Consider the following 57671-nt stretch of genomic DNA (forward strand, 5'->3'; position numbering starts at 1 on the left):
CACCAAGGACGACGTCAAGCTGCTCAAGGCACATTCCAAGGCCCGCACTCCCGTGGCCAAACTCTCGAAGCTGATGAAGCGCTCCGAAGGCTCGTTGAGACAGAAGGCTCTCAGCCTTGGAATTGGACTTGGCCACCAGCGCTAAGCAAAGGGGTCGCGTCCACCCGTTGGCGTCGATCGCGGGCTTTCCACGTCGCCTTTACCGATATCGTCGGCTCGACCGGGAAAGATCCTTTGGGAATAAAACTGATCGACGGCATCGGCCATCCGGGCGGCAACATAACGAGACCATCGATCATGTTCGGCGAGCTCGACGCGAAGCGTCTTGGTTCCGCTCAACGCCAGCTTCATCCGATCGCCAAACGTGTGCCGGCCGACAAAATCGCAACGACGCGAAGGGCACGTAAGAGCGGTCACCCCGATAGAGGAGCTATGTAGTCCTTGTGGAGGCAGGTTGGTCTTGCGCCTCCGTCGAACAACACTGTGATACCGGTGGTACGAAGGCTGACCGCTACGACCGTACCGGTTTTCTTGGCCAGATCGGGGCACCGAAGAGCACCAAGCTTGCTCACCTGGAAACGGGCGCCGACGACAATTTCGTCGGCCTTCTGAGCAACCATTTCGTCAATCCAATAATAAATGGTTCCAAAAGCAGGCACAGGATACCTTCAATTCGATCCATTTGCAACTTGCGGTGAACATGCACGAAAAGACACGTGTTCCGATCATGGAACTCGTCTGTATTCTTTGCCGGGCTTAAGTAAAAGCACGTCGATGCAAGACCGCGTCGTCTTTGAGGAACATCGGCCGCCGTTCACCCAGGTGGGCCCTCTCACCGAGATCGCGGGATGCTAGCGCCGTTTCACATCAATGTTTTGCTGCTCTTTCCACGAATTCCAGCAGCGATGGAGCTACCTCGTCGAGTTCAACAAAGCGACGGCGCAGTTCGTCGGCGATCTCCACGGTCACATCGCGTGCCCATCCCTCTGCGGTATTGAAGGCCACAATGCGCGTCGGACGAATGTATTCTCCGGCCAGCAGGTGGTTGATCAACGTGTCGCGGTTGGCGTCCTCTTCATCGGTCTCAGACCAGGCGCGGCCTAGCACGCCACCAAAGTCCTCCAGCACCAGATAGACGTCATGGTCCTCCGGACTCTGCGGCACGATGGACGGAGCGGGACTCATGAGAGCAATCCCTTTGCGGCCTTTTCGATCGTCGCTCCAAACGATCAAAAAACAACATGGTTATAATGCGTTAACAGTCCAATAGTTCACCGGGCCAACCAGAAATCCCGGGTCGCCACTTGCCTTTTGCCAGTTTCGTCTACCTGCGCTCCGTCGAATGGGCGAAGTTCCGCTTATCGGAAATGGGCCTACGAAGGGAGAGGCGACCTTCGACTATTACGGATATTGATTTGCCGACTATCCAATGAGCACACAGCAAAGGGCCGCTGCGTTTGAAGCGGCGGTCCTTTCGGGTGCGTACTGGTTCTTGAGGCCACCTCCGCGATCCAGGAATAGCGTTTGGTCCAGCCGCTGCCCTTCCGCGATAGCAAGCGCGCGCTCGTTCTCCGGGATGACCAGCATCCGGTAGCGGTCGCGCTTCACTTCATGGATCCAGCCAGCCCTAAGCCGCCCAATTTGGCCGAGCATGCATCAGTTCGTTCCCAATCGGGAACGAGGTGAAGCAGAAAGTGGCGTGCGTTGCACATTTACAACCCGCACATCCATTCGAGATACTAAGCTAGGGCGATCAAAAATAACTGAAACATATTTCGTGTTTGTTTCAATAACATCGGGGGCGAAAAGTGTTTGATGTCTATCGCAATGATAAATGCGACTTGCTCGTCCTGAGCAAAGGCTCTGAGATACCCGCGCTCAGCTCTAGGCATAAGTGGCGTAAAAGCAGAAAAAGGATTTCCAAAGTCAGCGACGAGATCAGGTCGGCCGTTCAGAGACAAGGGTATTACGTCCGTAGCTTGCGAGCTACCAAGAAGGGGGAGGTCTAGCGCATCGGCGGCGGCCGGGTTCTCCATGCGCAACCTACGACCACTCACCCACCACCCAAAGTCCAAAGTCCTCCCCGCTCCCTTGCGCGCGCGGTAAAATCATACGTCGACAAACTCTGGAGCTGATACCTGCGTCTTCCCGGACTATCTGCCGCGAGACGGCAACGGGATCACCAAAATCGATTACAGCATCGGCGTGCCGAGCGATGGCCGAAGCAAAGGCGGTATCGAGTTCTTCGGCCCGCTCACGTCGCCTATAGGAAGAAAGCCAAGTCGACGGCGGGCGCCCTCAGCCCCCGCATGCCATGGCGAAACAAGCAGCGCCGCACTGCACGCGATGGTCGCGCGCAGTCTCTAGCACGTGACGGCTCACATCAGCGCTGCGGATTGTAGCTAACTGCGATGACGTCGGCTCTGGCTAGCGACGCGTCTTGGCGGACGCCGCCCTGAACCAACCAATCGGCCGTCACGGATAGCACGATCAGCGACGTCGCGATCAAGACTGTACAGACCTTTTCAAACATCTAGTTGAACGCTGTGGCCTCGACTTGGTTCGAACACACCAAGACATTCCGACCCGATGCGCACAGCCGAAGGACCATCATCAAGCTAAAGCACCTCAGCGCGAATCTGGGCTACGCCACGATCGATAATCCCCAAGCTCCGCGCAGCACTGAGTGAAAGGTCAAGGATTCGGCCACGGACCCACGGTCCGCGGTCGGTAATACGAACTACCACGGACCTGTTGCTCCTGAGATCAGTAACGCGAACTCTCGTTCCGAACGGCAAACGGCGGTGCGCCGCGGTTAGTAGATTCCGATCAAACGACGAACCGCTCGCTGTCTTCCCTTTTGAATACGAGTAGTAGGAGGCTTTTCCAGAGAAGACTCGGTTGGAAGATTGAGCGGATGAGCGAGCTTCCGAACCTCGTGCCGGCTCTTGTTCAGTCGGCATTTGCCTTTGCGACTGATCCTGCTTTGTCTCGGCGGGAACGGGCTCTGCATGTGCCTTTGGAATAACAGACCATCGATCATTGAAATCCTGTGCTGCAGCGGGGTTCACACTCAGTCCCATCCATACCGGGACCGTCGCAATCGCGACCATTCTCAAAAGAAGACGCATTGTCGGCCTCACGAACAACCGAAGAACAAGCCGACAATGCGAGGTCTTCAGTTGCGTTCCTGAACTCGCATCCGCGCGTCGCAAAAAGGTGACGACATACCGACCTTGCCGAGCATGATGGCGAGCAGCGCATGCGCGCCGCAGCAATTCAGTTATCCCGCAGCACCGCATCAGGTACTTAGGGAATAAGCAACCAGGCTCGGCTCGCGAACGAGACCGCTTGGGCCGGCTGCGTGGGACATTTACGTATCTTCCAGAATGGCGCCGAGAACAGCAGAGAGGCGGCATAGAGCACATGTGCGACAGCCCGAAACCGGCGCGGACGAGCGGCGTCGGCGCAAAGGTTCAGGCCGGGCGCCGTGGCGTCTCGAGCTTGATCATTTGAAGCTGTTACCCGTTCTGCGTCCCATCCGCGTAGCCGCCGCCAATCTGTGTTCCCGGAGCGAGCAGCCCTTTGCCCGGAACGTGATTAATCTCTAGCCTCGTGCCATCTGGATCCTCGAACAGCACCGAGTAGTAGCCAGGGGCAAAACTGTCGTCTCGCGGTTCGTGAACGATATGTGCGCCAATCTTTACGAGGAAGGCGTACGCCTCGTCGACATCGGCACGTTCTCGCGCACGAAAACAGTGGTGATGCAATCCAACGGCGCCCTGGTGGAATCGTTGGCCAACATACTCGTCTGCTGGCGCATGAATGCCGAACCCCGTACGGCCGCCGACACAATAGAAGGTGTTCACCGTGTCGGCCACGATCGTAAGACCCATAAACGGTAGTAGTTGTCCGTAGAAGGCACGTGCGGCTGAAAAGTTTCCAGCCGTGATGAACGTGTGGGCAACGCCGCTGATTTGCATGCTCGATCCTCCCGCAAATATCACTTTTCGTAAATGATCAATTTTACGAACAGTACTCTGGGTACGCTGTCTCCAGCGCAAAATCCGGCCGCAGCTCCTCTCAACAAAGCGTGATTATATTATGATCATCATGTGATTGAGAGAACTCTCGCCATACCTACCTGACGAAGCATCTCGCGAACGACTGCAATCGTAGCTGTGGTCTCGCCTACTCCAAAGGAGATGCAATATGAAACGTCTGGAGCTCTTTACCGCTGTTGCGGTTGTCATCTTGGGGGGAGCCGATGTGGCAACCGCCGCGGACCTTCCGACTTACGAATCGATGGGTCTCCCGATCACCGCCGTCCAGATTTCTGTTGTGGGATCGCCTCATGTTCAGGAGGTCTCGCCCACCCCCACTCTGACGGCAGGAGGCATGCCCGCCTCTCCTCATCAGATCGCGGTCCTAACGGCGCACAAAAACATTGCCAAGGAGTTTGCCGAGAAGCCGACCACTGGGAGTGGTGCGGTAACACGCTAGACCGGCGCGGCTACTTCCGGAGCAAGGGAATCGACGCAAGTCGGCTGATGTCTCCTTTGGGCCGCAAGCCACGTTAGTTCGAGGCCGCATGCTTGCGCCCAAATGCAAGCCAACAAGAGAGCTGGTCATGAAGATATTCGTTGCAGGCGCTACCGGCGCCGTGGGTCTTCCGCTCGTACGCGCTCTGCGGACGCTCGGTCATCAGGTAGTCGGCATGACACGCGCCGGTCCGGGCGTCGATCGTCTCCGCGAACTTGGTGCCTCGCCCTCCACCGCCGAGGCATTCGATCCGAAAGCGGTGCGCGATGCGATTGAGGCGGCGGCGCCGGACGTGGTGATCGACCAGCTAACCTGGCTTCCCGCCGACCCCGCCGACATTATCAAGTCCATGCCCAACGATACCCGCCTTCATCGTGAGGGCGGCGGCAATCTGCTCGCAGCGGCCGAAGCGCTCGGAGTCAAGCGTTATATCCTCCAGTCACGCGGCTTCTATTTGGACGCCCCGGCCGGGAAACTCGCCGACGAGAGGACCAAGCTCCGCTATGACGCGCCCGGCGAGATCGGCAAGAGCACTCGCGTCATAGGCGCATATGAGGATCGGGTCCTTGCTTCGCGAGCCCTGGATGGTGTGGTCCTGCGCTACGGCTTCTTCTACGGTCCCGGCACATGGTATCGCCCGGAGGGCGCCGTCGCCGAGCAAGTACGAAAGCGCGAGGCGGCGATCATCGGCGAAGGCAATGCCGTTTGGTCCTTCGTTCACATCGATGATGCCATTGCGGGAACAATTGCCTCACTGACCGCCGAACCGGGAATTTATAACGTCGTGGATGACGATCCGCTGCCCGTTTCCGAATGGCTGCCGTCCTTCGCCCGTTGGGTCGATGCGCCCGAGCCGCCCCATTTGAGCGCGGAAGAGGCACGGAAGATCGCAGGCGAGGAAGCGGTTTACTACCACACGAAGCTGACGGGCGCCTCCAATAGCCGCGCCAAAGCGAAGCTCGGTTTTGCACCGCGTCCGCTGCTGTGGAAAAGCTGTCTCAATGCACCCACCAGGTGAGGGCAGCAGCGAGCACGATGCCCTGCGAGGAAGATGTTGGAGCGCTTATCAACGCGATGGATGAAGAGGAAAGACGTGCGCGGTGGGCAGTCACAAACTGTTCTATCTCGCGCGTTCGGCCGCCGCAGTTAGCACTGGATAGCGGGCATAGAGCGTGTCGACGCGGTCCCGCCACATCGCGACGAACGCGCCAGAGGTGAGACTATCGACCGACTTCCATTCGCGTTTGACCGCCGGCAGCGTGTTGCCCCAGATGGCGCGCTTGCACCATCGCTCGCCCTTCGCCGAGCCCTCCTGGGTTGCGCACATCGACTTCCAGGCAATCCGCTGCGGATGACTGATGTGTTGGGCGGCTCCTTCCCAGCCCTGCTGGTGGATCAGGTAGAGATCGGAAAACGTTGGCTGCTTGTGCGTTAGTACTTCGAATAGCGCAGCCTCGGTGATGAACTTGTAGGCGGCGCCCATGGCGTTGTCGCGAGGATTGAGGATGTCGCCCGATCCGAATTTGCTGAACTCATACTTGCTCAGCTGGAACAGACCGATATAGGAGCCGGTGCGTTGCTTGGGATTGAAATCGGATTCGATCTTGGCGACCGCCTTCATGAAATTGGCATCTATACCGAACGCCTTGGCCGCGTGTTCGATCTCCTGGATGGGCGTTCCGAGCGGCACGCCGCTCAACGCCGACAAGGCGATCTTCGCGGGTTTGTCCGGCGGCGGGATTTCCGAGTAGACGTAGTATTTGAGATACGACGGTTCGCCTTCGTCCGGATTGGGCGAGGCAGCGCTCGGACGGTCCTGCTGTGGGGTTGCCGGGTTCTCGGGCGGCGCTGCCTCAAGGCTGGCGACCTGCAACATTCGCTCTTGCCGCGTCGAACTAGTTGAATCGGACGGCATCACCGCGTCCGGCGCGGCAGCGCTGAATCCCGCCGCGACGATCGCATTAGCCGATGATCCCGTATCGAACTTGGTCTCGATGACCGGAGTCGGAAACGCTGCGCCGGCATTTGTCAGGACCGTCGTCACTTTCAGCGGGATGGCGCTGAATGCATCGGCAATTCTCGCATTCGGCGTCGAGACGCTCGGGCGCGATGCCGCGATCTGATGAATCGCGGCAAGCGACGTCGCGATCAGCGCCCCGGCAATCCAGCTAACTTGCCAAACTTTCACTGTTGCAAGCCGCGCCCCCGCGCGGTTCCCCATTCGTACCCCCAGACTTGGCACGTAAATTAAGGAGGCGAAGGGAAGACAATGGGGCGCATATGTGGCGCAGGTGGGGTCAGTCTCGGCCGCATCGCCAAGATCGCCTAAATTGGAAGTTGCCGGGCGGTCCTCGCCCGGGCCTCGGCCTCAGGCAAATCGGACGCCAAATGGCCGCGCTGTCAGCTTTACATCTCTGGATCTGAAATGCGGGTCAGCATCTTCACGTGCGGTCCCGCCCGCTTGAAGATCGGCTCCCAAAAGGCATAGGCCTTCTCGGCGAAGCTCGCGCTCTCGCTGAACTTCGTGGACGCCCCCCGAATTGCGGCCTGTCGCCGGCAGCCCTGCTCCTCAAGGTGCCAGATAAATTGAGCGACCTGGCGCGCGTACGTGCTCGGACGACCTCGGTGGTTGGGTACGATCTCAAGCCGCATGGTGCCGGTGTCGCGTGTTTCCGGTTCGGTGATGCTGGCAAGCCAGATGAAGATTGATGGATCAATGCTCACGGCATAGCCGTCACGTTTGAGCTGCTGATTGATCATAGAGAACGCGCTGGCGGCTTCTCTGAAGCATTCGCTCAGGATGAAGTTCGCCTGATTCTCCAGTTTACCGCTCCGAAGATCGTCCAGCATTCTGATCGCCTCGTCAGTGAGCCGCCGCATGTATCGCGGTTGCGGCTGCCCTGCGCCGTCGATGTTTTCAAAAGCTCTGTCTTGATGGTCCTTGGCAATCTTCACCATCATCTCGATGGTAGTGTCGGACTCTAGGAGTTCGTCCTTGCGTACCGCCGCCGCATTCCGAGATTCAAGCACTGCAACGGGACTGGGAGCCGTCGCTTGCGGTGCAAGGATTGTTTGATCAGACGTCTTCTCGCCTGTGTGCTCCGATCCCGGATTGTAAGCAGCAATCCCGCTGGACAATGCAAACAGGCCATCGTCAAGGGCTCGGCTTGCCGCCGAGGTAAACTCCACGAGCGAGCGTCGCGCATAGCGCGGGTGGTTAGCACGCCGCCTGTTTTGCGTGTGGCTCATGATCTAACGCCCCCTCGACAAGCTTTTTCAGGACCCAGCGCTCCAGCTCTCGAACTTCCTCCGAGGCTCTTCCCTCTTGTGCAAACTCGGTCACGCCCAATCCTGCCCCAAGCGCGTCCTGATGGTCATTGCGCTGTCCGACATAGGGAAGCGCAAGCACCCCGAGCGAATTGAGCGACGTTGCAGCTTCACTCAAGCGGCAGCCCCGCGGTGGCGTCTGATTGAGGACGAAAGCAAATCGGCGGTTGAGCCTACGAATAGCAATCAGCGTCGGTATCGCAGCTTCGATGTCGGCCGGGCTCGGACGCACCGGGATCAGGCAAAGATCGGCCCTTGCGATCGCGCGCATGGCCAGTGCATTGTTCGTGGCGGCGGTATCGATGATCGTAAGCCAGATCCCCTCAGCTTCAAGGCTGACGAGCGCCCCTTCTATTTCGGCGGGATCGGCGACCCGAACGACCCGCGGATAGGGATGGCCGCGCCGCTCTTTCCATTTTGAAATCGTGCCTTGCGGATCCGCCTCGACAATTGCGACGCGCTCCCCGTTCCCCATCGCCGCGGTTGCAATTCCGACCGCCAGCGTGCTCTTACCGCTTCCGCCTTTTTGGGTGACCAGAGCAAGGACATACATCTCCTGCGCGTCCCGTATGACAACGACATGAAAAGCACGAGTCGTCGAAAAGAAATTGGACCTAACAATCGGTGACGTACCACTCCCCATCGTGAATCGCATCAAGCGCGAGCGTGGAACTCACAACCAAATCAAGGCCGAGCCACTAACGACATACCGCGCTATACGTCGCCCAACAGACCATTTCGGAGCCAAGTCGAGCTTTGCCACCGGACCATTACCGGAAATCGCTTGGCGCTATCGATTGCCTCGCGGAAGACAATGGGTGACCACTTATCGGCCGGCTACCCAGGGGATCAACGCTCTCTATGACGTGCTTGGTCGATGAGCGCTTCGACTTGTGGCGATATGCGCCTAACGACCGCTTCGATTCCCGCTGCCGTCGGATGAATGCCGTCCGCCCGGCATATTTTATGAGTGAACCTTTCCTTCGCCGGGCGCACTCACGTCTAGGGCGGACTCCGTTGAACGGCCTCAGAGAGCGTAGCGGCCGCCCGCGAATTCGTTCGCATGCGACGATCGTCATTGAGTGACATCGTCTGGATTTTTTGAGTGATCTTTTATCCGGGGACGTGAGCGCCGTCGCTTGCCGGCCCTCACGTCCGCACCTTTGGAGAGAATGCCATGACCGAGATCCGGCTGGCCTCGCTGCAGGGCGGGGCGATTGCGCTTGGAACTGATACTCTCGATGCTTTGCGACAGTCAGTGCGGGGCGCCGTTTGTCTCCCCGGGGAGGCGGGCTACGATGAGGCGCGCACGATCTGGAATGCGATGATTGATCGCCACCCCGGCGCAGCGATCCGCTGCAAGGGCGCTTCCGACATCATCCGTTGCGTCAACTTTGCGCGTGAGCACGGGGTCCTGCTTGCTGTGCGCGCCGGTGGCCACAACATTGCCGGCAATGCCGTCTGCGAAGGCGGTCTTTTGCTTGATCTCTCGCTGATGCGTGGCATTCGGGTCGATCCCGTTCGGCGTACCGCGCGCGTCGAACCGGGCGCGACTCTTGGCGATTTCGACAGGGAGGCGCAAGCCTTCGGGCTGGCCACCCCGCTCGGCATCAATTCGACGACGGGCGTGGCGGGGCTCACGCTTGGTGGTGGCTTCGGCTGGCTCAGCCGCAAGTTTGGACTGTCCATCGATAACCTTGTCTCGGCCGACCTGGTGACGGCCGACGGCAAGCTTGTGCAGGCGAGCACAACCGAGAACTCCGACCTGTTCTGGGCACTGCGCGGAGGCGGCGGCAATTTCGGCGTCGTGAGCTCCTTCGAGTTTCGCCTCCACCCGGTTGGGCCGATGGTCTATTCCGGCCTGATTGTCCATCCCTTTAACCGGGCACGAGAGCTCCTCGCCGGCTACCGACAGGTTGCAGCCAAGGCGCCTGATGAGCTCACGCAATGGGTGGTGCTCAGAAAGGCCCCACCCCTGCCCTTCCTGCCCGCGGACGTTCACGGCAAGGAGATCGTCGTCTTCGCGGTCTGCTATGTGGGGGACGAGCGCGAAGGCAATCGTGCATTGGAGCCGTTGCGCTCCCTCGGAGCGCCGATTGCCGACGTGGTCGGCATGCAGCCATTCGCGGCATGGCAGAGCGCGTTCGACCCGTTGCTTACTCCGGGTGCCTACAACTATTGGAAATCGCACAATTTCGTCGAACTCGGCGATGGCCTCCTGGACGTCATGGTCAACCAGGTCGCCAGACTCCCGACAGACGAATGCGAGGTCTTCCTTGGGCAACTCGGCGGTGCGGCCAGCCGTGTCGCGCCTGACGCGATGGCCTATCCGCATCGCAGTGCGAATTTTGCGATGAATGTGCACACGCGATGGCGCGAACGTGCCGACCAGCAGCGTTCCATCGATTGGGCGCGGAACCTGTTTGCTGAAACCGCCCCCCATGCGACCGGCGGCGTCTATGTGAACTTCATGCCCGAGGACGAAACCGATCGCGTGTCCAGCGCTTACGGTGCGAACTATGCAAGGCTCGCAGCGCTGAAGGCCAAGTACGATCCGCACAACCTGTTCCGGTTGAATCAGAACGTCCAGCCATCCGCGCAGCGCTCGGCAGCCTGACCGGAGAGGAGGAAGCACGAGGTATAGCGCATTGCGGAGCACAGCTTCGGATCAACGACCCGTGGTCAAACAGATTGAAAAGAGCCCCGCTTAGGCGGGGCTTTTACATTTTGCTGGATACGGAGCGCCCTCGAAAAGCGCTAAAAATCAAGCTAGAACTAACTCAGACCGATAAAACGGAGAGACAGCGAGCCGTTATCTGATGCCGTCGCGGATCATGTACCCGGCGCCGCGGATCGTGTGCAGCAGCGGTCGATCGAACCCCTTGTCGATCTTGGAGCGCAGCCGCGAGATGTGCACGTCGATCACGTTGGTTTGCGGATCGAAATGATAGTCCCAGACGTTCTCCAGCAGCATGGTGCGCGTCACCACCTGCCCTGCATGCTTCATGAGATATTCGAGCAGCCGGAATTCGCGCGGCTGAAGTGTCAGCTCGTCCTTGCCGCGGGCGACGCGATGCGAGAGCCGGTCGAGCTCGAGATCGCCGACGCGATAGACCGTGTCCTCGGCGGGACCGCCCCGGCGGCGCGACAGCACCTCGACGCGGGCGAGCAGCTCGGCGAATGAGTACGGTTTCGGCAGGTAGTCATCGCCGCCGGCACGCAGGCCCTTGATGCGGTCATCGACCTGGCCGAGCGCGGAGAGAATCAGCACGGGCGACGAATCGCCCTTTTCGCGCAGGGCGCCGATCAGCGACAGGCCATCGCGCTTGGGCAGCATGCGGTCGACCACCAGCACGTCGTAGTCGCCGCTCTCGGCCATGGCGAGGCCTTCCTCGCCGTCAGAGGCGTGGTCGGCGATGTGACCGACTTCGCGAAACGCCTTGACGAGATAATCGGCGGATTCGCGGTCGTCTTCGATGATGAGGAGGCGCATCGTGCGGTCGGCGGCGGTCAAGGAGGTCAGCCCTTCTGTCAACATGGCGCGGTCGGCAATCGCATGCAAGCGGAGCGGAAGATTCTCGAACCGGGAAAAGAGCGGGCGGTGAAGCTGGGGGACCTCACCGCCCTTAGGCCCTTCCGACGGAGGGGGGCGTATTCCACCGGAAGGTAGGTTGGGGAAGCGGAGTTGCTCCGCTCCCCGGAAGGGAGCCCGCGGCGGGGGCGACTAATGCCGGCGGCTCCCTTCATCTCGTAAGGCCTCCTGATCCTCAGCCCTTGGCGAGGGGCACTGCGACGAAGCGCGACTGGCCGCCGCTCTTCACGCGCATCAGGACGCTGTTCTTGTTGTCGGTACGCGCCGCATTGATCGCTTCGCGCACGTCGCCGGCGGTGCTCACGCTCTTGCCGGCGACCTCGAGAATCACGTCGCCCTCCTTGAAGCCGCGCTCGGCTGCCGCGCTCTTCGGATCGACCTCGGTGACCACGACGCCATCCTTGCCGGCGCCAGCCACGCTGTTGGCCGGGGCAACCGTCATGCCGAGCTTCGGCACGTCGGTGCCACGGGTCGGCGCTTTGCTGTTGTCGTTGTCAGTGTCGGCCTTGGCCTCGACCGTGTTCGGCAGCTGACCGAGGGTGAGGTTCACGACCTTGTCCTGGCCCTTATGCAACACGTTCAGCTTTACGGTCGCACCGGGCGCCATGCCGCCGATGGTGCGGGCGAGCTCGCGGGCGTCCTTGACGGTCTCGCCGTTGACCGAGGTGATGACGTCGCCGGACTCGATGCCGGCCTTCGCCGCCGGACCGTTGGCTTGCGGCTCCGCCACCAGTGCGCCTTCGGCCTTCTTCATGCCGAGGCTGTCGGCGATGTCGGACGTGACGGGCTGGATCTGCACGCCGATCCAGCCGCGGCTGACCGAGCCCTTGTCCTTGAGCTGGGCGACTACGCTCTTCACGGTCGCGGCGGGAATCGAGAACGCAATGCCGACGCTGCCGCCGGAGGGCGAATAGATCGCCGTGTTGACGCCCATCACCTCGCCGTCGGTGTTGAAGGCCGGACCGCCGGAGTTGCCCTTGTTCACGGGAGCGTCGATCTGGATGAAATCGTCATACGGACCGTTGCCGATGTCGCGGCCGCTGGCCGAGACGATGCCGGCAGTCACGGTGCCGCCGAGGCCGAAGGGATTGCCGACCGCGAGCACCCAGTCGCCGATCCGCGGCTTGCCGTCGGACAGCTTTGCGAAGGAGAAGTTCGAACCACCCTCGACCTTGATCAAGGCGAGGTCGGTGCGCTGGTCGGTGCCGATCACTTTGGCAGTGTAGGTCTTGCCGTCGTCGGTCGTGACCTCGACCTTGTCGGCGCCGTCGACCACGTGATTGTTGGTCACGGCAAAGCCGTCAGCCGAGATGAAGAAGCCCGAGCCCTGGCCGGTGATGGCACGCCCGCCGCCGCGCGGTCCGCGCAGCCCCGGAATCCCATCTTGCCCGCCGAAGCGGCGGAAGAAACGCTCCATCGGCGAGCCCGGCTGGAACGGCGAATCATCACCGTCATCGTTGCTCGCGGTCTTCTCCTTGATGTTGACTTTCACCGAGATCACCGAGGGTTTGACGCGCTCGACGATGTCGGCAAATCCGATCGGACGTTCGACCTTCTTGACCTCGTTGTTCACCTGCGCATGCGCCGGGCTCGAGAACAGGTCGGCCGGCGACGTCGACGGGCTGAAGCCATAGACGGCGACGCCCAGGCCGGCGACCACCGAGGCCATCAGCGCGAGCTTGCGGGCAGCAAGCAGCGAACGTCGCGGCTGGCGGTACGACGGGAGGGACGAGAGGTCGGGACGTTCGGTCATGCAGGAATCTCCAGGGCCTTGAATTCGTTTTGGCGCTGCTTGGACAACGCCTTACGATACGGAAGATGGGGATTGGCGCCTTACAGCGCGCTGGCGGCGGGGTTAAACTTTTGTAATGATGGGCAAATACCGCTGCGGCAGAATAGCGCAGGCCAAAAATGATGATTTCGCAGGAACTTAGCAGAGGTTCCGCGAACGGCTCAGATGCCTGTTTTTGGGTCCCTTGCAGGGCGCAAAACGGTTAGCTCGATTTCGCCTCGTCGGACATCAGTGCCGCGAGCTTCGCTTCCTCGTCGGGCGTGAGTGGCGGCGTCACATTTGCGGCGCCTTGCGCCCGACGCCAGATCTGAAGCCAGATCGCGATACCGCCCGCTCCCAGCGCGAGCGGCGCGAGCAGCCATAGCAGCAAGGTCTGTCGCTCGAAGCGCGGCTTCAGCAGGACGAACTCGCCATAGCGTGCCACCAGGAAATCGATCACCTGGGAATTGCTGTCGCCGGCCGCGATCCGTTCGCGCACCAACAGGCGCAGGTCGCGCGCGAGCGGCGCCTCGGAGTCGTCAATCGACTGATTCTGGCAGACCATGCAGCGCAACTCGCGCGACAACTCGCGCGCACGCGCCTCCTTCGCGGGGTCGGCCATGATCTCGTCGGGCTGCACGGCATGGGCTGCGGGCAGCCCCAAAAATGCAAGCGCAAGGAAAGCTGCGATCATCCGGCGCATCGGATCACTCCGCCGGCTGCAAGCGCTGCTGCGCGCGCGCCGGTTTTGGCGCGCCAACACGCAAGCGGCGGTCAGACAGCGACAGCACGCCGCCGAACGCCATCAGGACCGGTCCCCACCAGATCAACAGCACCAGCGGCTTGTGATAGATGCGCACGGCGATCGCGCCTTCCGCTGTCACGTCGCCGAGCGAGATGTAGAGCTGGCTCGCGCCGCGGGTCAGGAGCGCAGCTTCAGTAGTCGAGGAGCCGCGCGTGGTGAAGTTGCGCTTCGACGGCGTCATCACGCTGAGCGCCTCGCCGTCGCGGGTGACCTCGAACCGCGCGATCATTTCACTGAAGTTCGGGCCCTGCCGCTGAAACAGCCCATCGAGCTTCAGTTCGTAACCGGCGACCTTGGCAACATCGTCCGGCTTCATGGTGCCGATATATTCGCTGTTCCAGGTGGTCTCGCAGACGATGCCGATCAGCGCAATGCCAAGGCCGGCATGCGCGAAGGCCGTGCCCCAGACCGAGCGCGGCAATCCGCGCGCACGCCGCATCGCCGTTCCGAACGGCACGCGGAACAGACCGACACGTTCGACGAGATCGGTCACCGCGCCGAGGATGACAAACACCGCGAGCGCGATGGCCGGAGGCGCAAGCGCGCTGCCGCCATGCGTCCAGGCCCATACCAGCCCCAGCGCCAGCAGCGCGAGGATGCCTGCGGCCAGCAGACGCTGCGCGGCACCAAGCAGATCACCGCGCTTCCACGCCAGCATCGGGCCAAAGGGAACGGCGATCAGCAGCGGCACGAACAGCGGCCCGAAGGTGAGATTGAAGAACGGCGCGCCGACCGAGATCTTTTCGCCGGTCAAGACTTCCAGCCCGAGCGGATATAGCGTTCCGACCAGCACCGTCGCACAAGCAGTGGTGAGGAAGAGATTGTTCAGCACCAGCGCGCCCTCGCGCGAGATCGGCGCGAACAGCCCGCCCTGCTTCAGTGAGGACACGCGCGCAGCATACAGGCTCAGACTGCCGCCGATGAATACGCACAGGATCAGCAGGATGAAGACGCCGCGCGTCGGATCACTGGCAAAGGCATGTACGGAGGTGAGCACGCCCGAGCGCACCAGGAAGGTGCCGAGCAGCGACAGCGAGAAGGTCAGGATCGAGAGGAGAATGGTCCAGACCTTCAGCGCGTTGCGCTTTTCCATCACCAGCGCCGAATGCAATAGCGCAGTGCCGGCGAGCCACGGCATCAGCGAGGCGTTTTCGACCGGATCCCAGAACCACCAGCCGCCCCAGCCGAGCTCGTAATAGGCCCAGTAGGAGCCCATGGCGATGCCGAGCGTCAGGAAGATCCAGGCCATGAGCGTCCACGGCCGCACCCAGCGCGCCCAGGCTGCGTCGATGCGACCTTCGAGCAGCGCCGCGATCGCAAACGAGAACGAGATCGAGAAGCCGACATAGCCGAGATAGAGCATCGGCGGATGCACCGCGAGGCCGACGTCCTGGAGCACCGGATTGAGGTCGCGTCCCTCGATCGGCGGGTTGGCGATACGCAGGAACGGGTTCGAGGTGATCAGGATGAAGAGGTAGAAGGCGCTCGCGACCCATGCCTGCACGGCGAGCACATGAGCGCGCAGCGACAGCGGCAAGTTGTTGCCGAAGGCAGCGACGAGGCCGCCGAACAGCGCCAGGATCGACACCCACAGCAGCATCGAGCCTTCATGGTTTCCCCATACGCCGGTGATCTTGTAGATCAGCGGCTTCATCGAGTGGGAATTCTCGTAGACGTTGGCGACGGAGAAGTCCGAGGTGACGTGAAGGGTGACGAGCGCGACGAAAGACGCGCCGACGAACAGCAATTGCGCCAGCGCCGTCGAGCGGGCGACGCTCATCAGTGCGGGATCACGCAAGCGCGCGCCGATCAGCGGCACGAAGGACTGGATCAGTGCAAGACCCAGCGCCAGCACCAGGGCGTAGTGTCCGGATTCCGCGATCACCGCACGGCTCCCTGCGGATTGCCTTGCGCGGTCGTGGCCGCGGGCTTTGTGCTGTTCTTGGCGCCGTAATCATCCTTCCAGTGCCCCTGCTTCTTCAGGGCGTCGGCAACGTCCTTGGGCATGTAGGTCTCGTCATGCTTGGCCAGAACCGTGTCGGCCTTGAACACGCCGCTGGCGTCGAGCGCGCCTTCGGCGACGACGCCCTGCCCTTCGCGGAATAGATCGGGCAGGATGCCCTTGTAGGCGACCGGCAGCTTGGCGCTGCCATCGGCGACTTCGAAGGTCACCGCGAGATTGTCACCACGTTGCAGCGAGCCCGGCTGCACCAGGCCGCCGAGGCGAAACCGCTTGCCCGGTGCGATGTGCTTCTCCGCGACCATGGTCGGGGTCGAGAAGAACACGATGGAATCGCGCAGCGCGTTCAGCACCAGTGCTGCGGCGAGCGCGAGCACGGCGAGCGATCCGCCGATGATGGTCATACGTCGCTGCTTGCGCGTCATGGCTGGTCTCTTTCCGCCCTTCCTGCGATCGTCATCCGTCAAGCCCGAGATTCTTCAGGCCTTCATTGAGCTGGCGCAGCCGTTCCGCGTCGTTGGCCACCGCCTCGCGGGCATCGCTGAGCGCGCCCCTCGCCTTGTCGCGATCGCCCATCACGACGTAGGCGCGCACGAGGCGGAGCCAGCCGTCGACGTCATCGCCGTTCTGCTTGAGCCGGTTGGCAAGCCGCTCGACCATGCCGCGGATCATCGCGCCCCGATCGCCTTCGCTCATGTCCTTGGCCGCTGCGATCGTATCGTCCGAGAGCGCCGGCGCGGCGCTGCCGCCGCCGACCCGCGCCAGCGAGGATTGCACGAGCGCGCGCCACGGCGCATCCGGCGGAGCTTTTGCAAGCACCCCGCGCCAGATAGCGGCCGCATCATCCCTGCGACCATCCTGCTCGGCGGCGAGACCGAGAAAGTAGTTCGCCTTCGGTTCCTCTGCATTGAGCGCATGCGCGCGCTCGAACTCTGCCTTGGCTTCGGCTGTCACGACGCCGCCGGCCGCGGCCAAAAGCGCCTCGCCGAGATCGGACCTTCGCTCCGCGCTTTCGCCGTTATAGGTGAGCGAATTGCGATAGGCGCGCACCGCTTCATCATAGCGGCCCAGCCGCTCCAAAACCGGTGCAAGCACGCTCCAGCCGCGACCATCGGTCGGATTCTTCTCGAGGTGCTGCTCGACCTGCGTCACCATGTTCTCGAGCGGCTGCTGCATGCCGGGCGCGCGATCGCGCTGCGCCAGCGGAAAGTCGTGCAGCCTCGGCGAGCCCAGCGGAATGTAGACGAGGATCGCGACCAGCGGCAGGCCGAGCAGCGCCAGCACGGCCGCCGCGCGGCGCCATTTCAGGCTCGACCGGCCGTCCGGCGCAGGCTCGCTGCCGTCCGGCGCGGACTCGCTGCCGCCCGGCGCGGACTCGCTGCCCGCCGCGGCCAGCAACCGGCGGCCGATCTCGATCCGCGCAGCCTCCGCCTCCGGCGCCGCAATGAGGCCCGCGGCAAGATCGCGTTCGACCTCGGCAAGCTGGTCCTTGTAGACGGCGACCTCGCTGCCTCCGCCCTGCGCGCCGCCGGCACGGCCGAGCGGCCAGAGCACAGCGAAAATCGCCGCGACCGTCATCAGCGCGAACACGAACCATAGCGTCATCGGGCAAGCTTCCGGCAGCGCGACATCCCGCGCCTCTCACGTGGCTTTACACCACGCTCAAGCGCGGCGGCAATTGACAATTGTCAATTTGGCGCGACCGAAGTGAGGCCGAAACCGAGACAATCCAACGGCTTAGGCGATCTCGAAATCCGCGCTCTGAGCCGCGTCCTCGCCGTGCCCGTTCAGCGCCTTCAGAAAGTAGGTTCCCGGGCCAACCGTTTCCGGCAGCCTGATCCGCAATGCGCCGACCGGAACGGGAGAAGCGATCGTCGTGACCGGATCCGGCAATTGCCGGCCACTCGCCTTCTCGACCAACACCACCTTCGCCCTGACCATCATTCTGCGATAGGTCGCCGAAATCACTCGGTTCTCGATTTCCACGAAGCTGATGACGGGTTTCATGCGCCTACAAACAGAATTCGGACGAATTGCGCGCGGACCGTACGTTTCGTCACCGGCTTCGTCAACCGTAAATTGCAGGCAGGCTGTGATGCGCCCAAATCTACCCGGCGCGGGAGGATTTGCGCTCGCCGGTCAGTGCGCTTTCGGCCGCCCGGCTCATCAACGAGGCGTAGTCGTCACCGAACAGCACTTCGCAGAAACGGATGGCGGCGGCCATCTGCTGCTGACGATAGGCCCGGACCTTGTGGTCGGCGGCGCGCAGCGACTGCACCAGGGACTCCGTCGACCGCTCTACATATTGCTGGAGGTCCGAATAGGTGCGCAGCGTCACCTCGTTGATCGCAAGCTCGCTGGCATAGTTGCGGCAGGTCGCGACGAAGTCGATCAACGCGACGGTTTCCTCGACCTCGGTGCTGTCGACGCGGGCGCCCGGCGGAATGTCCTTCTCCGCGCGCTGGCGCAGGATGCGGCGAACGCGGCCCGGCACGCTATCGATCTCCGATTGCAGGGCGTTGGAGATATCGGCACGGATCGAGGTAAGCTGCTTGCCCCAGGCGGAATCGTTGCGCAGATCGAGTTCGGTGCGCAATCCGCGGACGCCGTCATGCAGCGCCTTGAGGTTCTCGGCGATGTTGTCGAAGCGGCCGCGCTTGATGTCCAGCCGCAGCATAGCGGCGAGACAGGACAGGTCATGCAGGGCCATCGTGACCGCCACGCCGAACGGCGTCGCGGCGACGCGGATCTCGTCGTCTGAGGCTGCCATCTTGATGGCGAGGCGGATGATCTGCCAGGGCGCCGTCAGCCGCTGGATCACCATCGACAGCGCAAATGGCAGCATCTGCGGCGTCTGCAGGACGGGAACGTTGAGCGCGGCGGTCACCGCGGCGATGTGGGAATCGCCGAAGGCACGCAGGAACCGCGGCAGCTTCTCATTGAGGCTCGCGATGGCCTCGCGAACCCCGAGCACGGCACCGATCGAGTAGAGGTCCTCGATGACATTGGGCGGGCCAACGCGGGCAAGCGCGCGCGACTTGTCGCCGCCGCCAGGCCCCGTCAGCTCGAAGATTGCGTCGGCCGCGACCGCCTGGATCTTCAGTGCCAGAGCCTCTCCGCCGTCGCCGGCAGGCAGCCGGGAAAGCGCGGCGTCGATCTCACCCACCTTGGCAGGGGCACCATCGCGGCCAAGCCACTGCCAGATGGGGAGCAGCGAGGAACGGCGGATTTGTCCGAGGCGGATCGGAATGCCGGCCTCGACGAGGAACGGTTCCAGCGGCTGGTAGAGCAGCCGCGACAAATCCTCCGTGCGCGGCGCAGCGTCTTCATCGGCCTCGGTCTTGCGTACGATCTTGCGCAACTGCTCGAGCACGAGGGTGGCCACCGCCGTGTCCTGGCCGCGCTCCAGCGCGCGCTCGAACTCCCGCATCAGCAGCGCCTGCGACTGCGGCGGGAGCTGCGCGAGATAATCTCTCAGCCGCTCGATCGATGTCTGGCTCATGCGCCCGGTAATGCACGGTCATTTGGCGGACGAGGGATGCGTCCGGGCGCGATCATACGAGTTGGCGCGTTAAGAAGGCGTTTAGGAAGTTGCCCGGCGGTGTTGCGTTTTGTGTCGAACCCGCTTTCCCGGATCGGAGAAAGGCGCGGCCGATCAAGGGCTAAATACCTGGGAGCACCAGTTCTGCCCGCAAGCCCCCGATCGGCGCGCTGCCGAGAATCAGGCTACCGCCATAGAGCCCAGCCAGGTCGACGACGATCGACAGGCCGAGACCCGATCCCGGCTTGGACTCGTCGAGCCGCTGCCCCCTGCGCGAGACCTGCGCCCGCTCGGCCTCGGACAGGCCACGGCCGTCGTCATCGACGATGATCCGCAGGCGCGGCCCAGTATCGGGCTTGCCGGATGCCTCCGCCCGCACCTCGATAAAGACGCGCGAGGCCGCCCATTTGCAGGCATTGTCGACGAGGTTGCCGACCATCTCCTCCAGATCCTGCCGCTCGCCGCGAAATCTCGCGGCGGAATCTGCCTTGGTTTCAACGACGATGCCGCGATCGCGATGGATCTTCTCCATGGTCCGACGCAGCGCCTCGATGGCCGGTGCAACCTCCGTCACGGTGCCAACGATCGAGACCCTGGCCGCGATACGGGCGCGCTCCAGGTGATGGGCAAGCTGGTCGCGCATGACGTCGGCCTGCTCCATGACCTTCTCTGCGAACGGATCGGCAGCATGGGCGGTGGCCTCGTTGACGATCACCGAGAGCGGCGTCTTGATCGCGTGCGCGAGATTGCCGACATGGGTGCGTGCGCGCTCGACGATCTCGCGATTGGCCTCAATCAGCGCATTGGTCTCGCGCGCGAGCGGCGCGATCTCGACGGGGAATTCGCCTTCCAGCCGCTCGGCACGTCCGGAGCGGATGTCGGCGATTGCCTCAGAGATGCGCTTGAGGGGCGCAAGGCCGAAGCGGACCTGGAAGACCGTGGTAAGAAGGAGCACGATGCCGAGCGCCGTGAACGTGCCGCCGAGATAATAGTCGAAGCTACGCGTCTCGTCGAAAATCTCGGTGGCATCGCCCGCAACGCTGACCAGGAACTTGCCGTCGGCGCCGAGATCGACGGGCCGCTCAACCATCCGCAAGGTCTGACCTTCCGGCCCATCGACATAGCCGAGCCGGATGCCGGCCGCGGTCAGCTCGACGCCCTGCTCCTCCAGCTTCGGCAGCTTCTTGTCCCATAGCGAGCGCGACGAGCGTACCTCCGGCTTTTCGGTGTCGGTGCGCGTGATCTGCCAGTACCAGCCCGACAGCGGCAGCTCGAACAACGGCTCGCCGAGCGACTGGAATTGACGGTCCGGCGGCTCGTCGGGCGTCGCCACCTCGGCGATCAGCGTACGCAGATAGAGATTGAGCCGGCGGTCGAAGGCGCGCTCGGTGGCGTTCTTGTACACCGATGACAGGACGACGCCGGTGATGGCCAGGATCACCACCAGCCACGCCGTCGCCGACAGGAACAGGCGGTTGGCAAGCGAGCTAGCGCGCATTGGCTCGATCCCGGCAGGCGCAGGACGGGAGATGGTCGGAGACGGTCATAGACGACCAAGACCCCGGTCGCGCCGCCCGGTCAAGTGCCAGGCGCAGCCGGCGGGGTCAGGAGATAGCCGAGGCCACGGACGGTCTGAATGATATCGACGTCCAGCTTCTTGCGGATGCGGCCAACAAAGACCTCGATGGTGTTGGAGTCGCGGTCGAAATCCTGGTCGTAGAGATGCTCCACGAGCTCGGTGCGGGAGACCACGCGCCCGGCATGATGCATCAGATATTGCAGCAGCCGATATTCGTGCGAGGTCATCTTCACGGGGTTGCCGGAGACGGTCACCTTGTTGGTTCGCGTGTCCAGCGTCACCGGCCCGCAGGTCAATTCGCTCTGGGCGTGACCGGCCGATCGCCGCAGCAATGCGCGGATGCGCGCAAGCACCTCCTCGAGATGGAAGGGCTTTGCGACGTAGTCGTCGGCGCCGGCATCGAAACCCTGGACCTTGTCGCTCCAGCGGTCGCGCGCGGTGAGGATCAGGACCGGCATGGCGCGTCCGTTGCGACGCCAAGCCTCCAGCACCGAGATGCCGTCCTTCTTGGGCAGGCCGATATCGAGCACGACGGCGTCATAGGGCTCGTTGTCGCCGAGATAGTGCCCCTCCTCCCCGTCAAAGGCGCGGTCGACGACGTAGCCGGCGTCGGTCAGCGCCTTGGTGAGCTGGCGATTGAGATCGGGGTCGTCCTCAACAACAAGCAGGCGCACGCTTCTCTCCAAGGATGGTCCGAAAGGGATGGACTGCGGAATCTACTGCCAAGATGACCAATCTCGGCGTGAACTGAATATGAACGCCGGGAACCGGCAAATGTTACTTTTTCGTCATGAAGCCGACACGACGGCGCCCGCCATGCGGGCCGGGCAAGCCGGCCGCATGGCGGGCGCAATTTGCCGCGTTCCGCGGCGAGTCGGAAGTGCTGATCGCGTGTCCCGCGCGGCGGCGCTCAGGTCCGAAAGAACACGAACCAGATGACGCCGAGAATCAGGATCGCAAGTCCAGTCGAGACGGTGAGCAACGCTGCGACCGACGGACCGGGCTCGCCCTGGCGCGCTTCGGTCGATGTCTCGATGATCTGATCGTCGCGTCTCGTAGCCATGGTAACCCTCAACTGTCGGGGTGTCGCGTCCAAATGCCGCGACCTCCGCGCGGCTTCTCGCGACGTTCGGGGCAACGTCCGATCGCGAACGATGTTCCGGGCCGGACCTGCAGAGGATCAGCGATTAACGCCGTTGCAAGATTCCATCCCGCGCCTTGCTATGATTCGCAGTTCCCGGGTGTTATCCTTGCCAGTTGTCCCTGTTGCGTTTGGAGTAGCCTATGGCCCCCCGTGCCAACTGGAAGGGTTTTTTGCGCCTCTCGCTCGTGACCTGTCCGGTCGCGCTCTATCCGGCCACTTCGGATACCGAGAAGGTCTCCTTCAACCAGATCAACAAGAAGACCGGCCACCGGATCAAGTACCTCAAGGTCGACGCGGAGACCGGCGACGAGGTCACCTCCGACGACATCGTCAAGGGCTACAAGGTCGACACCGACACCTATATCGAGGTCACCAAGGACGAACTCGACGACATCGCACTGGAATCGACTCACACGATCGAGATCGATGAATTCGTGCCCAAGACCGACATCGACAATCGCTATTTGATCCGCCCCTATTATCTCGTGCCGGACGGCAAGGTCGGCCATGATGCCTATGCGGTGATCCGCGAGACCATCCGCAGCATGGACAAGGTCGCGATCGGCCGCGTGGTGCTGACCAACCGCGAGCACATCATCGCGCTCGAGCCGCTCGAGGCCGGCCTGATGGGCACGCTGCTGCGCTACCCCTACGAGGTGCGCAGCGAGAAGGAGTATTTCGACGACATCCAGGACGTGAAGCTCACCAAGGACATGCTCGACCTCGCCAAGCACATCGTCGAGAAGAAGTCCGGCGCATTCGAGCCCGAGCTGTTCGAGGACCACTACGAGACCGCGCTGATCGACCTGATCAACAAGAAGCGCAGCGGTGTGCCGCTCGCCGCCAAGGCCGCGCCGAAGACCGGCGGCAACGTCATCAATCTGATGGATGCGCTCAAGAAGAGCCTCGCGACCGAGAAGGAAGCCGCGCCCGCTGCCAGGCCCAACGGCAAGACCAAGAAGCCGAAGAAGCGGGTCGAAGGTCAGCGCGAAATGCTGCTGCCGATCGCCGGCAAAGGCGGCAAGCCCGCTGCCGCCAAGGAAGCGCCCAAGAGGGCCGAGAAGCAGGCAGACAAGCCGGTGCGTGCGCCGGCGCGCGGCAGGAAGGCCGGATAGCGGCCCCACCTCCGGGCGACGCTGCCGCGATGTCCCTTCCCGCCTATCGCCCGGCCTGATATGCCCTGGTCGACGTCGTTCGACGAACCAATCCCCCTGCCCAACCGGCGCAAACTGCTCACGCTGCAAGAGGCGGCCGACTACATCATGCAGCTGCCAGAAGACGCGCAGCACGAAGCCCACTGGCAGACCGCCATCGAGACCCTCATCAACGCGGCCGAGACCGGTGGCGGCTGGATGATGTTCGCCCGTATCGCCATGTTGCGGGCGCTGAACGCGGACGGCCGTCACGGATGAGCCCTGCCGGCCCGGTGCCCTTTTGCCGACCCGTTGGCGAACAGGCTCAATAGTCGGTTAAGCGGCGCCGTCGTTTTTCGCTACGGCCGCCTGACCTCACCGTCGCACCGGGTATTCCTACGGAAGAGAAAATTAACCGTCTATTGCCGCTCTGCGCTGCATGGTCGCGCTCTTGATTGAGCCAAGGTCGTACGCCCGTGCAGCAGCAGGACGGCAGGAAAAACTACATCGGGCTCGTGAATGACGCGAGCGACGAAGAGCGCGTCGCCGCCAGTGCCGCGCGATCGCAGCCGCGCATGGTGAACTATCTGGTCGGGCGCCTCGCAGCCGTGCTGAAACGTGGTCGCAAGGGCACGTAGAGACGCGCGATCACGCCTTGCGCCTTCTCGATTCCTTTACCATGCCCAGCCCCTGCAATGCCGCATCCACCCGCAGGGCACCGATTCAAATCCACCTGAATTGAGTGAGGAAACCTTAATTTAATGGGTGCCATCATACAGGCAGCACGCGAGGTCGACCGAACCTGTTATTTTGACGCGCACGAAAAAACTTAATCGACCGATTTACCACTTCGAAAACGACGTCCGCATAGATTAGACGGATCAATAGGAGTCGATGATGGCTTTGCTTAGGTCTTTCCTTGCCGATGAAAGTGGTGCCACCGCCATTGAGTACGGTCTGATCGCCGCCGGCATTGCGCTCGCAATCGTTACGGTTGTGAACAACACGGGCTCGGCACTACTCAATAACAAGTTCAACTCCATCAGCTCAGCGATGAAGTAACCTCAATAGCTGACTGACGCGAACGCCGACTTCCGTTGATCGCACCACGAGATCCGGCCTTGGCACCATGCCGAGCGGCCGAACGACAGTACTGAAGCGCCCTCGCAAGGGCGTCTTGAGGCGACCAGCCACGCCTCGGGCCGCTCATCAATTCCGATCGCCTCCGTCCGCAACCGAAAATGCCGGCCGCGAAAACGTTCCCGCGGCGACGGTCTGGATCGCTTCGCTGCGCTCGCAATGACGGAATGTGGGCACTGTCATCGTTCCTTCAATTCGCATTTCGCCGGATTCTTCATCGAACAAACTCAGGTGCACTCAGTTCTTTGGGATGAAGACTACTGCGATGCGCTGGCACAGGTCTCGTTCCTGCTGGATGCGAATGCGGTCGCACCTCGAGAGATGATTGAGGATGCCCCTCTTCCTTCCCATCGCCGACGATATTTGGATGGTTGATGGCGATATCGTCAAATTTCACGGTTTTGCTTATCCAACCCGCAGCGTAATCGTCCGATTGCGAGATGAGAGCCTCTGGGTCTGGTCGCCGACTGAGCTCACCGAGCGCCTCCGACGCGAAATCGAAACCATCGGTCGGCCCGCGCACTTGGTCAGTCCCAACAAGTTGCATCACCTTTATCTCAGGGACTGGCATGCAGCGTTTCCGGACGCTGAACTGTGGGGACCTGCGTCCACGATAAGGAAGCGTCGCGACCTCTTGTTTCAATCGCCGCTTGTCGATCGACCGCCCGTCGCTTGGGCAGAGCAAATTGACCAATGCTGGGTCCGAGGATCCTTTGCGATGGACGAGATCGTGTTCTTCCACATCCCCTCGCGCACGGCGATCCTGGCGGATCTTTCTGAAAACTTCTCCTCGAAGTGGCTTTCTGAGCACTGGAGACCATGGCAACGACCGCTCGCCCGTCTTTCGAAGATTGTCGAAGGCAAAGGCTACGCTCCGCTCGATTGGCGCCTTACCTTCATTCGCGGGAAGACACTCCGCCAGGCGAAAGCGAAGATCTTGAGCTGGGAGCCATTGAAAGTCATCATGGCCCACGGAGAGTGGCAAAGCGAAGGAGGTCGAGAATTTCTCAACCGCGCTTTCGGGTGGATCGGGTGAATATCCGTGCAGTTCGCTCGCGACAATGCACTCGAACGCCGGACGTCAAACGCGAACCAGGGAAGCTGACGGAAACTCGCAGCACGCTCTGCTTGAGGGGGTTCGAGGCTGCCAATCACCGTGCCTTGGCTGATATGGTTTCCTTGTCCGGGTCTGGTCCGGACTGGATCATGCCATCCTTTCGAATGAGCAGTTCCGCGTCGGGCTCCTTTGCCAGCCGCTCGTAAAACGACCTCAGCTCAGGCCGCAGCCCCTCTCCGCGTTTGGCGATGTCATCAAGCTTGCGCATGGATCAACCATGCCGCGCAACATGCGGTGCATCCACCCGCTTTCCGACAAGGAGATCTTCCGCCTGCCCATCGGTTCTGCTTCCTGCCCTCATGCTTTCATAGATGGCATGACCATAGATGGCATGACGCGGCCATGACAACTCCGAGCGAGTGTGTCACGCCATATCAGGAACGGCGCAGAAACAGGCCACTTGCGGAATCTTGATCAACTCCCGGGCGCGAACGACCCGACCGCACTCCCTCGGACGGTCGCAAAACTGTCCAGCCCCTCACCGCATCGTCGCAAGCTGGACCGCGAGCGCGCAGGCGCGGTCGTATTCGTCGAGGTTGATCCACTCGTCGATGGTGTGCGCCTCGTTCTGCCCTGCACCGAAGGTTACGGTCGGGATGCCGTGGCGGACCATCCAGTTCGCGTCCAGGCCGCCATTGGCGGCGCGGACGGCCGGCGTCCCTCCAACCGCGGACACGGCTTCGATCGCGCGTTTGACGACGGACAGGCTCTCCTTCATGCGGAACGGATAATAGTCGGTCTCGGCCTTGAATTTGATGCGGCCGGATTTGCCTTGCGCGTTGGTGACGCGCTTGGCAGCCTTCTCGAACGCAGCCTTGTAGGCTTTGGTGATCTCCTTGAAAAACTTTCCATCGTGGCTGCGGCTTTCGCCGCGCACGTGCACATAGTCGGTAACGACATTTGTTGCATCGCCTGCGGGGCGGCCCTCACCGCCGGTGACGAGACCGACGTTGCTGGTGCCCTGCCGCTTTCCCTTCACCACCTTGCCGAACCAGCCACCGGCTTTCACCTCGGCGAGCGCAAGCGCGAGGATCATGGTCGAGCTGATCCCGCGCTCCGGCGCGACGCCGGCATGCGAGGCGCGGCCGAAAATCTCGACCTGCCAGCGATCCGCGCCGACGGCGCCGATGGTGACGTTGGAGGCAGAGCCGCCGTCGTAGTTGAAGGCCATGACCGGCGAGCCGAGCTCTTCCGTCTTGACATGACGCGCGCCATAGAGCCCGCTCTCCTCCCGCACGCAGAACAAGAGCGTGATCGGCGGATGATCGAGCTGCTGTTTCGCGAGCTCAGCCGCCAACGTGACGAGAACGCCGCAGCCGCAGCGGTTGTCGCCGCCGAGCGCGGTCTTCGCCGCATTGACGATCTTGCGCCCCGATCGTTTCGGCTTCGCGCCGGCGCACAGCGGCACGGTGTCCATGTGGGTCATGAACATGATCCGCGGCTGGTTGTGCATCGCGCCGCGGCCGGGCAGGTCGACGATGAGGTTGCCGGTCTCGGTCGGCACGGGAATGCGCGTGTTGGCATCGTCGAGGCGGATCGCCCCCGCCGGCACGCCACTGTCTCGCAGCGCCGCCGTAAGCTCGCGCCCGATTGCCGCCTCCTTCCCAGTCACGCCCTCGACGGCGAGGAAGCGCATGAGGCGATCGGTGGCGGCCTGGGTGTCGACGGACATAATGATTCCCTTGATGGACAGTGCCTGCAAGCATCCTTTGCAGCAGCCCGTTCCGCAAGGCTCCTCGCCGCAGTTAGCCCGGCGAATCCGACATCGCCCTCCGCCTCAAATGCAGAGGCTGAGCAGCTTGACGTGGCAATCCTTGGGCTTGGATCCCCCTGAGGGAGCGGTGTCGCGTCTTACGGCGACAACGGGCTCCCTGTCCTTCTTGCCCTTGCCCGGCTTCGGCTCGTAATCGCCGGCGATCACCATGGCCCAATAGGTGCGCTTGCCGCTGGCATTCCTCGCGCTCGCGATCCCGACGCGAGAGGCGTTGTGCAGCAAGAGGTTCTTGCGATGCCCGGAGGAATCGATCCACTGTCCCAGCGTCTTCTCGAAGCTATCGTAACCATAGGCGATGTTTTCCGCAGCGCGCCCCGCATGCGCCGGCGCAACCCGCCTAGTGAACGGGCCAAGGACCTCATGACTGAGATCATCCTTCGCCGCCATCGCACGCGCCTGCTCCAGCGCGATGCGATCCAGCGTTGCATCGCGCACGACGCGAACCTCGCCGTGCTTGAGACGGAATCCGGAGATCAGCTCGGCCGGAGACTCGGCGGCCATGACAGGCGCAGCCAGCAGCACAGAGCCAGCCATCATTCCGCTGACCATACGACGTGTCATAGTCCCCCAGGTGCCCATCGGTCTCCAAGCCCGCGCGATATCCTGCCGCTTCTCCACCTGCAATGTGGACGCTTCAAGGCGCGCGTCAAGCATCGCCTCCATGTGGGCATCGGCTCATCGCGGCAGCATCTGCTCGCTGCGATCGAGGGGTCGCTCAGCCGGCTTGGTACCGACCATATCGACCTGTTCCAGCTCCATGGCTTCGACGCATTTACGCCGCCCGAAGAGGTGCTTGCGACGCTCGATGTGCTCGTGCGCGCCGGCAAGATCCGCTACGTCGGCGTTTCGAACTTCTCCGGCTGGCACCTGATGAAGTCCCTCGCCGTGGCCGACAAATACGGCTATCCGCGCTACGTCGCCAACCAAACCTACTATTCGCTGATCGGACGCGATTACGAGTGGGAGCTGATGCCGCTCGGCATGGACCAGGGGATCGGAGCGGTCGTCTGGTCGCCTCTCGGTTGGGGGCGTCTCACCGGAAAGATACGCCGGGGTCAGCCGAAGCCCGAGGTCAGCCGTTTGCCCAAAACGGCCGACTTTGGGCCGCCCGTGCCTGACGAGCACGTCTATCGTGTCGTGGACGCCATCGACGAGGTTGCCCGGGAAACCGGGAAAAGCGTGTCGCAAATTGCGTTGAACTGGCTGCTCCAGCGTCCGACGGTTTCGACCTTGATCATCGGCGCGCGCAACGAGGCGCAATTGCGCGAAAATCTCGGCGCGGTCGGCTGGTCATTGACCAAGGGTCAGATCGAGCGGCTGGACGCGGCCAGCAAGGTGACGGTGCCCTATCCTTATTGGCACCAGCGAACGACCTTCACTGACCGCAATCCGCCGCCTGTCTGAGACGGGTGAAACAGCGCGCGGGTGGATGGCCGCCGAGCGCGACAGCCCTGCATGGCAGACCTACGGCTGCGCGCGGGCGCGCGCGCTTTACGCTTCCGCGAATTCCTGATCCTCTACCCGACAAACCGGCCGGATCAACCGGCCTGACCCAAGGAAGAGACGCGATGAAGCTCGGCACTGCGATGGCGGAAATTATGAAGCGCGAGGGGATCGATATCCTCTGCGGCTATCCCGTCAATCACCTGATCGAGCACGCGGCGAAGGCGGAGATTCGGCCCGTCATGGTGCGGCAGGAGCGCGTCGGCATCCACATGGCGGATGGGATCTCGCGCGTCACCTCGGGGCGCAGCATCGGCGCCTTCTGCATGCAGCATGGTCCCGGCGCGGAGAACGCCATGGGCGGCGTCGCCCAGTGCTTTGGCGAGTCCGTGCCCGTGCTGGTGCTGCCGATGGGCTATCAGCGCAGGCTCTCGCACATCGAGCCGAACTTCAACTCGAGCGAGGTGATGAAGGCGTTCGCCAAATCGTCCGAGCCGATCATCCTCGCCGCCGAAGTCGCCAACATCTTTCGCCGCGCCTTCACCAAGCTCAAGAACGGCCGCGGCGGTCCTGTCATCGTCGAGATTCCCTCTGACATGTGGAACGAAGAGGTCCCGGAACCACTGAACTACACACCGGTGCTGCGCACCCGCTACGGCGCCGACCCTGTTCATGTGAAGGAAGCTGCGGCGCTTCTGATCAACGCGAAACGGCCCGTGATCTATGCCGGCCAGGGCCTGCACTACGCGCAGGCCTGGCCGCAACTGAAACGGCTGGCCGAGCGGCTTGCGATCCCCGTCACCACCAGCCTCGGCGGCAAGTCGTCGTTTCCGGAAACCCATCCGCTCTCGCTCGGCTCGGGCGGGCTCGCGGTGCCGCGCGCGGTTCCCAAGTTTCTTGCCGAAGCCGACGTGATCTTCGGCATCGGCTGCTCGTTCACCGAGACCAGTTTTGGTATCGCGATGCCCAAGGGCAAGACCATCATCCATTCTACGCTCGATCCGAACCATCTCAACAAGGATGTCGAAGCGAAAGTCGGACTCGTCGGCGATGCCGGCCTCGTGCTCGATGCGCTGCTGGAGGAGATCGGCAAGACGGTTACGTCGGATCGCGACGCATCGGCAGTCGCAGCGGAGATCGCGGCGTCCCACAAGGAGTGGCTCGCAAAGTGGATGCCGAAGCTCACCAGCACCGACGCGCCGCTCAATCCTTATCGCGTGCTCTGGGACCTCCAGCACACCGTCGACATCCACAACACCATCATCACTCATGATGCCGGCAGTCCGCGCGACCAGCTCTCGCCGTTCTGGAGGACGGTCGAGCCCCTCTCCTATATCGGCTGGGGCAAGACCACGCAGCTCGGCTACGGCCTCGGTCTTGCGATGGGCGCCAAGCTCGCAAAGCCCGACAAGCTCTGCATCAATGTCTGGGGCGATGCCGCAATTGGCTTTACGGGCATGGATTTCGAAACCGCGGTGCGCGAACGCATCCCGATCCTGTCGATCCTGCTCAACAACTTCTCGATGGCGATCGAGTTGAAGGTGATGCCGGTCTCGACGGAGAAATATCGCTCGACCGACATATCCGGCGACTACGCCGCGATGGCGCGCGCCTTCGGCGGTTATGGCGAGCGGGTGACGCGGCCAGAGGACATCGGGCCCGCGATCAAGCGCGGCATCCAGAAGACCCGCGACGGCGTGCCGACCCTGCTGGAGTTCATCACCAGCAAGGAGACCGACGTGTCGCGGCCGGGAACATGAGCGACGCCAGCAGGGACACATGAGTGTCGGCAAAAATCTTGCTTGGCTTATCCGGCGGCAGATGCTGTCGCTGTCCGGCGTCGGTCTCATGCTGGGCGCGTTGTTCTTCGCGGCTTCACTCACGCCGACGCTCATTCCACGCAGCTATCTCACGCAGGGCGCGCTGGCCGGCGCCTGCTTTGCGATCGGCTATGCCGCCGGCATCCTCTGGCGCTGGCTGTGGCACTATCTCGAACTGCCCGAGCCTTCGGCGCGCGTTCGATCGACCGCCAACACGCTGGTCGCGGCCGGCTGCCTGCTCGTCGCTATCATTTATCTCTGGCGGGCCGCCGAATGGCAGGACTCGATCCGCGCCGTCATGAAAATGGCTCCGGTCGAGACCGCGCATCCGCTCAAGGTCTGCGCGATCGCGCTGGTCACGTTCGTCGTGCTGCTGGCGCTGGGGCGGCTGTTCGTGCTTGTCGTTCGTTTTCTGGCCGCGTGGAAAAGTCGTGTCATCCCGAGAAAGATCGCAAACGTCCTCGGCGTGCTGATCGCGACGCTCCTGTTCTGGTCGATCGCCAACAATCTCCTGATCGGCACGGCGTTCCGCGCGCTCGATTCGTCCTTCCGCGAATTCGACGCCTTGCTCGAGCCTGAACGGCCGCAGCCGACGGCACCTGGGAAAACGGGAAGCGCGGCATCGCTGGTGAGATGGAATGAGCTCGGGCGCGCGGGCCGCGAATTCGTGGCTTCGGGACCAACGGCAGCCGAGATCAGCGCCTTCACGGGCCGCCCTGCACAGGAGCCGGTGCGCGTCTATGTGGGCTTGAGTGCCCGCGACACGGCGCAGGCGCGCGCGAAGCTGGCGCTGGACGAGCTCAAGCGCCAGCACGGCTTTGATCGCGCGACCCTGATCGTCATCACGCCGACCGGCACCGGCTGGGTCGACCCCGCTGCGATGGGCACCGTCGAGTATCTCCACCACGGCGATGTCGCGAGCGTCGCGATGCAGTATTCCTATCTCAACAGCCCGCTGTCGCTGCTGTTTCAGCCCGAATACGGCGTGGAAGCTGCGCGCGCCCTGTTCTCGGAAGTTTACGGCTACTGGACGACGCTGCCGAGGGACAAGCGGCCAAAACTGTACCTGCATGGTCTCAGCCTCGGCGCCATGAACTCGGAAAGATCCGCCGAGCTGTTCGAGACGATTGGCGACCCCATCGCCGGCGCGCTGTGGAGCGGGCCGCCATTCGAGAGCCACATCTGGCGCTCGGTCACCGCGAACCGCAATGCGGGCTCGCCGGCCTGGTTGCCGGAATTTCGTGACGGCCGCTTCGTGCGCTTCATGAACCAGAACGGGCCGACGGTGCCAGCCGATGCGCCCTGGGGGGCGCTGCGCGTCGTCTATCTCCAATATGCCAGCGACCCGATCGTGCTGTTCGACTACCACGATGCCTACCGAGCGCCAGCCTGGATGAAAGCGCCGCGCGGTCCAGACGTGTCGCCGGAGCTGCGCTGGTATCCTGTCGTCACGATGCTTCAGCTCGCCCTCGACATGGCGGTCGCGACCAACACGCCGATGGGTTTTGGCCATGTCTATGCGCCCGAGCATTACGTCGATGCCTGGGTCGCCGTCACCGATGTCAAGGACTGGTCTGCGGAGGCACTCGCGCGGTTGAAGGACCATCTTGCGACGGCGGCGAGGACGGCAGCCGAGCGCCGCGCCGACGACAATCCCTATGCCGATCGTGGTGGATGAGACATCGCACTTCCGCTTCGTGACGGATCCACTCGAAGGCCGCGGATGGGTCACATCTGTTGACCGGCTTTTGTCGAGATATCGCAGGCCAGATCGCCGCACTATGTTAGCCCAAAAGAGGTACTCAAAAAGAACAATCCAGGGGAGCGAGGCGGATCTCTCATCAGGATCGGCCTGATCTAACCAGGAAACCAAACGGAGGAGGACTCGCAGATGAACACGCGCAATCGTGTCACGCGACGCCGGCTCCTGAAGGACACGGGGCTCGCCCTTCTCGCAGCCGGTTCAGCACCGGTACTTTCGACACCATTCATTTCTCCAGCGATGGCCGACACCAAGACGCTGTCGATCGTGCAGTGGAGTCACTTCGTCCCAGCCTACGACAAATGGTTCGACAATTTCGCCAAGGATTGGGGAACCAAGAACCACGTCGAGGTCACGGTCGACCATATCCCCGTCGGGGATGTTGCCGCACGCGCCGCCGCCGAAGCGTCGGCTGGTTCCGGTCACGATCTGTTTGGATGGAACGGAGCTGGCGGCGCGCATCTCTACCGCAAATTCCTTGTCGATGTGACTGACCTGGTCGAGTCGGTGGAAAAGAAATACGGCAAGATCACCGTGATCGGCCGGCAGATCGGCTACAACCAGGACGACAAAACCTGGTCCGCATTCCCCGACTACTACATCAATTTCCCGGTGATGTACCGCAAGAGCCTTTGGGACGAGATCGGTGTGGTGCCCGATACGTGGGACAATGTGCGGATCGGCGGCGCGAAGCTGAAGCAGAAGGGCAACCCGGTCGGAATTTCGCTCGGCCACAGCAACGATCCGAATACGACCTGGCGCGGCCTGCTCTGGAGTTATGGCGGCGCATTCCAGGACGAGAGCGGCAAGCATGTCGTGCTCGACACCAAGGAGTCGGTCGAGGCGGTCAAGTTCGTCGCCGCCCTCTACAAGGAGGCCATGACGGGAGATGTGCTTTCGTGGAACGACGCCAGCAACAACCAGTACATCGACTCCGGCGTCAGCTCGCTGATCATCAACCCGATCTCCGCCTATCGGACAGCCCAGCAGCTCAACAAGAAAGTCGCCGACGACATCTTCGTCATGAAGCCACCCAAGGGCCCCGTGCGTCAAATCATGGGCGGTGCCGCCGAGTTCTACGGCGTCTGGAAGTTCGCTAGGAACAAGGAGGCGGCACTCGAGTTCCTGAAATACTATGCCGACAACTGGATCGAGGCTTTCAAGGCGAGTTCGGGTTACAACAACCCGATCTTCGCCAACATCGTCCCGAAACCGATGCCGCTGCTGTCCGACGACCCGACCTCGACACCGCGTGACAAGCTGTCCGTCCTGCAGACCTCCGACGAATGGTCCGCCGTGCCCGGCTATCCGGGGCCGGCGTGGCCAGCCACTGACGAGATCTATAACGACTTCATCGTCTGCGACATGATGGCAAAGGCGGCGACCGGGGCGATGACCGCCGAACAAGCCGTCAAATGGGCCGCGCAGCAATGCGAGGGCATCCTCGACAAGTGGCTGCATAGAGCTTGAGCGCCGCGCGTGCGAACCGCATGCACATGCGGTTCGCACGGAGGCTCCAGATGAACATCGGGCATAGAACGCGACCGGTCCTTCCGGAAGATTTCCGCGTGGGCCGATACCTGGAATTCCACAATGGCCGCAGTGTCCGCCAGAAAGATTTTCAAGAAGTTTGACGACGTTCTCGCCGTCGACGGCATTACGCTTACGGTGCCGAACGGCGAGTTCATGGTCCTGCTGGGGCCATCCGGCTGCGGGAAGACGACCTTCCTGCGCATCGTCTGCGGGCTCGAGCGACAGACGAGCGGCGACCTCCTGATCGGCGGCAACCTCGTCAATGACGTACCGCCGCGCGCCCGCGGCGTCGCTATGATGTTCCAGAGCTACGGGCTCTATCCGCACTATACGGTGCGCAACAACATCGCCTTTCCCCTGAAGACGCAACGCGTTCCCCGTACAGAAATCGACAAGAAGGTGAACTGGGCGGCGAGCCTGCTCGGGATCTCGCAACTGCTCGATCGCCGGCCGCGCCAGCTCTCCGGTGGCGAGCGCCAGCGCGTCGCGCTCGCACGCGCGCTCGTGCGTGAGCCGACGGCGCTATTGCTCGACGAGCCGTTGTCCAACCTCGACGCCAAGATGCGCGCCTCGGCCCGCCAGGAGATTCGGCAATTCCAGCAACGCGTCGGGATCACGACGATCTACGTGACGCACGACCAGGTGGAAGCGATGGGTATGGGCGATCGCATCGCCGTCATCGATCATGGGCAGATAAGACAGGTCGGAACGCCGGTGGAAATCTACGAAAATCCGGCCGATCGCTTCGTCGCGACCTTTGTCGGCACGCCACCGATGAACCTGCTCGCACGCAACGGCGGGTATCTCGGCTTTCGACCCGAGAACTTTCTTCCAAGGGAAATGATCAGTGGCGACGACGCGGCGGAGTTCTCATTCCGGGTCGATCGCTCCGAATATCTCGGTTCGGAACGAATCGTCTATGGCGCCGTCGAGGGCTTCGATCCGGCGCAGGTGATCGCCGCGAAGTTGCCCCCGGCGCATGTTGCCGAGGAAAGCATCCGCGCGGGAGAGTGGCACCGCTTCGCCGTACGCCGCGGTGCATTGCGGTATTTCGACGCGGACGGCAAGCAGGCCATATCTCACTAGAACGGGGTCTCACCAGAACAGGTCGCCTTCAATGGTCTCGGTCGCCGAACCTATCGCCAAGCCGGCATCGCGCTTCCGCTTCATCCTGGATCGGCGCGACGTGCTCGGCAGCGTCATGGTCGCGCCCGCGATCCTCTACGTGCTCTTGCTGGTCGGCCTGCCCTTTCTGCTCGCGGTCTATTACTCGGTCAGCGCCTATACGATCTACGATCCGTCCTGGCGCTTCGTGGGCCTTTCGAATTTCAGACAGATCATCAATAATCCGGTCTTTCAGGAAACGCTGGCCAATACTTTTCTCTTCACCTTCGGGTCTCAGCTTCTCGGACTCGTGCTCGGCAAATTCGGCGCGCTTCTGCTGCTGCGACCGTTCCCGGGCCGCAAGATCGTCCGGGCGCTGATCATCCTGCCGTGGGCCGTGCCCATCGCACTCGCCACCGTCGCCTGGGAGTGGATGTTCGATTCGCTCTACAGTGTCATCAACTGGACGCTGATCTCGCTCGGCATCATCACCCGCTCCGAGGCGCCAAACTGGCTCGGCAACCCGCATCTGGCGATGCTGTCCGTGATCGTCGTGAATGCCTGGCGGTTCTTTCCATTCGCGATCGTCATCTTTCTTGCCGGCATCACCTCTGTCCCGCAGGACGTCATCGATGCCGCGACGGTGGATGGCGCGGGCTTCTGGCGACGCAACTACCAGATCGTCCTGCCGATGATCCTGCCGATTGTCGCCGTCGGCCTCATCTTCGGCATCGTGTTTACCTTTACCGACCTTTCCGTCGTGTTTCTGTTGACCAATGGCGGTCCGGTCGGCGCGACGTCCGTGCTGGGGTTCGAGGGCTTCCAGGTCGGCATCGTCTCCGGCGATGTGTCGCATGGTGCCGCAATCTCGTTGTTCATGCTGCCAGTGCTGTTCTTCGTGGTCATCGGCATGCTGCGCTACATCCGACGGCGGGAGATCTGACATGCGGCGCGCCCTCCTCAACTTCGCGGGCGAAGGCGCGTTCTACAGCGCGGTGGCGGCCTTCGTCGTGCTGACCGCCTTTCCGTTCTACTGGATGCTGATCACCTCGTTGAAGAGCAACCCCGATCTCTACAACGTCACCAATATTCCCTTCTGGTTCAACGAGGCGCCGACGCTCGAGCACTTCCAGTATCTGTTCGAGCAGACACTGTTCGCGCGCTGGCTCTTCAATTCGCTTATCATCGGTCTTTGTGTCGTCGCGATCACGCTCGTCGCCGCGCTGCCTGCGGGTTACAGCCTGGCGCGGATGGTCGGCCGGAACGGCGAGGCGCTCGGTATCGGCATTTTCCTGACCTATCTGGTTCCGCCGACCCTTCTGTTCCTGCCACTCTCGCGCATCGTCGCCTCGCTCGGCCTGCAGAATTCGATGTGGTCGCTGGTGCTGGTCTACCCGACCTTCACGATCCCGTTCTGCACCTGGCTGTTGATGGGATTCTTCAAGACGATGCCTGTCGAAATCGAGGAGGCTGCGATCGTCGACGGCTGCAGCCTGTTCGGTGCTTTCGTCAGGATGGTGCTCCCGTTGTCGCTGCCAGCCATTCTGACGGCGGTGATTTTCACCTTCACGCTGACCTTGCAGGAATTCGTCTATGCGCTGACGTTTATCTCCGCTTCGGCGCAGAAGCCGGTCACGCTCGGTGTGGCCACAGATCTGGTCCGCGGCGACATCTTCTTCTGGGGAGAGATCATGGCGGGCGCATTGATTGCCAGTATTCCCGTGGCCATCGCCTACAATCTGTTCCTTGATCGCTTCATCTCCGGCATCACGGGCGGTGCTGTCAAATAGCCGGATCGCTTGGCGCGCAGCCAGCCGCTACTCCGCCATCTCGACCGGTTGCGCGGTCGCAGGTCCCGCGAGCGGCCGCTCCTCCATCAGGATCAGGCAGAGCGAGGCGAGTGCCATCATTGCGGCCGCCGCGCCGAAGACGTAGCGGAACGCGGTCATCATGTCGGCCGAGGGAATCGCGTTGATCGCACCATGATGCTCACCGGCGAGCGGAACGTCGGCGCCGAGCGCGATCAGCAGGATGGCCGCAAACGCTGCGACCGTGAACGAGGACATCAGCGAACGGAAAAAGTTCATCGCACCGGTGATGGTGCCGACCTGGGCTCGAGCGACCGAATTTTGCAGCGAGACCACGCAGACCGGGAAGGTCGTACCGAGGCCGAGCGCGAACGCGGCCATCAAGACCAAGAGAGCCCACAGCGGCAGCGTGGAGAATGTCAGGCCCAGTCCGCACAGCGCGGCCCACGATGTACCGACGACGGCGACGCGCTTGTAGTGCTTCGCGCGCGCCATGGTGCGGCCGGCGATCGCCGCGCCGCAGGTCGAGACCGCAGCGAGCGGAATGAGCGCAAGTCCCGCCTCGCTGGCGCTGAGATGGTAGACGGACTCGTAATAGAGCGGCAGCTGCACGGTGAGACCGGTCATCGCACCCAGCGCGCAGCCGCCGGCCGTCAGCGCGTAAGGCGCCACCGTTCCGCGGAGCAGCGGCAACGGCAGGAATGGCTCGTCCGCCCGCCGCGCGTGCCACACGAAGGTGACGGCGAGCGCGACCGCGGCGCCGATCATCGCGATCACTGTCGGCGAGAGCCAAGGATAACGCGTGCCGCCCCAGGTCAAGACCAGCATGAAGACCACCGCGGATGCCATCAGGAGCACGCCACCGAACCAGTCGACCTTACGCTTGCGGTGGAAGACAGGGATCTTGCCCATCTTCGGCAGCAGCAGCGCCAGCGCAGCGGCTGCGAGCGGCAGGTTGATCCAGAAGATCATCGACCAGTGCAGATGCTCGGCGAACACGCCGCCGATCACGGGACCGAGGATTCCGCCCACCAGCCAGACGCTGGAGAAATAGGCCTGGTACTGGCCGCGTTCGCGCGGTGAGACCACGTCGGAGATCACGGTCTGTACCACCGGCATGATACCGCCGCCGCCAAGGCCCTGGAGGCCGCGCGCCAAGATCAGAATCGGCATGTTCGGCGCGACCGCGCACAGGATCGATCCCGCCACGAACAGGCTGAGAGAGGTGATCAGCATGGCGCGGCGGCCGTAGATGTCGCTGAGCGTGCCGAACACCGGCGCCACCGCGGTGCCGGCCAGCAGATAGGCCGTGATCACCCAGGAAAGGTTGGAGACATCGCGGAACTGGCGCCCGATGGTCGGCAGCGCGGTCGCCACGATGGTCTGGTCGAGTGCCGCCAGAAACATCGTCAGCATCAGGCTGATGACGATGGTGCGGACCTCGTCCTTGGTCAGCGCCGCCGGCGGAGCGATGGAGGGGGCGTCGTCGACGCTCAAGACCTCGGTCGGAAGGCGGGATAGCTCTTCAGCGATGTCATCAGGCAATGGCCCGATGTCGGCAGGTTGATGGCTCTGCCGTGCAAACTTGTTCATTTCGGACGTAGTTCTTGGTTGCAGCGCAACGCCGCGATGGAATCGTTCTATGAATGGCAATGTAGGCAGCAAATCCTCATCGAGGCAGGCACCTCGACGCATGGGAGCATCCCGCCCCGGGGTCATCCCGAAGACGTGATCGGTTCGGAGTCGGGAACGGTCGTCAGGTCTTGTCAGGCCTTGTCAAGCCTTGGGCGGCCGCCGTAGCCGCGCCCGCTTCGGCAGCAGCGCCGGCCACTCGACGATGTGATCCTCGAGTTCCTCGTCCGGGATCTCGTCCTCGCTGCCTTCGACCCGGCCGCGCACGGAGACACCAGCCTCATGCACGGTATTCGGATCACCTGAGATCAGCGGATGCCACCAATAGAGGTCGCGCCCTTCGGCGACGAGCCTGTAGCCGCAGCTCGGCGGCAGCCAGTTGAGGGTTCGGACGTTGGCCGGCGTCAGGCGCACGCAGTCCGGCACCTTCTCGGACCGATTCGGGTAGTCCTTGCAGGCGCAGGTGCCCGCATCGAGCAGCTTGCAGCCGACATGGGTGAAATAGATGTCGCCGGTGTCCTCGTCCTCGAGCTTGTTCAGGCAGCAGCGTCCGCAGCCGTCGCAAAGGCTTTCCCATTCAGCCTCCGACATCTGCTCCAACGTCTTGGTTTTCCAGAAGAATCCTTCCTGGACTGAAGGTCGCTTGGGAGCTGCGGTCATTGCGTCTTCAACTGGTTTCATAAGACAATCGGCCAAAGCCATCTAGGGCGCGAGCCGATGGCGCTGCAAGCAGCGCCGTGGAGGTTCCGTAAAGATGCGGGGCCAATTAGGCCTGTCGTTCAAAATCGCGAGCCTGACCATTGGTTTATGGCCCCCGCTCGGCTAGAACAACCTGCGAGTCCCCCGAAGGACGCAATTGGGCGCCTTGGGTTTGCCGCAACACTCCCTCAAGACGTCTCGATGCCGCCCCGGCCGGGTGCTTGAACGCTTTCGAACCGAGCCTCAAGGGTTCTAGGTGCGCCAGATCATACCACCGCATTGGAAGAGCAAGGTCCGGAATTTCTTCCTGGATCTCGATGCGCGCATCGATTCCTCGCTGTTCTCCTCGGCCAAGGGCCTCCGCGAGCTCTACGAGCGCTACTCGACCTTCATGGACCGCTTCTATGTCGGGCGGTGGAAGCGCTGGGTGTTCATCGAGCCACTGTCGGAGGCCGCCACGCTCGGCCTCGGCGGGCTCGTGCTGCTGCTCACCCTCGCCATCCCGGCCTTCCGCGAGACGGCGGATGAGGACTGGCTGAAGAAGTCCGACCTCGCGGTGACCTTCCTCGACCGCTACGGCAACCCGATCGGCAGCCGCGGCATCAAGCACAACGACTCGATCCCGCTGGAAGACTTTCCTGACGTGCTGATCAAGGCGACGCTCGCCACCGAAGACCGCCGCTTCTACGACCATTTCGGCATCGACATCGCCGGCACCGCGCGCGCGCTCGTCACCAACGCCCAGGCCGGCGGCGTCCGCCAGGGCGGCTCCTCGATCACCCAGCAGCTCGCCAAGAACCTGTTTTTGAGCAACGAGCGCACCATCGAGCGCAAGATCAACGAGGCCTTCCTCGCGGTCTGGCTGGAATGGCGGCTGACCAAGAACGAGATTTTAAAGCTATATCTGGACCGCGCCTATATGGGCGGCGGCACCTTCGGCGTCGACGGCGCGGCGCATTTCTATTTCAACAAGTCCGCCCGCGACGTGACCCTCGCGGAAGCCGCGATGCTCGCCGGCCTGTTCAAGGCCCCAACCAAATACGCGCCCCACATCAACCTGCCCGCCGCCCGCGCCCGCGCCAACGTGGTGCTCGACAACCTCGTCGATGCCGGCTTCATGACCGAGGGCCAGGTGTTCGGCGCCCGCCGCAACCCGGCCTTCGCGGTCGACCGCCGCGACGAGGCCTCGCCGAACTACTATCTCGACTACGCCTTCGACGAGATGCGCAAGCTCGTCGACACCTTCCCGAAATCCTACACCGAGCGCGTCTTCGTGGTCCGCACCGCGATCGACACCAATGTGCAGAAGGCCGCGGAAGAAGCCATCGAGAACCAGCTTCGCCAGTTCGGCCGCGACTATCACGCCACGCAGGCCGCGACCGTGGTCGCCGATCTCGACGGCGGTATCCGCGCCATGGTCGGCGGCCGCGACTATGGCGCAAGCCAGTTCAACCGCGCGACCGACGCCTATCGGCAGCCCGGCTCATCGTTCAAACCCTATGTCTACACGACGGCGCTGCTGAACGGGTTCACGCCGAACTCGAAAGTGGTCGACGGCCCGGTCTGCATCGGCAATTGGTGTCCGCAGAACTATGGCCACTCCTATTCCGGCTCGGTGACGCTGACGCAGGCGATCACCCGCTCGATCAACGTCGTGCCAGTGAAGCTCTCGATCGCGATGGGCGGCAAGGAAGGTCCGAAGGCGGGCCGCGCCAAGATCGTGGAGGTCGCCCGCCGCTTCGGCATCAAGGCGCCGCTGCCCGACACGCCGTCGTTGCCGATCGGCTCCGACGAAGTCACCGTGATCGAGCACGCAGTGGCGTATGCGACCTTCCCCAACAAGGGCAAGGCCGTGACGCCGCATTCCGTGCTTGAAGTGCGCACCGGTGCCGGCGATCTGGTCTGGCGCTGGGACCGCGACGGTCCGAAGCCGCGGCAGGCAATTCCGGCTAACATCGCCGCCGACATGGCCGGCATGATGAGCCACGTCGTCAGCGAGGGCACCGCGCGGCGCGCCGCGCTCGACGGCATTCCGACCGCAGGCAAGACCGGCACCACCAATGCCTATCGCGACGCCTGGTTCGTCGGTTACACCGGCAACTTCACCTGCGCGGTCTGGTACGGCAATGACGATTACTCGCCGACCAACCGCATGACCGGCGGCTCGCTGCCGGCGCAGACCTGGCACGACATCATGGTCGCGGCCCATCAGGGCGTCGAGGTCCGGGAAATTCCCGGCATCGGCATGGGCCAGAAACTGCCGCCGCAGCCGAAGGAAGCCAACGCCCAGGCCAATGCAGCGCCGAAGGTGCTGGAGACCAAGCCCGGTCCGCCGCCGGTCCTGACCAAGCGTGGCGCCGATATCCTGGTGCGGGTGGAGAAGCTGCTCGACGACGCCGCTAAAACGACCACCAAGACGACGTCCGACGACACGGCGAAGCCGGCCAAGCCCGCCTCGCCGTCCAGCGCGCTCGCTTTCCCGCAGAACTATGCGGCGGAGGAGAACGCGACCTCGTCCGGCCCGCGCAAGAACTGACCTGATCCCGTGCGGCTGATCATCATCACATTGACGGCCCTTTTGCTCGCGACCGCGGTCGGCGTCGGCGCGACCTGGATGACGACGACGCGCGGCACCGACATCGGCGCACTCACCATCGGCGCCTGGACTGCGCGTCCGCGCACCGGCACGGCCGACGTCGACCCCTATTCGCGCGCCACCATCGTGCGCAATGGCGAGCTGCCGATCGGCACCGGCGACGGCGTCGCGTTCACCGCGACTACCGACGACAAGAAGAAGGCGCTCGACGGCCGCTGCGACGTGATCGTCTCCGGCGTGACTCCGCCGGCGCGGTTCTGGACGCTGACGCTCTACGACCGCAAGGGCCACCTCGTCGCCAACTCGCTGCAGCGCTACGGCTTCACCAGCCAGGAGATCGTGCGGCAGTCGGACGGCACGTTCGAGATCCACATCGCCTCGCGTTCCCGCTCCGGCAACTGGCTGCCGACCGGCGGCATCGAGCGCTACGCGCTGATGCTCCGCCTCTACGACACGCCGGTCGGGGTTGCGACCCGCACCCAGCGCGACGCGCCGATGCCACAGATCGCGACGGCGGGTTGCCCATGATCCGGCTCGCTTTCACCATTCTCGCGGGCATCCTGCTCGGCCTCATCGTTCACCTCGTCAGCGTGCTTGCGCTGCCGCGCATCGCGACCCAGGACGCCTATTCGCGGCTGACGCCCGTGACCCAGGAAAACTCCGTCACGCAGCTACCGCTCGCCGATCCCAATACATCGCCGATGCCGTTCATGGATCCGGCCTTTGCGCTGGCGATCTGCCGCTACGATCTCTCCGGCGGCCCCTTGAAGCTGAAGGTGCCGGTGAGCCAGTCCTACACCTCGGTGTCCTTCTACACTCGCAACGAAATCGCCTATTACGCGATCAACGACCGCTCCGCCGGCAAGAAGGTGATCGAGCTCGACCTGATGACGGAAGCCCAGCACGACGCGCTGCCCGAGGACGAGGAGGTCACGGCGGCCGACCGGCTGATCATCGATTCACCGAGCGCGACCGGCCTGATCGTGATGAAGGCGCTCGCCGCCGAGCCCGGCCTGATGCCGCAGGCACAGGCCTCGCTGGCGGCTGCGACCTGCGCGCCGCAGACCGACGCGCCCGCCAAGGCCGAGGCCCCGCGCGGGCGGCGTTGAGCGGCCCGTTTCGGGGGCTGATCCAAAAAACCGGAAAACAACCCCATGCACAGTAGCGGAGGGCCGGAGAACGGTCCTGATCTGCCCGGTTTGGGATCTCATCATCAATCTCAGGCTGGCCAGGACGCTCGGGCTCGACGTTCCGCCAACGCTGTTTGCGCGTGCAGACGAAGTCATCGAATGTAAGCGGCCACCTCGGTGTAGTTGAGGCTCGACGCGAGAACGCGGACCCGCGCCTCGCCCCGGCCGGCGGTCGGCAGAGGAGCGTCGACGACCTCTATTCACTCGGCATCAGCGAAGCGGCTGACTTGAACAACTCGATGGCGCTGCTCCCTCAGAGGACCCCTTGCAGTGTCGCAATTCAAGGGCATGCACACCGCCGCCAAGCTGGGAACAGGGATTGATCCAGATCAAGCCTGAGGCTGCCCTGTTTGGAATTCTCCTCGTCGTTAGATGAGCCATCATAATTTATCAATGGAGGGGAAAATGCCTGCAGTTGTTATGCAGTTCGTTTCACATCCAAAGCCCGGTAGCGATCTTGCGACAGTCTTACAGCTTGCAAAGGACGGTGCAGTGCTTTGGAGAAAGCACGGGGCCGAGGTTAGCTATTGGTCAGTGATAGGTGGCGAGGTTGGGAACTACGCCTTCGTCGCTCGCTTCGATAGTATAGAGGCTTATGGCCGCACCTTGGCTTCACTTGGTGCCGATCCAGCTTTCGCAGAATTTCAATCCAAGCGGCTGAAGGCTGGGCAATCGGATTGGGTACGCTCCAACATGTCCATCCAAGTTGATATCTGACTGAACTCCCTCTCTCCTGAATGCGAGACCGCCTTCGGGCGGTCTCTTGCCGTCTATCGCGGCGAGGTCATCGAATAGATCATTTCCGGTCACGACCTTGGTCGAAATTGCATTAAACTCCGTTCCCGACGTTTCCGGCATGTGGTTGAAGAGATGACCCTGGCTCCTCTTTGGCAAGGTGGAGGGCCGTACCTCACACCTGGCAGACCCACAATCACGCTGGTCCGCATAGTGACGCTCCTCGTGGCGCTGGGCATCACTCACGCATGCGCCGCTGACATTGGTTATCTGAGCTCGCCCGGAATTCCTGCGAAGGAGTTTCCCTCACCTTGGCGTCCGGTTGCGCCGATCGCCAGCCCAAGCCGCGCTGCCGAGGAGCACCGCGACTCCCTGGACGAGGCCGGTGAGGTCGCCCGTCTTCTTGAGCTGAAACCAGGCATGACGGTCGGCGATATTGGTGCAGGCAGCGGCTACTACACGATCCGCCTCTCATACCTCGTCAGCCCCAAGGGTTCGGTCGTCGCCCAGGACGTCACGCGGGATTACCTCATGGAGCTCAGCAGGCGCACGGCCCGACTGGGGCTGACAAACGTCACATTTGCGCTGGGCGAACCACACGACCCCCGCCTGCCCGCTTCCTCGCTGGATGCCGCCATCCTCGGGCACATGTATCACGAGATAGCCCAACCTTACGCTTTCCTCTTCAATCTCGCGCCGGCCTTGAAGCCGGGGGCGCGGATCGGAATTGTCGATTTCGAACGTCCGACCTCAAGACATGGCACGCCGATTGAGCTGTTGCGTTGCGAACTGACCGCCGTTGGCTATGGCGAGGTGGCCACATATCAGCTTGCAGGCGATGGCGGCTACCTGGCGGTGTTCGTTCCGCCGCAAGGAGTGAGTCGAAAATCTCCCCGCGATATCATCGCTTGTACAGATCCTGCCGGCCCTCGCTGATGATGGTTACTGCGGGCCGACACGCATCCCAGCGGTATCGCGCATCGCGAACGTACCAAGACATCGATTCATTGGCCCGGTCTTGCCCGAAAGGCTCAGCTTCCTAAAATTTGGACGACAGCGCAGTCACAGCTGTGGCCCGGATAAACCCGGTTCGCGTTCAGCTCGGAAGACGTTGCTATAGAGATTCGCTATCCATTGCCGTCCGCTCGAGGTGATATTGAGATAGCGGATGGCGCTCTGAATTTGCGGGGCGACATTGTTCCAATAGAACTGCGGGTACTTGTAAACGACATCGGCAGGTGTTTCGTAGCCGAGCTTCTTGTTCAGCCCGGCTTCCTCAAACTCGTAGAACAGTGCATTCGATTTTCTCAGATAGTTGGGGTCGCCAAGCTGACCGATAAGATCGGCAGCGCGCAGGAGCATACCTTCCTCTTCGATCAGTTCGTCGTTTGAAGAAGACTCCGTGTATGGAAAGCGCGTGAATTCAATGGCTCGCGCAATTCGGCTTGCATCGACCTCCTCGATACCGTCGAAGCGCTCGGAGGCGAATAACTTTGAGCGGTCCACATGATAGGGTGCGAGCGAGGCGTCCGATGCTCCTCTTGGGAGACGAATTGTACGGCCGGTCAGATCTGCGACATAGGAGTCTTCGCTATCTCCTTGAACGATCCCGCGGACGTATCCGATATCGTGGGTGAGGCAGGCCAGGATGAAGCTTGCGTAGTCCACGGCTGTTGTCGGCAGCAACAACATTCGTCCCATGAGGATATCGTGCCCCGCAAGGGTAACGAGCATGGTGTGCTCAATGTCGTGATACAGGGCGTCGCTGTTGCCGATGCATTCCAATGTAAGTCTGGCTGCAAACGGAAGCACTTCGGTCAAGCGGGCATGCGAGGAACCAAACCTGTCTCGCGTATCAGACGTCAGGAACGATGATAAAGTCTGCGCCAACAGTTCTGGAATCGTGATCATCTGAACACCCGTCAGTATGTGCGCACGACAACGGCTCGTCTCGCCAACCTAGGGCCCTGACTCTTGTTCGGAAAGCTTGACCTAAATCAAAGGTCGTCTCAGCGAGTTCAGCTCGCCGCCGGAGCCGATCCGAGACGTACGGTTCAGGCCGCAGCCTCTGGCAACTGAAAGATCACCTCAACTGGTGCAAAAGTACGGCCCACCGAATGGTTCGGCTCGCACTCAAGACGGAGACCAGCCCCAGCGCCATCAGCAGCGTGCCAAGCCAGGTCCAGACCCGCCCATCATCGCCCGCCTCTGTCGTCGGAAAGGCGACCGGCATCGCCAAAGGCGCAGAGGCGGCAATCAAGTCCCCGGCGACCGGCGCGGCCGCCAGAAGCGCCTCGACGTCGACCTGACGCGGCGTGGTGTGGTCGGGCGTGAGCCGGTCCTCCTCGCGGTTGGGAGCCCGCACCGGCGACACGAGGGGCGGCGCGATCCCGGCAGCGAGGACGGGACTGGCATCTGCCACCTGCTCGGGGGCGGACGGGCTCGGACGAGACGTATCCGGCGGTACGGAGCGCTGCAGCTCCGCACGCGCATCCGCCACCGCCTGCCGCTTGCGCGCCGCAGTCTCTTTCTCCTCGGGTGCGGCGACACGTGGTTTGGCAGCGCCATGCTGAGCCGGCTTCTTCACCGTCGCGGTCCCTTCGGCAGCCTGGAACCAGCATTTGCGGCGGCCCTCAAACCGATAAACCCAGTGTTGCCCCTCGGCGACCGACTTGCCGGGTCGCAGCAAGCACTCCTCTTCCGCGGGAGTGGGCACGGGGGCTGTTGCGGGAGCGGCGTCGAATAAGCCGGCGAAAGGGTTCGAAGACGCAGGCGACGTCGAGAGACCAGCAAGAAGCACAAAAGCGGCGAAACAAAATCGCAAATGACCGGACATGAAAAACCCCGGTGTTGCGCCCCCACCCGTACGAGCTTTGGCCGCGACCTAGGTCGCAATGCGACCTAAATCCGGCGATGCGGTGGATTCATTCTGGCGCCAAGCGAGATGCGGGCATGAATTCAGCGGCGCGCACCGAGTGACTGCGGGCGAATTTGTGCGCCGTCTGTCAGTTTTTATCTGGCTACCAATGTCCGCCTTATACCCAGGAGCGGCCACCACTCCGGTTGAGTATCGGCGGCGTATCGGCAGGTCGACTGAATGGATCCGATCCGCGAAAGGACGCGCGCCGCGAGCGGTTGCGAAACAATTGCGATGATTGCCGTCCGAATGACCGTTTCACGTACTCAAGCGCGGGCAAATCAAGCCAATCGATTCACGAAAACAGTTTGATTCACTCTCATGCTTCATCGCCGCGAACGCACTCGTCTCCGGTCGGCGACGAGCTCACAAGGTTCATGCTCACTTGCCTTGCAACAATGCAAGTTCATTTCATCGACATTGATTCCGAGATGGAAAAAGGCCGCCGGCACTGGTCCGGCGGCCTTCGCCCCGACGTGGGGTTCGCTGGGCGACGCCCCGACTAGAGATCGATGCTGACAGCGATGTTGCGGCCTTGCAGTTCGGCAATCTTCATTCCGTCAGCCTGCACTTGCGCGAACTCAGGGTCCTTTGCCACGGCCTCCTGCACTTTGCCGTAGACTTCCCAATTAGCGTAGCGCGTCGTCACCAGCAGCTCTCCTGCCCAGTGGCCAGTGTGGAAACGGGACAGCCGGAGAAATTCGGCACCGTGTTTTTCGAAGATCTTCTTCGCCTGCCTGACGATCTTGGTCATTTCCTCGGGCTTGTCGGTTTTGAAGCGAGTGAATTGAACGACCGGCATGGGGCTACCTCCATTGTGATGTGAAATATCCAAGAGGCGTGTATCGAGCGACGTTTGAGAACGAGTCTCCAATGCGACCTCGATGAACATTTGTCTTCATCGACTCGTAGTTGGTTCAGGTCTCGCAAGGGGCAACGGCTCTGCCCCTTCGCGGGCGGTCCTGAAAGATCATTGTTGAACCAGTGCCGCAGGTGCCACAGGCAGGATGCGCACGAACACGAACCGAGAGGTCACCGGTATTTCCGCATCCGCGCGACCGTCCTGACCGATGAGGATGAGGCCTGCTCCGCCATTTGCCACGGTCAGGATGATCGCTTCACCTGTCCACGTCCGAATCGGCGCCATTCCAACGATGAGAAACTCGCCGACGGGCTGGTCCAAATATTGAAGTCTGAGCTGCGGGGCAATTTCAGCTGGCGCAAGCTCGAAGCCCAGTTGCTGGGCGCGCGCGTAGATTTGCCGCATCGACACGGTCTCGCCCTGAAAGCCCAGTTCGGCCGCCGACACCGTCAGAAGCTCGACCACCGTCTTCGCGACGCTGACGGTAAAGGCCGGCCGGGCGAGAGCCGCCGCAGCCGAGTCGCCGACGCCGCAACCGATCGCGCTCATGGCGTTGAGAAGAGCGAACGAATCCGAGAACGTACCGATGGTTATCGTCTTCCACACCGCAATGTCCGAAGCCGATGTCACCGGCTTCTGCGGTTTCAGGACAGCGGGAGCCGTCTTGAACGTCAATTGTCTCTGCAACACGTCGCGTGCGGTGCATTGAGCCTTGGCGTCGTTCGTTGGTCCGAGGACAACCGCGGTACAGAGCAACAACAGCGCAGTGCCGTCGCGCCAGCCATTCGAACGACGTGAGCTCGCGATGCTTCGCTGAGAGGTAACGTAGTCGAGGCTACGCCGCCAAGATGCGGTGGTCTGTCGCAACCATGGGGCGCCGATCCGCTCAATCAAGCACCTCATGATGACTTCCCTCGCAACGCGAGATCGGCATGCGGCGCATGCTGTTCTTGTTCGACGTATTCGGAGGATGCCAGCATGTCCTCCGATACACTTTACAAGCAGCTTTCTTTTTTCTTACCGTTACCTTTTAACGCGATCCAAGGTGTTATCGTACCTGGAGGAGCGGCGTTTGTTTTACTCTTTCGCGGACTGCACTCTCAACACGGATCAGCGTGAGCTCCGCCGTAACGGCGACCTCGTTGTCGTCGCGCCGCAAGTCTTCGATCTACTCGAGTACCTGATCTGTAATCGCGAACATGTGGTCAGCAAGGACGACCTCATTGCTGCGATCTGGAAGGGCCGTATCGTTTCGGACTCTGCGCTGACGACCCGCATCAATGGGGTCCGATGCGCTATCGGTGATAGCGGCGAAGAGCAGCGGCTCATCAGGACGCTACCGCGCAAGGGCATCCGCTTCGTCGGGACCGTGCACGAAGAACGAGAGCCAGCGCATCTGATTGCCGGGGCTGCGGAGCGGTCCGAACAGACGCTACCTTATCCGGAGCGGATCTCGATTGCCGTACTGCCCTTCAGCAACATGAGCGGCGATCCCGAGCAGGAATACTTCGCGGACGGAATGGTCGAGGAAATCACGACAGCGCTTTCGCGGTTTCATTGGCTGTTCGTGATCGCTCGCAATTCGAGTTTCGTCTTCAAGGGCAAGGCGATCGATATCAAGGAAGTCGGACGCAGCCTGGGCGTGCGCTATGTCCTCGAGGGGTCCGTGCGCAAGGCGTCGGGGAAAGTTCGCATAGCAGGACAATTGATCGACGCGGCAACTGGCGCACATGTCTGGGCCAATAGCTTTGAGCGAGACCTGAGCGATATTTTCGTGCTTCAGGATGAGATAACGACCGCCGTCGTCGGCGCGATCCTGCCAACATTGCTTCGAACGGAAATTGCGGCGGCGACGCGGCGGCGGCCCGAAAACCTCACCGCCTATGATCTTCAACTCCGAGCCATGGCTCAGTATTCCCGGGCGACCCGCAAGGGTGTGGCCGAGGCGTTAAGGCTGGCCAATCGCGCCCTCGAGCTCGATCCGGGATTCGGCTTTGTCGCGGCGCTGGCGGGCCTCTGTCACATGGTCAAGGTCCTGTGGGGCTTCTCGACTGATCCTCAATCCGACAGGAATGAAGCAGTACGGTTCGTGCAGCTGGCGTCGAGGATCGATGATGGAGATCCGCAAACCTTGGCAACGTCTGCCTTGGTCCTGGCGTTCATGGTCGGCGATTGCGCACGTGGTATTGAGATGGTCGACCGGGCGGTTGTACTCAACCCCAATTCATACTGGGTATGGCTCGACAGAGGCTGGGTCTATCACACTGCGGGGATTCCAGAGGAAGCGGTCCGCAGCTTCGAACATGCAACGCGCATGAGCCCGATCGACCCGATGCTGGACCGGTTATCCGTCGGCATGGGGTTGGCCTTCATCGAGCTCCGTCGCTTTGACGAGGCCATCGCCGCGGGCAAGAAAGCCTTCCGGTTCAACCCCTCGTTTTCGGCGACTTACTGGTGTCTCGCGTCCGCTTTTGCCCATCTCGGACGTGACGCGGAAGCGCATGAGGCTGCGGGGCGTCTGCTCGAGCTTGATCCCGCCTTCACGATATCCACGTGGATGGCCCGGGGCGGACAAACAAACGCAAAGCTGGCGCTCGAAGGTCTCCGCAAGGCGGGGCTGCCCGAGTAAATGGCGCTTCGGGCTGTGCCGCGCCTGGCGCAATGATGCCGCCGGCCGCCCTACCCGAGGATGCCCTTCAATCCGGCATAGATCGAGCCGACCGCGGTGGCGGCGACGCCGACGAGGGGGCCGACGGTCTGCATGAGGTCCTGGATCAGGCGCGCCCTGCGGCGCAGTTGCTCCTCGCCGACGTGCTGGCCGAGAAGACGCGCTATCCTGAAGGCGAAAGCGTTGGGCTTGCCGCCTTGCGTCAGCACCCGCGGCAACACCTGGAAGATCACGACGCCCAGGATATTGCCGGACAGGAAGGCGAGCAGGATGCTCGCGCCATATTCGAAGACCTCGCGCCACTCGACCCACACTTCGGGAAGGATCGGTACGCGGTCGTGAATGCCCGTCACCGTCAGCATCAACTGGATGCTGAGGGCCGCGCACAGCACCCCCAGCACCAGCGCGCCGATCAGGGAGACCCGGTGCAGCGGATAGGCGACGAGGCCGAACAGCAGAGGTATGACGATCGACGCCAGCCGAAGCGGCAGCGGCGAGATGTTGAAGGTGATGGTGACGAGGACGTGCGCGGTGACGAGCAGCAGCGCGGGAATCACGACATAGAGAACCGCGTGGGTCGCAAAGTACCGCAGGGGGTTGTTGTAGCGCTCGAGCCTGGCACCGACCCGGTCGAGATCGCGCCTGAGCCGGTCGAGATCAGCGACGATCTCATCGATCTCGGCGAGCATCGGGCGCACGACGCGCAAGTCGCGCGAGCAGTGCTTGCACGCGATCGCTTCATCCTTGATGGTCTCGGCGCAGAACGGGCACTCCATCGTCAGCGCGACTTCCTGCGGGTCATGATCGCCTCGATCTCGGCTCTGGCGCGTCGCAACTCGTCACGAAGCAGCTCCCGCTTGCGCAACAGATCGTCGCGTTCGGCGATCAGCGTGGCGGGAATGGCGATATCGCGCGCACAGGAGGCGCAGACCAGCGCAACCTCGACATTGTCCGACTGGCAATAGGGACACTTCATCGCTTCATTTCGGCGCGACTTTCAGGGTGAAGCTGGCGGTGCCGGGGCGGCCGTCGCTGTCCTTGATGTCGACCCGCACGATATACTCGCCCGGCGGCAACTCGGCGTCCTGCATGTTGATGCCGTCGGCCTGGATGAACGGCTTGACCCGCGCGGTCAGGTCGACATTGGGCGAGCGCAGGAAGATCACCTTGACCGAGTCGGGGTCGATCTTCGCGCCGCCAAACGACTCGAACTTGAGTTGCAACCGCAGCGGCGAGCTGGCGGCATCGCTGGGCGAAACCACTTCAACCTTCGGGCCGCGCAAGATGCCGCGCCGATCGGTCGCGATGGCGCCCCTTGGCGGCGGCAGCTTGGCTTCGTCTTCCGTGATCAACTGCGTCGCCTGCGCGACCCCCGAACTCAAGAGGCCAGCCGCGACAAGCCCGAGCAACGTCTTCCGCATCATCCTCATTCAATCCTTCCCACGCACCACTTCCCGCTAGCGCACCCCGCCGTCGCCGATGATCGAGTACGGCGCCCAGAACAGCGGATGCGCGTAGGCGAATTCGGTCTTGCCCTCGCCGTTAAGATAGCCCGGGCCGTCGACGAGAGCCATCATCGCCTGGCGCAGCGCCTCGCTTCGTCCGATCTTCGGATCGTCCGCCTGTCGCTTGAACAGGTCCGTCACCAGTTGCCGCGCCGATTGCGAATGCACCGACCAGTTCGTGACTAGAAGCGCGCGCGTTCCGGCGTAGAAAAAGGCGCGGCCAAGCCCCGAGGCCGCCTCGGCACCGGCCCCTGCTCCGGCGCCGGTGTTGCACGCCGACAGGATGACCCAGTCCGCATCGAGCTTGAGGCCGAGAATCTCTTCCATGGTCAAGAGGCCATCCCCCTCCTCGCCCGTCACCGCCGGAGAGGACAGTGCGAGTGCCGGCTGGGTCAGACCGTTGAGCTCGCCCGGCACGAGGCCATGGGTCGCGAAGGCGAGGATCTTGAAGCCGGAGAGATTCATGGTCTTGACCGCGCTCTCCGTTGCCTTGCTGCCGAGGAACAAGACCTTCGACGGGTCGGCCTGCAAGGCGATCGCGATCGACTTCAACTCGTCCGCTGTGTCGGGCAGCCGGGGCAGCAGCGCGAGCTCGGCGCTGTCGACGCCATCGAGCTTCGGACTGTTGCGCCGCTTCAAAGGCATGCCGCGCGTCACGTTGCCGCCGTTATCCGCAACCTGGACCTTGGCATCGGTAGCTTCGGCCTCGGCCTGCTGATCCCTGTTGAAATAGGGATCGCCGAACGCCACCAGCTCGCTGCGTCCAGGCTTGCCAGGCGGCAACTGTCGCAGCGTCCGCAAGGCAGCCGCCGACGGCACCGTGGTCACCGCGTGGGTGCGCGCAAGCCAAGGCACGTTGCGATAGCTGACGAACAGCGGGTCGTCATCCTGCGTCACCTCCGCCGGCGCCGTCGGCAGCAATGAAAGCGGCAGCAGGCCGAGCGCACCGTTCGTGACGACGATCAGGTTCTTCGCCGGCTTCCAGCCGCCTTCAACCGGCTTCAGCAGGAGCTCGTAAAGCTCATAGGCGAGCTTGAGGTCGAACGGAGGAATGTCCGAGATCATCGCCGCCTGCGGCTCGAGCGTCTCGCGCAGCTTGCGGATCTTGCTCTCGATGTCGCCGATCCTGGCGTTGACCGCCGCGAAGGCCACCGGACCCGACTTGGGGACTGCCCAGACGAAGCTGCCGTTCTGGCCGAAATAGAACGACAGCATCGCCTCGTTGTCGGCCAGCGTCGCGCGGATTTCGGCGACGCTCGGCGGCTTCGGGGAGACCAGATCGGCGTAAGATGGAAACTTCTGCTTGATCTCCTGCCGCGCCTTGTCGCGCTCGCCGCGCAACGCCGCGATCGAGGCCTGGATTTGCTGAACTCCCTTCTCGTCGCGATCGGTCGAGGGAATGGCGAGCACGTTGTTGAGCGTGCCAAGTTGCGCATTGACCTGCTTGGTCAGGTCCTGCTCCTTGCGCACGAGATCGGCGAGCGCCGGATCTTTCGCCGCCGCGCGGGCGCTGGAAGCTGCCAGCGCCTGCTGGACCGAGCGACCGCGGATCGCATCGGCAAGGGCAAAGGTCTCTTCGCCGACCTCGTTGCTCATCCCCTCGGCGCGTGCGAGCAGGAGGAAATAATTTTCGACGGTCCCTTGCAGCCGCTGGCTGCGCGCGGCAACGACAGTCGTGTTCTCGTCGTCGGCGTTCTCCCGCGCATTCGCCATCATGATCGGAATCGCGGCCTTGAACTCGCGGATCGCCTCGGCATCGCGGCGCGCCCTCATCAAGCCGATCGCCAGCGTTCCACGCGCCGAGGCGGCGTCGAAATGGTCCTCGCCGACCCGGCCCACCTGTTTCTTCACCAATTGCTCGGCCGCGGCGATGCCGGCATCAATCTGGCCGGCGGCATAGAGCGACAGGATGCGCGACGGATTGAGCTCGAACACCTGGCGGCGCTGCGGATCCCAGTTGGCGACCGCCTTGTCGATCCTCGCATACATCTCGTTGGCTTCAGGCGTCTTGCGCCGCAGCGTCAGCATGCCGGCAAGCTGCGAGAGCAACTGCACGGTGGCTTGGGACTCCTCGGGCACGCCGACCGTCGTGTTGATCTCGATGGCGACGCGGCCGAGTTGCTCGGCCTCCTCGTAGCGGCCTTCCTCGACCAGGATGCCAGCGAGGCCCATCACATAGCGAGGCGTGACCGGATTGTATTTGCCGGTGTCCTTCAGCCGGGACAGGAGCGCCCGGCGCGCGTCGACCTCGGCTTCAGCCAGTCTGCCCTGCCTCGCCTTCATGCGCGCCTGATTCAGCACCATGCTGTCGACGACTTGCAGCAGGAGCGTCTCTGCAGGCGGGTTGTCCGACTCCAGTACTGCCTTGTTACCGGCTTTCTTGCGCACCTCCGCCGCACGATATGCGGCCTCGGCTTCGGCAAACTGCCCCCGTGCCTCGAAGATCAACCCGCGGGTCATCTCGATTTCGCCCTCCCAGGTCTGGCCGAACTTTGCATAGGACGTTCGCCAGCCAGGAAGCCCACTGGTGCGCGGTTCCTGAATCGCAGTCAGGCTGCGACGCAAATAGGCTTCGGCCTGCGCGACATCGCCCATCTGGAGGAGAATGGACACGACCGAACGGTTTGCGTTGAACTGATATCCTTTGGCGCCCGGCACATTGATCGTCTCGTGCAACAGTCTTTGCATGATCTCCAGCGCGCGCTTGGGATCGCCTGCGAGGGCGTATTGCAGCGACTGCAACTGCAACAATCGCCCCATCATCCCCGGGCTAACGGCCCCGCGGCCCACTTCCACGGCCTTGTTGGCATCGGCAGTGGATTCGGCGAGACGCCCGAGCTGGGAGCGGGCATTGGCGCGGTCGAAATAGAACTGGGCGATATCTTCGCGGGACTCTTTGCCCGTGGGCGTCGAATCCGCGTCCGCCTTCAGCTCCGCGATCAGCTTTTCGTCCGGCTTTTCGCTATCGAGGATTGCGGTGATGTCGGCAATCGTACGAGGCGGCGCCACAAAGCCTTTGGGCAGTGTCGTCCCGGGCGCCAGCTTGGGCGCCTCTTCCTTCGGCGCCGCGACCGCGACATTGGCGCGGCCATTCGCGGCATTGAGGGCGGCGAGCACGCAAGCATGGACCTGCGGTTTAGCCTTGGCGCGACAAGCTTCGAGATTGGCTCCGCCCGCGGGCCCACCACCCGCACGCATGCATGCCTGCACGATCGGCTTGCCGACCGTCATCCGGCAGTTCTCGACCGCCGCTTCCTGGGTGAGAGCGTAGGTCGCTCCCGTTGACGCCAGGAGGAGAGCGGCTGGAAGCAAACGGCGAACGCCGTGAGACAATGCGCGAATGAAATAGCTTTCGAACATGGCCGGAGCCCCTGATCGCATGTTGAAAGGATTGATCAAAAATCAAGGCATGTAACGCACCCAATCTATCGATATCGGCGCTCGCGGGACAAGCACAAATCTATCCGACGAAGGTTCGAGAAGATCCTGGTCACGGCCGCTGCGCCGCACAGCCACTCGCCGCCCTCCAGACGGAACTGACAGGGGGTTACCCCTAAAGGTCAGCCGCGGACGGCCACCGCCCGGCCGTAAGGCGGCTCGGCAGCGACCGGCGAGTTGGTGGCCCGCGCGGCGAGCTTGCCGATCAGGCGGTCGGCATTCGCCGCCATGCCGTCGGGCGCCTGGATCACCTGCCGCTCCAGCGCCCAGCGATAGGACGAGACGGGCTGCTCCAGGCGTTGCTGCACCCACTGGACGATCAGCGGGTCCTCCTGCACAGGGCCGTGCTTCTACCAGGGGCTCTCGGTCACATCCTCTCGCGCTGAGCTACCCTCAATCGCATCATAGACGATCCGCGCAGTAGCGATATCCTCGACGGCGAGTCCCACCGACTTGAAGATGGTCGTCTCTGACCGCTGCAATTTCTTCGAGCCGGCAAAGAGCTCCCCTGCCTCTGCGAAGATAGCGGCTTTAGACAGAATTACGTCGCCGGATTCCTTGAGGGCGGCTTCGCGGGAATCCACAACCAGCGTATTATGCATGGCTGCATCGTCGAGTTCTCGCCAGGTTGGCCGCGGAGAACCGACCGCGTTCACGTGTGCACCTTGCTTCAGCCACTCGCCCTTCAAGAAGGGTTCTACAGCGTTTGTTGCGGTCACCAGGACATCCGCACCTCGCACAGCCGATTCGAGGTCCATCGCTACTGCATTATGCAGTTCGGCAAAGCGCCGCGCATGATCCATCGTGTGGCTCCATACTCTCACTTCTTCAAAATGACCTACGTGCCGTAGAGCGTGCAGATGCGCGTGCGCCTGCACTCCGCTTCCGAGCAGCGTCAGAACCTTACTGCCATCGGGAGCCAGATATTTTGTCACCGCTGCCGAGACAGCCGCTGTTCGCATTTCGGTAATGAGCCGCCCATCCAAAAACGCCAGTGGCTTCCCTGTTTCTGGTTCAAACAACATGATCACGGCCAGATGTGTCGGCACGTTCGTACCAGCGTTCTTCGGAAAGAAGCAGACTAACTTGGCGCCCATCCCAACTTCCGCCACGGCGGGCATGATGCCCAGGAAGCGTTTCCCTTCCTCGATCGTGAGCATGTTGCGCACTGGCTGAATGACGCGCCCGCCTGAAAAGGCTGACAGCGCCTCTTCCATTGCGGGTATGAGTTGTTCGTATTTCAAAACCCTGGCGATTGCTGCTTCGGTTAGGGTAAGCACCATCGGAACCTCCCCTGGCTGATCCACTCAAGGCAAAAGGTATTCTCAGGATTCTATGGTTGATCCTAGCACCAAGCGAGTTAGGACAACGTCCGAATCCATACATGAGCGAAGTGGCATATGCCTCGTCGAGGTCCGCTTAGCGAGGCACAGCGGACGAGATTTGCTCTCGTGAGTTCTTCGCATTCTGACCCATAGGCGACATTTTGCGATGGCAGTCCGAAATGCGCGTAGAGCTTCCGATACGCTCCGGAACTTTCCTAACTTCATTTTGGCGGCTCGATCGTGAGGACGTCTAAAGCCCATGACGCTGCGGACGAGCGGCGCTATCCCGACCACGGTCACGCTCCGCGCATGTTCGATGAAAAGGACAACCAGACCCAGGACGTGCGCCCGATCGGCGAATAGCAGTCTAACAGAAATGCCAGAGGCCATGTCCGGAGTTGGCCCAGAGCGTCGATTTTGGCACGTCCGCTTTTCCGCCGTTTCTAAGAGTAAACAAGACATAGCTCGGACTGGCCACGACTTCCGTGTCCTGACCCGAAGCGGAAAGCCGCTAACTCTTATCCTTTCTCCGGGTCCATATCTCGGCTAACGTTTGCGCATGCTGCTCACGAGCCCGATAAGGCCTTACGATCCCAGGTGGCCGCAAGAATATGCAAACGAGGAGGCGCGCCTGCGGCCTATCTTCGGGCCAGCTTTGGTGGAGATCCATCACGTTGGGAGCACCGCCGTGCCCGAACTAGCTGCGAAAGGCGAAATCGACATACTTGCGGTGATCAATCTCACCGATGCGGTCGAAGATTGGACCCGATCGTTTGAAGAGATGGGCTATCGACGCGGAGGCGATCTGTCCCAGGGCCATCATTTCTTCAAACGCGATGTTGCCGGTATCCGGACACACAAGCTTCATATCTGCCGGGAAGGTCACGCGCAAATCGCGAGAATGCTGCGATTTCGAGACCATTTGCGACAGCACCCAGCGGATCGGATGAGGTACCAAGAACTCAAGCTTAAGCTGGAACGTGAGAATACCAGCGGCATTCAACAGTATCTCGCCGCCAAAGAGCCGTTCATCCGCGCGATTCTCGCTGGCCTAAATTGAGCTGTGGTCGGCCGACTCGAAGCGAATTTCTGAGGCGCAAGCGCTCTCGAGCACGCCATGTCTCCTCGTGGCCTTTCCGTGCCCCCCGGCGAGGTCTGCTATCGTGCCGCTATTGGCGGATCAGCACACATCAGGCGTGACCCGGGCCC

At 62.4% G+C, this 57671-nt stretch carries 55 protein-coding genes and 2 pseudogenes; 24 read left to right on the forward strand and 33 right to left on the reverse strand.

The features are described 5' to 3' along the window. Positions 1–141 precede the first annotated feature (141 nt). Together SO156_RS31565 and SO156_RS31570 are read right to left on the reverse strand one after the other, a co-directional pair. Positions 142–351 carry a hypothetical protein gene (locus tag SO156_RS31565; RefSeq protein WP_498537489.1) on the reverse strand — a complete coding sequence of 70 codons (210 nt, stop codon included), beginning with the start codon at positions 349–351 and terminating at the stop codon, positions 142–144. Positions 352–867: 516 nt separating this feature from the next. Further along, a complete protein-coding gene (locus SO156_RS31570) occupies positions 868–1185 on the reverse strand; it encodes a hypothetical protein (RefSeq protein WP_458146931.1) in 318 nt (105 codons plus the stop codon). 623 nt (positions 1186–1808) lie between these two features. Here SO156_RS31570 and SO156_RS31575 point away from each other — a divergent pair. After that, positions 1809–2009, forward strand: coding sequence for a hypothetical protein (locus SO156_RS31575; RefSeq protein ID WP_498537490.1), 201 nt, complete (start codon positions 1809–1811; stop codon positions 2007–2009). Between the two features lie 609 nt (positions 2010–2618). On the opposite strand, the gene SO156_RS31580 is transcribed toward SO156_RS31575, so the two are convergent. Then, positions 2619–3428: a septal ring lytic transglycosylase RlpA family protein gene (locus tag SO156_RS31580; protein WP_498537491.1), complete on the reverse strand. Its 810-nt coding sequence runs from the start codon at positions 3426–3428 to the stop codon at positions 2619–2621. Positions 3429–3521: 93 nt separating this feature from the next. After that, complete coding sequence (locus tag SO156_RS31585) at positions 3522–3983, reverse strand: VOC family protein (RefSeq protein WP_498537492.1); 462 nt, start codon at positions 3981–3983, stop codon at positions 3522–3524. Positions 3984–4212: 229 nt separating this feature from the next. On the opposite strand from SO156_RS31585, the gene SO156_RS31590 reads away from it, so the two are divergent. Next, complete coding sequence (locus SO156_RS31590) at positions 4213–4503, forward strand: hypothetical protein (RefSeq protein WP_498537493.1); 291 nt, start codon at positions 4213–4215, stop codon at positions 4501–4503. Between the two features lie 127 nt (positions 4504–4630). Beyond that, positions 4631–5560, forward strand: coding sequence for an NAD-dependent epimerase/dehydratase family protein (locus tag SO156_RS31595; RefSeq protein WP_458146936.1), 930 nt, complete (start codon positions 4631–4633; stop codon positions 5558–5560). 102 nt (positions 5561–5662) lie between these two features. Here SO156_RS31595 and SO156_RS31600 read toward each other — a convergent pair whose 3' ends face one another. From SO156_RS31600 to SO156_RS31610, 3 genes are all read right to left on the reverse strand, one after another. Beyond that, positions 5663–6730, reverse strand: a complete 1068-nt coding sequence (locus SO156_RS31600) for a transglycosylase SLT domain-containing protein (RefSeq protein ID WP_498537494.1) — start codon at positions 6728–6730, stop codon at positions 5663–5665. Positions 6731–6948: 218 nt separating this feature from the next. Further along, a complete protein-coding gene (locus SO156_RS31605) occupies positions 6949–7791 on the reverse strand; it encodes a hypothetical protein (protein ID WP_458146938.1) in 843 nt (280 codons plus the stop codon). Next, a complete protein-coding gene (locus SO156_RS31610; protein WP_498537495.1) occupies positions 7760–8512 on the reverse strand; it encodes a nucleotide-binding protein in 753 nt (250 codons plus the stop codon). The genes SO156_RS31605 and SO156_RS31610 overlap by 32 nt, the downstream gene beginning before the upstream one ends. Before the next feature lie 534 nt (positions 8513–9046). On the opposite strand from SO156_RS31610, the gene SO156_RS31615 reads away from it, so the two are divergent. Further along, positions 9047–10486 carry an FAD-binding oxidoreductase gene (locus tag SO156_RS31615; RefSeq protein ID WP_498537496.1) on the forward strand — a complete coding sequence of 480 codons (1440 nt, stop codon included), beginning with the start codon at positions 9047–9049 and terminating at the stop codon, positions 10484–10486. Positions 10487–10681: 195 nt separating this feature from the next. Here SO156_RS31615 and SO156_RS31620 read toward each other — a convergent pair whose 3' ends face one another. From SO156_RS31620 to SO156_RS31670, 11 genes are all read right to left on the reverse strand, one after another. Further along, the gene (locus tag SO156_RS31620) at positions 10682–11362 is read right to left on the reverse strand and encodes a response regulator transcription factor (protein ID WP_254105763.1); all 681 of its coding nucleotides are present in this window, start codon (positions 11360–11362) and stop codon (positions 10682–10684) included. Positions 11363–11636: 274 nt separating this feature from the next. Beyond that, positions 11637–13214, reverse strand: coding sequence for a Do family serine endopeptidase (locus SO156_RS31625; protein ID WP_458146941.1), 1578 nt, complete (start codon positions 13212–13214; stop codon positions 11637–11639). A 241-nt stretch (positions 13215–13455) separates the two neighbouring features. After that, positions 13456–13935: a cytochrome c-type biogenesis protein gene (locus tag SO156_RS31630; protein ID WP_498537497.1), complete on the reverse strand. Its 480-nt coding sequence runs from the start codon at positions 13933–13935 to the stop codon at positions 13456–13458. A 4-nt stretch (positions 13936–13939) separates the two neighbouring features. Then, the gene (locus tag SO156_RS31635) at positions 13940–15922 is read right to left on the reverse strand and encodes a heme lyase CcmF/NrfE family subunit (RefSeq protein WP_498537498.1); all 1983 of its coding nucleotides are present in this window, start codon (positions 15920–15922) and stop codon (positions 13940–13942) included. Continuing rightward, positions 15919–16422: a cytochrome c maturation protein CcmE gene (gene ccmE, locus SO156_RS31640; RefSeq protein WP_458146944.1), complete on the reverse strand. Its 504-nt coding sequence runs from the start codon at positions 16420–16422 to the stop codon at positions 15919–15921. The genes SO156_RS31635 and ccmE overlap by 4 nt, the downstream gene beginning before the upstream one ends. A gap of 31 nt (positions 16423–16453) precedes the next feature. Next, positions 16454–17602: a c-type cytochrome biogenesis protein CcmI gene (gene ccmI / locus SO156_RS31645; RefSeq protein WP_498537499.1), complete on the reverse strand. Its 1149-nt coding sequence runs from the start codon at positions 17600–17602 to the stop codon at positions 16454–16456. 132 nt (positions 17603–17734) lie between these two features. Continuing rightward, positions 17735–18004, reverse strand: a complete 270-nt coding sequence (locus SO156_RS31650) for a hypothetical protein (protein ID WP_458147019.1) — start codon at positions 18002–18004, stop codon at positions 17735–17737. 100 nt (positions 18005–18104) lie between these two features. Then, positions 18105–19499 (reverse strand): hypothetical protein, encoded by a 1395-nt coding sequence (locus tag SO156_RS31655; protein ID WP_498537500.1) that lies wholly within the window; start codon positions 19497–19499, stop codon positions 18105–18107. Between the two features lie 160 nt (positions 19500–19659). Next, positions 19660–21036: an ATP-binding protein gene (locus SO156_RS31660; RefSeq protein ID WP_498537501.1), complete on the reverse strand. Its 1377-nt coding sequence runs from the start codon at positions 21034–21036 to the stop codon at positions 19660–19662. 80 nt (positions 21037–21116) lie between these two features. Then, complete coding sequence (locus SO156_RS31665) at positions 21117–21791, reverse strand: response regulator transcription factor (RefSeq protein WP_449381476.1); 675 nt, start codon at positions 21789–21791, stop codon at positions 21117–21119. A 236-nt stretch (positions 21792–22027) separates the two neighbouring features. Further along, positions 22028–22180: a hypothetical protein gene (locus SO156_RS31670; RefSeq protein ID WP_449381475.1), complete on the reverse strand. Its 153-nt coding sequence runs from the start codon at positions 22178–22180 to the stop codon at positions 22028–22030. A 221-nt stretch (positions 22181–22401) separates the two neighbouring features. Here SO156_RS31670 and ku point away from each other — a divergent pair, with 221 nt between their 5' ends. From ku to SO156_RS31695, 5 genes are all read left to right on the forward strand, one after another. Continuing rightward, on the forward strand, positions 22402–23376 hold the full coding sequence (ku, locus tag SO156_RS31675; protein WP_458146948.1) for a non-homologous end joining protein Ku: 975 nt from the start codon (positions 22402–22404) through the stop codon (positions 23374–23376). A gap of 60 nt (positions 23377–23436) precedes the next feature. Next, complete coding sequence (locus SO156_RS31680) at positions 23437–23673, forward strand: hypothetical protein (RefSeq protein ID WP_458146949.1); 237 nt, start codon at positions 23437–23439, stop codon at positions 23671–23673. 197 nt (positions 23674–23870) lie between these two features. Beyond that, a complete protein-coding gene (locus tag SO156_RS31685) occupies positions 23871–24032 on the forward strand; it encodes a hypothetical protein (protein ID WP_498537502.1) in 162 nt (53 codons plus the stop codon). A 259-nt stretch (positions 24033–24291) separates the two neighbouring features. Beyond that, entirely contained in the window at positions 24292–24456 is a 165-nt protein-coding gene (locus tag SO156_RS31690; RefSeq protein WP_027521278.1) for a Flp family type IVb pilin, read from the forward strand. A gap of 409 nt (positions 24457–24865) precedes the next feature. Beyond that, positions 24866–25570: a DUF4336 domain-containing protein gene (locus SO156_RS31695; protein ID WP_498537503.1), complete on the forward strand. Its 705-nt coding sequence runs from the start codon at positions 24866–24868 to the stop codon at positions 25568–25570. 115 nt (positions 25571–25685) lie between these two features. Here the strand turns inward: SO156_RS31695 and SO156_RS31700 are convergent, their stop codons facing one another. From SO156_RS31700 to SO156_RS31710, 3 genes are all read right to left on the reverse strand, one after another. Beyond that, positions 25686–25859, reverse strand: coding sequence for a hypothetical protein (locus SO156_RS31700; RefSeq protein ID WP_458146952.1), 174 nt, complete (start codon positions 25857–25859; stop codon positions 25686–25688). Positions 25860–26129: 270 nt separating this feature from the next. Continuing rightward, entirely contained in the window at positions 26130–27323 is a 1194-nt protein-coding gene (locus tag SO156_RS31705; RefSeq protein ID WP_498537504.1) for a M20/M25/M40 family metallo-hydrolase, read from the reverse strand. A gap of 105 nt (positions 27324–27428) precedes the next feature. After that, a complete protein-coding gene (locus SO156_RS31710; protein ID WP_498537521.1) occupies positions 27429–28004 on the reverse strand; it encodes a CAP domain-containing protein in 576 nt (191 codons plus the stop codon). 90 nt (positions 28005–28094) lie between these two features. On the opposite strand from SO156_RS31710, the pseudogene SO156_RS31715 reads away from it, so the two are divergent. From SO156_RS31715 to SO156_RS31745, 7 genes and pseudogenes are all read left to right on the forward strand, one after another. After that, a pseudogene (locus tag SO156_RS31715) lies at positions 28095–28829 on the forward strand (aldo/keto reductase); the annotation flags it as partial. A gap of 164 nt (positions 28830–28993) precedes the next feature. Next, on the forward strand, positions 28994–30628 hold the full coding sequence (locus SO156_RS31720) for a thiamine pyrophosphate-requiring protein (protein WP_498537505.1): 1635 nt from the start codon (positions 28994–28996) through the stop codon (positions 30626–30628). Positions 30629–30647: 19 nt separating this feature from the next. Beyond that, positions 30648–32366 carry an alpha/beta hydrolase gene (locus SO156_RS31725; protein WP_498537506.1) on the forward strand — a complete coding sequence of 573 codons (1719 nt, stop codon included), beginning with the start codon at positions 30648–30650 and terminating at the stop codon, positions 32364–32366. A gap of 213 nt (positions 32367–32579) precedes the next feature. Continuing rightward, on the forward strand, positions 32580–33920 hold the full coding sequence (locus SO156_RS31730) for an ABC transporter substrate-binding protein (protein ID WP_498537507.1): 1341 nt from the start codon (positions 32580–32582) through the stop codon (positions 33918–33920). A 123-nt stretch (positions 33921–34043) separates the two neighbouring features. Next, positions 34044–35069, forward strand: a complete 1026-nt coding sequence (locus SO156_RS31735; protein ID WP_498537508.1) for an ABC transporter ATP-binding protein — start codon at positions 34044–34046, stop codon at positions 35067–35069. Positions 35070–35100: 31 nt separating this feature from the next. After that, entirely contained in the window at positions 35101–36030 is a 930-nt protein-coding gene (locus SO156_RS31740; RefSeq protein WP_458146958.1) for a carbohydrate ABC transporter permease, read from the forward strand. Position 36031: 1 nt separating this feature from the next. Beyond that, complete coding sequence (locus tag SO156_RS31745) at positions 36032–36877, forward strand: carbohydrate ABC transporter permease (protein WP_498537509.1); 846 nt, start codon at positions 36032–36034, stop codon at positions 36875–36877. Positions 36878–36904: 27 nt separating this feature from the next. On the opposite strand, the gene SO156_RS31750 is transcribed toward SO156_RS31745, so the two are convergent. Beyond that, entirely contained in the window at positions 36905–38488 is a 1584-nt protein-coding gene (locus SO156_RS31750; protein ID WP_498537510.1) for an MDR family MFS transporter, read from the reverse strand. A 183-nt stretch (positions 38489–38671) separates the two neighbouring features. Beyond that, a complete protein-coding gene (locus tag SO156_RS31755; protein WP_498537511.1) occupies positions 38672–39187 on the reverse strand; it encodes a YcgN family cysteine cluster protein in 516 nt (171 codons plus the stop codon). 295 nt (positions 39188–39482) lie between these two features. Here SO156_RS31755 and SO156_RS31760 point away from each other — a divergent pair, with 295 nt between their 5' ends. The 5 genes from SO156_RS31760 to SO156_RS31780 all read left to right on the forward strand — a co-directional run bounded on the left by SO156_RS31760 (position 39483) and on the right by SO156_RS31780 (position 44683). Next, positions 39483–41762, forward strand: coding sequence for a transglycosylase domain-containing protein (locus SO156_RS31760; protein ID WP_458146962.1), 2280 nt, complete (start codon positions 39483–39485; stop codon positions 41760–41762). 9 nt (positions 41763–41771) lie between these two features. Next, complete coding sequence (locus SO156_RS31765) at positions 41772–42350, forward strand: DUF1214 domain-containing protein (RefSeq protein ID WP_458146963.1); 579 nt, start codon at positions 41772–41774, stop codon at positions 42348–42350. After that, a complete protein-coding gene (locus SO156_RS31770) occupies positions 42347–42931 on the forward strand; it encodes a DUF1254 domain-containing protein (RefSeq protein WP_458146964.1) in 585 nt (194 codons plus the stop codon). Before SO156_RS31765 ends, SO156_RS31770 begins: the two co-directional genes overlap by 4 nt. Positions 42932–43417: 486 nt before the next feature. Next, positions 43418–43729 (forward strand): hypothetical protein, encoded by a 312-nt coding sequence (locus tag SO156_RS31775; RefSeq protein WP_458146965.1) that lies wholly within the window; start codon positions 43418–43420, stop codon positions 43727–43729. 219 nt (positions 43730–43948) lie between these two features. Further along, the gene (locus tag SO156_RS31780) at positions 43949–44683 is read left to right on the forward strand and encodes a class I SAM-dependent methyltransferase (protein ID WP_458147021.1); all 735 of its coding nucleotides are present in this window, start codon (positions 43949–43951) and stop codon (positions 44681–44683) included. 126 nt (positions 44684–44809) lie between these two features. On the opposite strand, the gene SO156_RS31785 is transcribed toward SO156_RS31780, so the two are convergent. The 4 genes from SO156_RS31785 to SO156_RS31800 form a co-directional block, all read right to left on the reverse strand. Continuing rightward, a complete protein-coding gene (locus tag SO156_RS31785) occupies positions 44810–45658 on the reverse strand; it encodes a metal-dependent phosphohydrolase (protein WP_458146966.1) in 849 nt (282 codons plus the stop codon). 172 nt (positions 45659–45830) lie between these two features. Further along, positions 45831–46463, reverse strand: a complete 633-nt coding sequence (locus SO156_RS31790; protein WP_458146967.1) for a hypothetical protein — start codon at positions 46461–46463, stop codon at positions 45831–45833. A gap of 703 nt (positions 46464–47166) precedes the next feature. Next, on the reverse strand, positions 47167–47466 hold the full coding sequence (locus SO156_RS31795) for a hypothetical protein (protein ID WP_458146968.1): 300 nt from the start codon (positions 47464–47466) through the stop codon (positions 47167–47169). A gap of 168 nt (positions 47467–47634) precedes the next feature. Continuing rightward, complete coding sequence (locus tag SO156_RS31800) at positions 47635–48429, reverse strand: hypothetical protein (protein WP_498537512.1); 795 nt, start codon at positions 48427–48429, stop codon at positions 47635–47637. Here SO156_RS31800 and SO156_RS31805 point away from each other — a divergent pair. Next, positions 48428–50155, forward strand: coding sequence for a winged helix-turn-helix domain-containing tetratricopeptide repeat protein (locus SO156_RS31805; protein ID WP_498537513.1), 1728 nt, complete (start codon positions 48428–48430; stop codon positions 50153–50155). The genes SO156_RS31800 and SO156_RS31805 overlap by 2 nt on opposite strands. Positions 50156–50205: 50 nt before the next feature. On the opposite strand, the gene SO156_RS31810 is transcribed toward SO156_RS31805, so the two are convergent. The 6 genes and pseudogenes from SO156_RS31810 to SO156_RS31835 form a co-directional block, all read right to left on the reverse strand. After that, positions 50206–50970: a hypothetical protein gene (locus tag SO156_RS31810; RefSeq protein ID WP_458146970.1), complete on the reverse strand. Its 765-nt coding sequence runs from the start codon at positions 50968–50970 to the stop codon at positions 50206–50208. 2 nt (positions 50971–50972) lie between these two features. Continuing rightward, complete coding sequence (locus SO156_RS31815) at positions 50973–51170, reverse strand: hypothetical protein (RefSeq protein WP_458146971.1); 198 nt, start codon at positions 51168–51170, stop codon at positions 50973–50975. Between the two features lie 4 nt (positions 51171–51174). Beyond that, positions 51175–51603 (reverse strand): hypothetical protein, encoded by a 429-nt coding sequence (locus SO156_RS31820; protein WP_458146972.1) that lies wholly within the window; start codon positions 51601–51603, stop codon positions 51175–51177. Between the two features lie 48 nt (positions 51604–51651). Then, positions 51652–55059: a CHAT domain-containing protein gene (locus SO156_RS31825; RefSeq protein ID WP_498537514.1), complete on the reverse strand. Its 3408-nt coding sequence runs from the start codon at positions 55057–55059 to the stop codon at positions 51652–51654. A 200-nt stretch (positions 55060–55259) separates the two neighbouring features. Further along, positions 55260–55475, reverse strand: a pseudogene (locus SO156_RS31830) (hypothetical protein); the annotation flags it as partial. A 12-nt stretch (positions 55476–55487) separates the two neighbouring features. Then, the gene (locus SO156_RS31835; RefSeq protein WP_498537515.1) at positions 55488–56420 is read right to left on the reverse strand and encodes an ornithine cyclodeaminase family protein; all 933 of its coding nucleotides are present in this window, start codon (positions 56418–56420) and stop codon (positions 55488–55490) included. 282 nt (positions 56421–56702) lie between these two features. On the opposite strand from SO156_RS31835, the gene SO156_RS31840 reads away from it, so the two are divergent. Beyond that, positions 56703–56825, forward strand: coding sequence for a hypothetical protein (locus SO156_RS31840; protein ID WP_498537516.1), 123 nt, complete (start codon positions 56703–56705; stop codon positions 56823–56825). A 196-nt stretch (positions 56826–57021) separates the two neighbouring features. Continuing rightward, entirely contained in the window at positions 57022–57522 is a 501-nt protein-coding gene (locus SO156_RS31845; RefSeq protein ID WP_498537517.1) for a GrpB family protein, read from the forward strand. Positions 57523–57671: the final 149 nt, after the last annotated feature.

It is taken from the genome of Bradyrhizobium sp. UFLA05-125 (assembly GCF_059803515.1).

Coding starts and splice junctions, on each gene's coding strand:
- SO156_RS31740 (WP_458146958.1), top strand. CDS start 35,101: ATGGTCTCGGTCGCCGAACCTATCGCCAAGCCGGCATCGCGCTTCCGC.
- SO156_RS31750 (WP_498537510.1), bottom strand. CDS start 38,488: ATGAACAAGTTTGCACGGCAGAGCCATCAACCTGCCGACATCGGGCCA.
- SO156_RS31650 (WP_458147019.1), bottom strand. CDS start 18,004: ATGAAACCCGTCATCAGCTTCGTGGAAATCGAGAACCGAGTGATTTCG.
- SO156_RS31625 (WP_458146941.1), bottom strand. CDS start 13,214: ATGACCGAACGTCCCGACCTCTCGTCCCTCCCGTCGTACCGCCAGCCG.
- SO156_RS31670 (WP_449381475.1), bottom strand. CDS start 22,180: ATGGCTACGAGACGCGACGATCAGATCATCGAGACATCGACCGAAGCG.
- SO156_RS31630 (WP_498537497.1), bottom strand. CDS start 13,935: ATGCGCCGGATGATCGCAGCTTTCCTTGCGCTTGCATTTTTGGGGCTG.
- SO156_RS31735 (WP_498537508.1), top strand. CDS start 34,044: ATGGCCGCAGTGTCCGCCAGAAAGATTTTCAAGAAGTTTGACGACGTT.
- SO156_RS31605 (WP_458146938.1), bottom strand. CDS start 7,791: ATGAGCCACACGCAAAACAGGCGGCGTGCTAACCACCCGCGCTATGCG.
- SO156_RS31775 (WP_458146965.1), top strand. CDS start 43,418: ATGCCTGCAGTTGTTATGCAGTTCGTTTCACATCCAAAGCCCGGTAGC.
- SO156_RS31845 (WP_498537517.1), top strand. CDS start 57,022: ATGCTGCTCACGAGCCCGATAAGGCCTTACGATCCCAGGTGGCCGCAA.
- SO156_RS31610 (WP_498537495.1), bottom strand. CDS start 8,512: ATGGGGAGTGGTACGTCACCGATTGTTAGGTCCAATTTCTTTTCGACG.
- SO156_RS31805 (WP_498537513.1), top strand. CDS start 48,428: ATGATGACTTCCCTCGCAACGCGAGATCGGCATGCGGCGCATGCTGTT.
- SO156_RS31700 (WP_458146952.1), bottom strand. CDS start 25,859: ATGCGCAAGCTTGATGACATCGCCAAACGCGGAGAGGGGCTGCGGCCT.
- SO156_RS31615 (WP_498537496.1), top strand. CDS start 9,047: ATGACCGAGATCCGGCTGGCCTCGCTGCAGGGCGGGGCGATTGCGCTT.
- SO156_RS31795 (WP_458146968.1), bottom strand. CDS start 47,466: ATGCCGGTCGTTCAATTCACTCGCTTCAAAACCGACAAGCCCGAGGAA.
- SO156_RS31815 (WP_458146971.1), bottom strand. CDS start 51,170: ATGAAGTGTCCCTATTGCCAGTCGGACAATGTCGAGGTTGCGCTGGTC.
- SO156_RS31745 (WP_498537509.1), top strand. CDS start 36,032: ATGCGGCGCGCCCTCCTCAACTTCGCGGGCGAAGGCGCGTTCTACAGC.
- SO156_RS31725 (WP_498537506.1), top strand. CDS start 30,648: ATGAGTGTCGGCAAAAATCTTGCTTGGCTTATCCGGCGGCAGATGCTG.
- SO156_RS31730 (WP_498537507.1), top strand. CDS start 32,580: ATGAACACGCGCAATCGTGTCACGCGACGCCGGCTCCTGAAGGACACG.
- SO156_RS31770 (WP_458146964.1), top strand. CDS start 42,347: ATGATCCGGCTCGCTTTCACCATTCTCGCGGGCATCCTGCTCGGCCTC.
- SO156_RS31720 (WP_498537505.1), top strand. CDS start 28,994: ATGAAGCTCGGCACTGCGATGGCGGAAATTATGAAGCGCGAGGGGATC.
- SO156_RS31585 (WP_498537492.1), bottom strand. CDS start 3,983: ATGCAAATCAGCGGCGTTGCCCACACGTTCATCACGGCTGGAAACTTT.
- SO156_RS31620 (WP_254105763.1), bottom strand. CDS start 11,362: ATGCGCCTCCTCATCATCGAAGACGACCGCGAATCCGCCGATTATCTC.
- SO156_RS31785 (WP_458146966.1), bottom strand. CDS start 45,658: ATGATCACGATTCCAGAACTGTTGGCGCAGACTTTATCATCGTTCCTG.
- SO156_RS31825 (WP_498537514.1), bottom strand. CDS start 55,059: ATGTTCGAAAGCTATTTCATTCGCGCATTGTCTCACGGCGTTCGCCGT.
- SO156_RS31705 (WP_498537504.1), bottom strand. CDS start 27,323: ATGTCCGTCGACACCCAGGCCGCCACCGATCGCCTCATGCGCTTCCTC.
- SO156_RS31810 (WP_458146970.1), bottom strand. CDS start 50,970: ATGGAGTGCCCGTTCTGCGCCGAGACCATCAAGGATGAAGCGATCGCG.
- SO156_RS31680 (WP_458146949.1), top strand. CDS start 23,437: ATGCCCTGGTCGACGTCGTTCGACGAACCAATCCCCCTGCCCAACCGG.
- SO156_RS31690 (WP_027521278.1), top strand. CDS start 24,292: ATGGCTTTGCTTAGGTCTTTCCTTGCCGATGAAAGTGGTGCCACCGCC.
- SO156_RS31710 (WP_498537521.1), bottom strand. CDS start 28,004: ATGGGCACCTGGGGGACTATGACACGTCGTATGGTCAGCGGAATGATG.
- SO156_RS31590 (WP_498537493.1), top strand. CDS start 4,213: ATGAAACGTCTGGAGCTCTTTACCGCTGTTGCGGTTGTCATCTTGGGG.
- ccmE (WP_458146944.1), bottom strand. CDS start 16,422: ATGACGCGCAAGCAGCGACGTATGACCATCATCGGCGGATCGCTCGCC.
- SO156_RS31595 (WP_458146936.1), top strand. CDS start 4,631: ATGAAGATATTCGTTGCAGGCGCTACCGGCGCCGTGGGTCTTCCGCTC.
- SO156_RS31570 (WP_458146931.1), bottom strand. CDS start 1,185: ATGAGTCCCGCTCCGTCCATCGTGCCGCAGAGTCCGGAGGACCATGAC.
- ccmI (WP_498537499.1), bottom strand. CDS start 17,602: ATGACGCTATGGTTCGTGTTCGCGCTGATGACGGTCGCGGCGATTTTC.
- ku (WP_458146948.1), top strand. CDS start 22,402: ATGGCCCCCCGTGCCAACTGGAAGGGTTTTTTGCGCCTCTCGCTCGTG.
- SO156_RS31755 (WP_498537511.1), bottom strand. CDS start 39,187: ATGACCGCAGCTCCCAAGCGACCTTCAGTCCAGGAAGGATTCTTCTGG.
- SO156_RS31695 (WP_498537503.1), top strand. CDS start 24,866: ATGCCCCTCTTCCTTCCCATCGCCGACGATATTTGGATGGTTGATGGC.
- SO156_RS31655 (WP_498537500.1), bottom strand. CDS start 19,499: ATGAGCCAGACATCGATCGAGCGGCTGAGAGATTATCTCGCGCAGCTC.
- SO156_RS31800 (WP_498537512.1), bottom strand. CDS start 48,429: ATGAGGTGCTTGATTGAGCGGATCGGCGCCCCATGGTTGCGACAGACC.
- SO156_RS31565 (WP_498537489.1), bottom strand. CDS start 351: ATGAAGCTGGCGTTGAGCGGAACCAAGACGCTTCGCGTCGAGCTCGCC.
- SO156_RS31580 (WP_498537491.1), bottom strand. CDS start 3,428: ATGTGCTCTATGCCGCCTCTCTGCTGTTCTCGGCGCCATTCTGGAAGA.
- SO156_RS31660 (WP_498537501.1), bottom strand. CDS start 21,036: ATGCGCGCTAGCTCGCTTGCCAACCGCCTGTTCCTGTCGGCGACGGCG.
- SO156_RS31835 (WP_498537515.1), bottom strand. CDS start 56,420: ATGGTGCTTACCCTAACCGAAGCAGCAATCGCCAGGGTTTTGAAATAC.